Raw genomic sequence first — 57,671 nt, forward strand, 5'->3', positions numbered from 1 at the left:
CAGCGCTACGCGCTCGCACCACCCCACTTCTTTTCTCGTTCACCTTCCGGCGCTGCGTCTGGCTCCCGCTGCTCGGCATCAGTGACTGCGTCCGCTCCCCGACCAAGCACAGGGGCCGACTCGGATGGAGGCGTCTCGGGTACCCCGCCGTCGGCTGACGACCCGGTGCTCGATGCTTCACGGGCCAGTCGCTTTGCCGCAACCGCCAGCCTGCGCGCCTCGCCTACGCTGACTCCGAGCAGTGCAGCGGTCTCCGGCATCCCGGTGCCCACTTCCCGGATCGTCTTGACCGACTCTCCCATCACAGCGCGAAGCTTGCCGGTTTCATCGTCCAGCGCAGTCTTCAGCGCGCGCCGCTCGACAGCCGCCTCTTCAATGGCCTTCTCTCGCGCACGATCGAGGTCCGCTAGGTCGCGCTCAAGCCTGGCTGTGATTCGCGCGCACCGGTCTTCGTGTCGCCGTTCTGCCGCCGCGATCGCTTCTGCTGCTTCCGCGAACGGTGCCAATGCGTTGTCGATCCGCTGTTCGTCCTGCCGGACGCGCTCGAGTTTCTCCGCGTGCGCTTGCCGTAGTGCTTTCAGCCGAGCTATCTCGGCACTCGATCGGCGTCGACGACGGATCGGCCGATCTTCGTCTTGCGGCATGATTGCCTCCCTGCGCAGGGAGGGCTACGGCCGCCAGCTTAGTCGCGTCCCAGCAGGTGCGGGATGGGGCCGGGGCGCGCGGCCCCGACCCCATCGGACCGGCGGCGCACGGCACAAGGCCGACATCGCCGGAGCGACGGCTCGCCAAAGCAACGACGCCGGACGTCGCGACGTGCCCACGGGACAGAAGACCCATCACGTCGCGACCCGACCAGCATAGCCAGGGCCTGCCCGGATCGTTTGCGCAGGCCAGACACGGTGGCCGGCGATTGCGGATCGGTCCCGTCCGCGGTGGAGAGGTGGCCCCGAAATTGTATCGGCCGCTGCCCCAAATACAAGGGCACCCCACTATTTTTTTGACAAAAAGCGCGTCAAAAAAATAGCGAGGCCCCACCCTTGCATTCGGGTCCCCTTACGGCCTTGGTCAGGCATTAGGGGCAGGCCGAGGGCCTGCCCCGGGCGGCTTCGGGGCCACCTCTCCACCGCTCTGCACCTGGTCACCTTTACCGCAGGTCAGAGCATCTTAAATAGTCCGCTTTTCTGGCGTTGCATTATTGAGAATAGTAGCCAATCCCATTAATATGGTAATTACCGGTCGACGGGGCGCCAAACCCGATCCGCCGGAAACCCACACATAACAGAAATGGATTGTCGACATGACTAGCACTGATCGGCGGCACCGTTACACCCTTGACGACGTAGTGACCGCGCTCAGCGCGACACCTCCGCGCACCGCATCGGCGCTCATCGCGCTCCGGTGGATGTTCGAGCATCTTTCAGACACCCCGCAGGCCGTCCTCATGACCTGCGCGCACTTGCTCAATTCCACCGACCCGACCGACCCCGATACTCTGGCGCGCGTGCGCAAGATCTACGAACACCGCACGGACCTCACGCCGGACGCGCGACGCGCATTCGCGGCGTGCGTGCACACCACCGAATCCCGCGCGTCGCTCGCCGGACACCCGAACGAGGTAACGGCGCTCCTGGCCGACCCCGCGCATAACCGCAGCACTGCGCGCCAGTCGCTGCGCTGGCTCGCCGCACGCGCCGGAGGTCACGCGCGCGAAGCGCTCCGCGCTTGCGTCACGCTGCTGGAAAACCCGTCCGCCGATCACCCGACCGTGACCGACGCAATCCGCAGCGGCCACAAGGCATGGCCGTCTATCGACCAGGCCCACCGGACCCTGCTCACGACGTGTGTTTACGCCAGTCGCCAACGTGCGAGCGCGATCCGCGCCAAGCGCGCAGCAGAAGAGTCGCAGCGCGAGGCCGAGTCCGGAGACATCCACCGGTGCGGGAACTGCGACGGGAACCTCAGCATGGCACCCGACATGACGTACTGCTCCGAGTTCTGCCGCCGGGAAGCCGAATCGCACGCGATCCCGCAACCAGTCACTACGGTTGTACCCCGGCGAGTCCCACAGCCGATCCCGCGCCCTGCCTCAGCACCGCGCGAACCGTTCGAGGTCCGTGCGCGCCGCTCCCGAGTCGAGTACGAACCGCAAACCAGCTACGACGAGAACCACCACGAGATTGAGCCCGTCATCCCGCAGACCGGGCGCGCATGCAAGGACGACCGTGTTTCCGAACAGTACGAGGACGAACGCGGCGAGGTGCTCGACGATCGCGACGACCGTTACGAAGTCACGCCGGAGCAGCGCGGCCGCCTGGAGAAGTTCTACGAGAACCTCTGGCGACTCCCGCTCGCAGAGGGCGTGCTGTGCATCGGGTGCAACCTTGAGCGGACGCCCGCCGAACACCACGCCGAACCGATAGGACGGTGCGCGTACTGCACCGAACTCGACCGCCCGCCGCTGCGCGCCGTGCCGCAGCACCGGGCATTGATCGCGGCGTAGCCGCACAGCTGCCCAACCGAAGCGGCCGCCGGTCTCACGACCGGCGGCCGCTTTCACGTGTCCGGACCAGATTCTCGGGTAGCTGACAGGCGTTCCGCGCCAGCCCTGTCCACCAGCACGCGCCACCACCCAGCCAACCGTGCCCGTCCCGCACCCCACCACGTCCTCACCCGCGCGCCGCACCGACGCCGCCCCGGTCACCACCGCGCCCAGCCTCCGCGCCGCCCCGCACGGCCCACCGCACACACAGGACATCTTGCAGATCCTCTGAGCCAGGTGGGCGTCGGTGATTTTGCGGCGTACGCTCGATCTCGGTGATCGGCTCGCGCAAGCTGAGCCCTGGTGATCATGAGTACCTCACCAACGCGGTCGCGTGTCACGACCGCAGGCTCGACCCCGGCGAGCTGTTGAGTGACTACTACCTCTCCCACGGTTACCCGGCAGGCGAATGGTTCGGCGCCGGTGCGCAGATTTTCGGGCTCACCGGCGAGATCAAACCTGCCCAGATGAAGGCGCTCTTCGGCGAAGGCCGCCATCCCAACGCCGACGCGATCGAGAACGAGATGATCGCCGACGGCAAGACCGCCGCCGAAGCTCTCAGCGCCACAAGGCTCGGCCGCGGCTTTCCCGTCTACAGCGGGCTGGACCTCATGCGTGTCCACACCGCACAGGCGTACAAGGACTACAACCTCGAGCACGGCCGACCTGTCGGTGCACCGATCGATGCTGCGACACGACACGAGATCCGCCAGAAAGTCCAGGAACAGGTCTATCGCGAAGCGACCGGAGCCAGCGGACCTGTCGACCCGGCCGCGCTGCAGACATGGCTGGCAGAGGAGCAGCGTAAGCTCCGGAAAGCGGTATCCGGCTACGAGATGGTGTTCGCACCCGACAAATCCGTGTCGGTCGCGTGGGCTCTGGCAACTCCTGAGGAACGCGAACTGATCGCGAACCTTGTCCGGCAAGCGATGCGGGACACCTTGGCCTATGTCGAGCAGAACCTCGCCTTCACCCGCGCGGGCAATCGGGGCCAGGCCCAGGTGGACGTCGACGGGATCACCGTGGCGGTCTTCGAACACTGGGACAGCCGCGCAGGAGACCCGCATCTGCACTTCCACGCTCTGATCTCCACCAAAGTCCGCCGATCCGAAGACGGCAAATGGACCGCGCTCGACGGACGCCCGATGCTCGCCGGAACCGTCACCGCATCGGAGTTTTTCGACACTCGCACTCGCGACCTTTTCCGCGAGCACGGTGCACGATGGACACAGCGTCCCGCCAACGGCGTTGATCACAACCGAAAGATCTGGCAACTCGCGGCCGTCCCGCTTCCGTTGATCAAAGGCTTCTCGCAACGGACTCGCCAGTTCGAGGCCGCTCGCGCGCGCCGGATCGTCGAATTCCGCGAACTCAACGGGCGCGAACCGCGGCCGAAGGAAATCTTCGCCATCGACCGTGCCGCAAAACTGGACGGCCGCCCCGGCAAACCGCCGCCGAAGTCGCTGGCCGAGCACACCGACGACTGGCACGACTTCGCCCGCGAACTCGTAGGCCAGGAGGCGATCGACAAGCTCGGCCGAGGAGTCTTCGCTCGCGGGCGTGCGCCAGCTGCCGAAATGTCCGAGCACGATCTCGACAGGTTGGCCGAAGCCGTCGTCGCCGCGGTCAGCGCGAAGTACGCGCACTTCACCCGCTGGCACCTCGAAGCACAAGCCCACCGGCAGACCGCACGTCTCACAGTGCCCGCCGACGACCGGGCCAAGCTGATCGACCGCGTCGTAGACCGCGCGATCTCGTCGCCGACCACCCTCGCGTTGGAAGGCGCGACGCTCGTAGCCGAAGCGCCGTTCCTGCGGCGACGTTCGGGCGAGTCGGTGTTCCACGAGCACCGCTCCACGCGCTATACCACCACACAGACGCTGGCGGAGGAAGGCGATTTCGTCGCGTGGGCCAAGCGTGGCGGCGGCGAGCGCGTTCCGGACCGCGCCGTGCGCAAGGCACTCCGGTCCCCGACACTCAACGAGGGCCAGCGGCGGATGGTCACCGAATTCGCCGGTTCCGGCAAGCGGCTGCAGCTGGCGCTCGCTCCCGCGGGTGCAGGGAAGACCGCTGCGATGAAAGTACTGGCTGACCTGTGGCGGTCTCGAGGGCGGCAGGTCTACGCGTTCGGCCCCTCCGCGCGGGCCGCACTCGGGCTTGGCGTGTCGATCGGAGCCCGGCCGCACACGCTGCACCAACTCCCCACCGCGCTCGACCACGGCGTCGCGGAACGGAAGTTCCCGATCGCCGAGGGCGACCTGGTCCTCGTCGACGAGGCTGCGATGGCTGGCACGCACACCCTGCACACCGTCGTCACCTACGCACTGAACCGAGGTGCCGACGTGCGCCTGATCGGCGATGACCGGCAGCTCGCCGCCGTCGAAGCCGGCGGCGCGATCAGGCTCATCGCCCTCGACGTCGGCGCAGTCCGCTTCTCGGAAGTCGTCCGCTTCAAGGGCCGCGACCGCGACGAACAAGCCGCCGCATCACTCATGATCCGCGTCGGGAACGACAAGGGGATCGACTTCTACGCCAACAGAGGGCGTATCTCCTCCGGCTCTGTCGAAACAATGCGCAACGCAGCCCTGACCAGTTGGCGGCGTGATCTGCGGTCCGGTACCGACTCCCTGCTGATCGTGCCCACCAACGAAGACACCGTCGCGCTTAACCTCGAAGCCCGCGCGATCCGCCTGCGTCGCCGCAGCGAGCCGACTGGTCCCGAAGTCGACCTGCATGACGGCACCCAGGCAAGCACCGGCGACACGGTCGTCACGCGGCACAACCGCCGCCGCCTGAGCCTCTTCGGCGGCGCGGACTTCGTCAAGAACGGCGACACCTGGCGCGTCGTCACCGCCCACGAAGGCGGCCAGCTCACCGTGCGCCACGTCGAGCACGGCGCCCGGATCACCTTGCCCCGCAACTACGTCCGCCGCTACGTCGAACTGGCTTACGCCGCCACCGTCAACCGCGTCCAGGGCATGACCAGCTCCGGTAATGCCCACTCGCTGGTCCCGCCGACGATGACCCGCGAGCAGCTCTACCCCGCGATCACCCGCGCGCAACACGAAAACCACCTCTACGTGGTCACCCACCACCACGTCATCGACCTGCACCAGAAGACCCCCGAAGTCGACCCAGACCCGGAAAAAGCCGCCCGCAAAGTCCTTGTCGGCGTTCTCAAGCACACCAGCATCGAACCGTCCGCGACCGAGGTGTATCGCGACAGCCTCGACCAAGTCGTCTCGCTCGCGACACTCGTCGACCACTACAACTACGCCGCGACCTACGTCGACGAAGACACCTACCTGCACGCACTGTCCCGATACGCCCCCGAAACCCTTGACACCAAAGCAGAAGCAGCGCTCGTCCAGACCCTCCGCAACGCCAACGATCTCGACTGGAGCCCCGAGCAACTCCTCCCCCGCCTCACCGCCGGATCACCCCTCACCGGAACCGACGACCCCGCCGCCGTCCTCACCTCGCGCATCACGACCTTCCTCGCCGCCAACACCACCGCACCACCCGCCGGACACCCCGACCCCCGCGACGTCCACCGATGGCGCGCAGCCTTCGACGCGATCGCACCCGACGCCGACGTGGAAAACCCGCGTTGGAACCGCGTCTGGCGCATCGCCACCGGTGCTATCGCACTCGGCCACGACGTCGAAGCCGCCCTCACCACGACCGCACACCACCTCGCCGCCCGGCACATCCTCGAAGGCGACGGCTCCCCCGATCCGATGCCCGACCACGCCTACGCCGCCAACGCCCTGCTCCGCGAACTCGACGCCCAGAAGGACCGCGGCCAAGTCCACACCCGCACACTCCCCTGGCAATCCCGTCCAGATCTCGCCGCAGCCCGCACCCAGCCCGGCCGGCGCGAATACCTCGCCGAGATGAACGACGCGATAAAGAGCCGCCTCGAACACCTCCGCAGCGAAGCCATCCGCAACCCTCCAGCCTGGACAGCGCGCCTCGGCACACGTCCCGACAACCCCATCACCGCATGGGAATGGGACGAAATCGTCGGACTCACTGCCGCCTACCGCGAGACCTACCAGCTCGACAGCGGCCCCGACAGCCCGCTCGGACCGCGGCCCGAAACCCACGGCGCGCGCACCCATAGCTGGGACGAACTCAACCTCCGCTGGGCACGCTACGACGCCCCCGCATCCCCCGCCAAGCCTTCTCCGACAAGCCAACCTGCCGAATTCACCTCCGACGACGTACTCGACCACCTCGACGCTGAACGCGAGGACCACTTCGAAACGCTCGATGTTCTGGTCAAGCGCTACGAAGTGCTCGCCCGCGCCGGAGACGAAGACCGCTACCTCGACCTGCTCGCCCGCTACGTCCCGGCCACCGTCAACAGCGGTGCCGAACAAGCGATCCTCAACGCCCTCGCCGACGCCCAGGACCAAGGCTGGCAAGCAGAACGCCTCCTGCACGCAGTCACCCGCGGAAACGACTTCGCCTGGGCCGACGCACCTGACCTCGCGCTCTTGGCTGCGCTCCGCAGCTACCGCACCAACCGACAACCACCGGCACGAACCGCCAAGCCCACCGAAAACGAAGTCGATCGCTGGAGAAAGATCATCACTCAGAACCTGCCCGGTGCCGACGTCTCCGCAACGAGATGGAACACCGTCTGGCGACATGCTGCGGCCGGTTCCCGCGCGTTCGTCGCGCCTGACGACGCCCTCGACGCAGCAGCACGCCGTGTCGCGCAAGACCCTGACCAAAGTCCCAGAAATCTCCCGGCCCGCGTAGCACAATCGCTTGTTGCCGAGCTCGCACGTCTACGGCGCATGCACGACACAAGCCGTCCGGCACTGCCATGGCTCGCCTCTGCTGATATCACCACCCCGGCCGAACAAGCCAGCCGGGTCGTCCGTCTCGAACTCGCTCACGCCGAGATCCGGGACCGGGTCACCTCACTAGGCCAGCAGGTCGTCGTCGCTCCTCCGTCGTGGGCAGCCTCCCTCGGACCGCGGCCCACCACGCCGGAACAAGCCGCCGGGTGGGAGCGGACCCTCACTCTCGCCGCAGCTTACCGCGAAACCTTCCACGTTTCGGCGACCCGCCTGGCAAGCCCCCTCGGGCCACCCCAGACCGGCAACCACGCTCGAGCCCGTGCGTGGAGACTCGTCGCAGAACAGTGGAAAGCCAGGCTCGAGGACAACAGTGACGCCGGAGTTGACGCACGACCAGGCCACGGGGTCAAAGACGCTCTTGACCGCGAATTCCAAGCCGCAGTCGACGCAGCCCAGGCTCGCCATCGCGCAGCCGTATCGACAAAGAGCTCGCCAGATCCTTCTGAGGTCCCACCTAGTCTGGACTACGAAGAAACAAGCCTCTCGTACCGCGACCGCAGCAAATTCACCTATTGAGGCAACGATCATGCCCAGTCCAACTATGGTTCCTGGGCTGGCGATGGCTCGGACACGGTGAAGTTCCGGCGCTCAGCGCACTGGAGGTCGCTGGCCGCTGGAGCGTCGTCGCCACCGGCTTCGTGCGCCGGGTCAACGACCCCGGCCGCTGTATCCCGCTATGAGTGCCAGCTGCATACCTGGGCGGACCGGACGTTGGACCAGAGCATGGCGATCAACCCCCAGATCGTCACCGGATTCGCGCTCACCGAGGCGGGAACAACCGGTGATCTCAACGCGAGCGAAGCTGCTGAGCCAGGCAGGGACACCTCCGCGCATTCGCCGGCTGCTTCCTCCGCCGCGCAACGAAAGTGCACTCCGTCTGACCGGGCGCGATAAGGCTTGCCCGGGCGAGCGTATTCTTCATCCGCTGACAGAATCACGGAGGCAAGGCCTGCATGTCGCTCCGGGCGTGCCTCCGGCTCGCACCTGCCGGACTCAGCCGAGCAGTGCTCGAAGCGCCGCGGCGTCCCTGGCGAGTTGCAAAGCGTCGATCTGTGCTTCATCGCCGCTCTGCGGCAGCAACGGAAACGGCCTTCCCGGAGCCGGGTCTTCAGCGAATCGCGGCAGCAGGTGCGTGTGAAGATGAGGAACCGTGTTCCCGAGGGTCTCGTAGTTCATCTTGAGCGGCTGGTAGAACGTGGCCAGCGCCTTCGCCACGGTCAAAGTCGCCTTCCAGTAAGACTGTGCTTCCGGTTCAGTCAACTCGAAGGGTTCAACAACGTGGCGGCCACGCCAGATGACGAGTGTGTACCCGCGCTGGATGTCTGCTCGCTGAAGAACTGCATCGACATCCACTGTACTGAAGATCCGGATCCCGTAGACATCCTCGTCGAGGCGCTTCGACTGGCACATCTCACAGGCTTGGCCGCTGATCCGGTCCGCCCAGTCGCTCGGCCGCTCGCTTGTCATGACTGAATGTCGCTCTCGTTCCACTCGTAGATGAACTCGTGCTTGTCGCCCGCGTAGACGTCATGAGCGGCCTGCAGTGGCCTGCCGTCCTTGTCGTAATCCACATCCCACATGTGCATCACCGGCACCCCCGCGTGAAGGTTGAGCAGTTCCATTTCCTCCGGGATCGGCATCTGCGCACTGAATACCTCGACCCCTCGGAAGAACTTGTGCCCGAGCGACTCGATCAGCTCGTCCGGCCCTTCAGGCAGTGCGTCAGGAGATTCGAGGCGAGTGTCCGCGGCAAGCCACAGCGGGTAGTAGCTCGCGGAGACCACGACCGGATCGTCATCGAGGAACTGCAAGCGACGACGTACCACTGCTTCCTCACCGGGTGCTGCGCGAAGCCACTGAGCTGCATTCGGCGGCAGGGGAGTCCGCCCGACAAAGAGAATTCGCCGTGACGGAACTCGTCCTTGCTCGATCGCCCCGACATCAAAGACAGGCTTTCCGGTGCCCCGATGGGCTGCATGACGACGTGCGGCCGAGACGCGACGCAGGGGCGGACGGCGTCGGACGAAGGTGCCGCGCCCGACTTCGGTCGTCACAAGGCCCTCGGAGACCAGAAAGGCAATCGCCTTCGCGACGGTCGCTTTCGTCGTACCGTATTGGGCAATGAGCTGCCGCTCAGATGGAAGGACAGCACCAGGAGCGAGTTCCCCTTGCATGATCGCCGCACGCAGATCGGCCGAGATCTGCCTGCTGAGCGGTAGCCGTTCTGACACGGGGTCTCCTCTTCTGCTCGCTCAACCAGCGTACGGCCTCCCTAGTGAGACCTCCATACCCGTCTTGACATTCCTCCCTAGGGAGGTGCATTCTGACAAAACCTCCCTAGGGAGGTGGAGCGAGATTCAGGTGACGACGGAGGCGAACATGGGTGCCCCTGCGCGGTTGGATGGCCAACAGGACACGGCTGTGTTCCCGAACCGATTCCGGAGTCGGATGACCGCGTCGGCGTCCCCACGTTGAGGTCTTCTGCGTCCGTTGTCGCAAAACCGCCGCAAGTCGCGTTTTGGAGGTAGCGGTGTTCCCCTGCCGCAAACGTAAGCCCAGCCCGTTCTGCGTGCTGCCTCGTGATCACAACGTCGTATCACGACGTGTGAGGTCTGTTGCTCGACCGCCGGAGCACGAGAGGAGCGGTCACCAATGGCAGCTTTGATCTTCATCTACCTCGAACATGTCCGCCCGGTCGTCGACGGCGTATGGCACCGCGCGCGCCTTACGAGCGTCCCCGCGCCTGGGGAACACATCACCATGCTCTGCGGTCTGAAGGCTGTCGCTGCGTTCGCGCCGCACGAACAACGCGGCGCGCGTTGCATACCGACGCAGTGCCTGCCCTGCGACGCGGCATATCGCGAACAGTTGGGCTGGAGCGTCCCGAAGCGGCCCGCGAAGCCGAAGCGGAGGCGGCAGCGATGAGCGGCCGCACCGACGATGACAGATGCAAAGGCTGAATTGCCATGAAACCCAGCAAAGGGCCGATGGCGGTGAGCACGCGTGTCACGCTGCTCGGAGCCGCGTTGCGTGCCGCGCGGGAACGCGCGTCATGGGGCCTCAACGAGCTTGCCCGGAAAATCGGGGTCCGGCCAGCGAGACTGTCCGGCTGGGAACTGGGCCTGCGCGCCGCGCCGGAAATCGACGTCGCCTACATTCTCGGCACGCTCGGCGTCGACGGCGACGACAAGCGCCGCATTCTCGCACTGGCAAGAATGACCGCGTCCGAGGTCGTCATCTTGGGGCGACACCACGACTACGACCGCTACGCGATGCTCGCCGACTGCGGGACGACCGCCACATCCGTCGCCGACTGGAACCCGCTGTTCATTCCCGACCTCGTGCAGAACGACGACTACGCACGCGAAACGCTGATCGCCGCGGGCAGGACGGAGGCCGAAGTCCACTTCGTCGGTGAACTCGGCGCAGAGCACCGAGAGCTCATCCAGTCCAAGCCGTTCACGGCATACATCGGCGAAGCCGCATTCGCCCACATGACCGGATCGTTCGCAACTGTCTCCCGGCAGTTCGGCTTCCTCGCCAGCCTAGCCGCACCGATCTCGTCGGTCAGGGTCCGCGTCGTCCCGACAGGCACCGACCGGAATCCCGGACTGATGGGGCCGTTCACGCGGTACGACACCAACAGCGGACCCGTCGTCCACCTTCCGAGCCATGGTGCCGCTGTCTTCATGCCCGACGACGGAAACTACAGCGACGTGCTCGAAGAACTGGACAACGTCGCACTGTCCACCACGGACTCACGGGCCCTCATGGACAAGTACGCGGCGAAGCATCGAGTCAGCCTGCGCAGATCGGCGTAGGCCTTTCTCCTCTTCCGTGCCGTTCCTCCCGGCGGTACTGAATGTTCCGCCTACCGCGCCAGGTGGAACGGGGCCGGTGCACCGTTCGCCCCAACGGGCACCGGCCCCTCTCCAACACGGCGAGCCCGACCCTTTTAACTCATGCATTTCCGCTAGTCGGCCGACGGTTGGGGCGAAGCCGACGCTTCGGCTGTGTACCGGTCCTTCAAATCCTCCTTGCCGACCTGCTTGTGCGTCGCAGTGAGACAGTGCGGATGGGTCCATTCGGTCGCGAGACGTTCGGCGAACGCGGGCCGCCACCGGTCGTGCCAATACTGGGCATCACGGACGTTCGCGTGCCGACCGAGATGAGCCGCGCGCCAGGTGTAGGTCAGGGTCGCGATCTCAGCGAGCAGCCCGGGATGGTTGAGCCAGCAGTCGGGGATCGCGACGGCACGGCTGCCGGGCCGTCCGACATAGACCTCGTTGTAGTACTGCACGAAGCACGCGATCGTGAACAACGGTGATTCCCCTTGGTGCTCAGGGTCTTCCGCAGCAGGGGGCGCGGGAAAGGCGAGCCAACGGGCGACGTGGTTCGGGCCCGGCTCTTCCTCGGCTTCGAGCTTGCCGAGGCGGTCGTGGAGGTGGCCGAGGCGGGCTTCGTGCGACTGGGCCGCGGACCACAGCCGTTCGACCATGGCGGCGATCTCGGCAGCGCTCCGCTGAGGATCATCGTCGGGAATCGGGATGTCGTCGTCGGTCTTCATGCCCGGCCCTGAATCCGGTCGAGTTCGCGCTGCGCGTTGCCTGTCCGGATGGCCGCGACGTCGGCTTCGACCTGGGGCCAGTCGGGGCGCTGGGTGATGTCGACGGTGCGGCCGAGGATCGGCTTGAGGTTGCCGTGCAGAATGAGAACCCGGTCGCGGTCGAGGGTGCGGATGTCGCCGGGACGGTAGGTCGGGGTGTCTTCGCTGCCGACCGAGCCGCGGCCGCTGCTGAGCAGGCCGTCAGAGTGGTGCTGGTAGGTGCGGCGGCGGTGCTGCCCGCTGATCGTGGAGAGCCATTCGAGGGTCTGGTCGTCTTTGATACCGGGGAAAACCGACAGGGTCAGGGTGTTGTCGATCAGGGTCTTGCGGCCGTGTTCTCCGTAGAGCTCGTCAAGTTGCCCGCGGGATTGGGCGGACCAGTGGACGGGCCCGCCGCGGCCGGCGATGTCGGAAATGATCCCGGGCAGTCTCGGCACGGGAGTGCCTTCGTAGATTTCGTCGAGGATCGTGGTCGCGGGCGGGGTGTTTCGCCGGTTTTCCTGATGCAGGGCGCGTTCCTGGACGCGGGTGAGGAACTCTTCGGCGAACGCGCTCAGTACGGGGCGGGCTTGCGCGGCCTGGTGCTGGCCGGCGATGACGAACACGCTGCCGCCGGTGTCGAGGAGAGTGTCGATGTCGAACGGGTCGCTGCCCGGGGTGCAGAGTGCACGGACATCGGGGTTCATGAAGGACTCGAGCGCGCGGCGGACGCTCATCCAGACCGCGTCGGCGGTCTCGGCGACCATGCCGGTTTCCGAGCGCAGGTTGTGGGCAAGGTGCGGGAATTCGCGTTGCAGCAGCTCGGCGGGTTCCTGGTCGGCGGGTTTGGTCAGCGACCAGGTGATCAGGTCGTCGATGCCGCGTTGGTGGCGGGCAGCGGCGAGCAGATAGGCCTGCAGGACGATCCGGGCGCGGCCTCGGAAGACGGCGTCGTTCCCGCCGACGTCCTGGATTCCGAGCGCCGAGGTCGCGATCAGCGTTTCAGCACGGCGCAACGCGACTGCGGGTTCGTCGCAGCCGCCGACCGGGTTCCAGCGAACGTGGCGGGGCCAGTCGGTGGTTCCGGTCATGTCCAGCAGCCAGGCCGTTCCGCCGCGAACTCGGCGGGAGCGGGCCAGCAGGCACCATTCGGCGAGGTCGTTCTTGGTGGTGGACGCGAACAACGCGCCCGGTGCGTCGAGTGCTTTGTGGACGAGGTCGGTGCGGGACTTCCCGGAGCGGGTCGGTGCGATCGTGCCGGTCGGGGTCTCCAGTGAAACGACCAGACGTTCCCGGTACGGTCCTCGCGGCAGCGGCGCGGAGATATGCGTGATCGGACCGCGGCGGCGCTGTTCCAAGGCCAAGTCCGGCCGGGTCCAGGCGGCGGTGCGTCGAGCCGCGGCAGGTGAGAGGGCGCAGTAGACCTGCAACCGCGTGGCATGGCCTGGTCGGACGGGGCCGCATCGCCGCCAGACCGGAATCGAGACACCGACGATCAGGCTCGCGAGCACCATGATCACGGCGGTCGCGTAGGCATAGAAGGCCAGTTCACGGCCGGATATGCCGTTGTCCCAAGGATGGGTCAGAGCTGCTGCCGGATGAACAGGGTCCATGACGACCTGCAAGGCGAGCTTGAGCGACCGAGGCGGGGTCGGCCATGCCCAGGTGTCGGTGGAGAACCCGGTGGTCAGCACTGCGGACGCGGTCAGCGCGAAGGCGGCTCCACAGAGGACAAGCGCAGCACCGATGAAGAGGGCCACGAACACGAGGTCGCGGTCGGTGTCTGCTGGTTCGGAACGGTGACGGGGCACAGTGGCGTCCCTCCCGTGCGGGGAGGGCACCAGCGGTCGGTCATCGGGGCTGGCTCCCTCCTGGCGGAGGGGAGGGCGATGCCGGGTCGGCCACCCGGCGGATAGCGACGATGCGGGCGGACCAGGCTGCGAGGCGCTCGACGATCACCCCGTGCTTCTCGTCGTACGCGTCGACGATCAGCCCTGCGCCGACGTACATGCCGACGTGGCGCGGCTGAGCGGGGCTGCCCAGGGCACCGGGGATGAACAGCAGGTCGCCCGGCTGAAGTTGCGACTGGTCGGGGACGGCGTGACCGGCTTTGACCTGGCCGACGGTCGACGCGGGGATTCCGATGCCCGCGGTGGCCCACGCGGCGAGCAGGAGGCCGGAGCAGTCGAAGGTGTCCGGGCCTTTGCCGCCCCAGACGTACCGTTTTCCCAGTTGCGCCACGGCGTAACCGACGGCTGCTTTCTGCCGAGGATCCGCGGGCAGCGTGAATCCGGCTGGCATCCGCGTCTTCTGGTCGCTCCCGGGCGGCAGCGGGAGGTCGGATTTGCCGTCGTCTCCGCACGTGGTCGCCGAAGTCTCGGCGGTCGTGTGCGGGACGGGGTTGTCCGGGCCGGTCCAGATGGAGGCGACGATCTGGGCCGCTTCCGGCTCGCGAGGTGCGTAACGGCCGGGAAAGCCGCTGTTCTGCACGGCTTGTTCCGCTTTGCCTGGCGGGAGCTTGTCCCATTCGGGCAGGGCGAGAAGGTGGTCGAGGAAGGTGCTCGTGGCATGTGCGGGGTTCAGGACCTTGGCGCGGGTTCCCCAGCCTTGGGACGGCCGTTGTTGAAACACGCCGAGGGAATCGCGGTCGCCGTGGTCGAGGTTGTGCAGGTGTGATTCGACCAGGCCGGTCGTGATCGCGATGACAGCCGTCCGGCGCGGGAGCCGTCGCTGTTGGACGGTGCCGACGATGGTCCGGGCGATGTTGGTCGCTTCCGCGTCCTGTTCGCCGCGGACGATCCGTCCGGTCCCGGACGAGGAGTTCCCGCAACCCGCCGCGGCAATCGCCGTGGGCGGTTGCGCGGCAGCGACGATCGCGACGCCGAGCAGGAGGCCGCAGAGCACCGTCACGCCGGCAGCGACGAAGCCCGTAACGGCCTTGGTTGCCCGGTTCACCGGCAACTCCGAAGCATGCTCAGTACCCCAAGCCTTGGCCGAGGTCGTCGTTGTCCCGGAAGTGGTCGTCCAGCAGACGGTCTTCGTCGGCTTCGCTGTTCAGCTCATCAGCGAGATCGTCGAGCGAGTACTCGGGTCGTTCGGCCATACAGTCAGGTTCGTGAATCACTGCCGCGAGCGGATCGGCAAGGTAGTAGTCACGTTCCTCGAAGCCGAGGACAGCGGACATCTCTCTGACGGTCTTTTGGTACGCCGCGTCGGCTTGATTTTCGACTGCGGACATAGCTGATTGCAGGCCGCCCGAATTGACGTTTTTCGGTATGACGGAGCTGTTCCACACGCGATCAGCGGCCTCGGTTGCGGCTTGGCTAATCCGTTCCGCTGTCTCTTCGTCCATGTCAGAACCTCCTTCGGGTCTCTGCTGTGCTAGGTGCCGAGTCCGGAGTGGAATCCCTCGTCGTCGGAGGGCGGGTCGTCGAACCACGATTCGTCCGGCCCGGCGTCGAGCCGACGGTCGTGGTTCTGTGCTTCGTCGTCGGTGAAGATGCCGGTAAGCAGTTCGTCGACCCGTTCTTCGCTGCCCGGCGTGAGAATCTGCGGATCCGGGCTGCCCTCGGCAAGCAGACTCGACAGTTCTTCGCGCTTGTCCACGCCGTGGCGCTGGCCGTCGAGATGGATCGGGCTCAGCATGCGTTCGGTGTCGTAGTCCTGGTCGGGCCAAGTCCAGGCGAGGGTCAGTTCCTGCTCGCCGCGGCGGTAGGTCTCGGTGTGCCCGGTCTCGGTGGCTTTGATTCCGCTGGAGGCCCACCCGTGCTCACCGAGCACGGGTGCGACGTCATCGCGGGTGAGCGTGGTGACGAAGCCGTCCGGGCGGTAGAGCCGGTTCAGCTCGGACTGGAGGTGCTGCTCCTCTTGGTAACGCCGGGAATCCGGTCGCAAGTCGGTGTAGGTCGGCGTCGTCGAGACACGGCTGACATTCAGCAGTTCACCTAGGTCGTCGGTGATTTCGGCATAGGACCGGAGCGCGGTGATCACCCCGCCGGGATAGGTGACGTCGCCGAGGCCATTGCCGACGTCAACGGTCAGGCGGTCCTCCCCTTGCGCGTCTCGTCCGTCGAAGACCTGGGCGTAGTAGGTTTGCAGGCCCTCGTCCCAGCCGACGTAGACCTCCCGGTTCGGGTTCAGGAAGGTAGCGAGCGGTTGCAGGCGAATACGGCTGTTAGCCACGGCTTCTCCCCTCTCCCCCACCGCGGCCTGCGGTTGTCTGCAATGGCGCGGGTTCGCTGAGGTTGCTTTGTAGCTGCGAGGGCATCGCGCCAGGTCGGATGCACCCCACACGATCGGGTTGACATTCCGACAGAACGTCGAGATTCCTGAAGCTTCTGTCAGATAGTCGACTGATGTACCGATTGAGCGAACCGAGCGGTCCATGGCTCTCGCCGTAGTCCGCAACCTCGGCTCCCCCAATGCGCTGCGATCCGCGCTGGATGCCGAAGACTTCGAGCAGGAGCTCGTCGATCAGTACGCGCTGTCCATGGCCGCGGCCGGGCTGACAGACGCGCACATCGCCTCGTCCCGGACCCTGGTGATCGGCTTCGCGCAATTCCTGGCGCGACCGTTGTGGACGGCGAGTGTCAGCGACGGAGACCGGTTCCTCGCGGACCAGCGGCGCGGCGGCCGGTCCCGAAACACGCTGTCCGGCAAAGCGGCCGGTATCGCTCAGTTCTACGATTTCCTGCTGACCCGATACCAGGGCGACATCAATCGCCTCACCGGGTTCGTTGTCGAACAGCCGATCGACGAGTTCAACCGGCCGGCTCGCGCCGCGGCGAGCAACGTCCGCGTCCCGCCGGCAGACGACGAGATCGACAGGCTCTTCACCTCGTGGGGACAGTCCCTTGTGGACTCTAGGAAGTACCTTCCTGCTGCGCGGAACTACTTCGCAGCGTCGCTGTGGCGGCGATTGGGACTGCGCATCACCGAGTCGGTGAAGCTCGACCTGCGTGACTGGCGCCCTGATCTCGGCGACCGCGGCAAGCTTCACGTCCGATTCGGAAAAGGCAGCCGGGGGCGCGGTCCGAAGCCGCGCTTGGTGCCCGCGATCAACTCCGCGGATGTCCTGATTGACTGGTGGATGGCTGAAATCCGGCCGCAGTTCGGGCCGGATTGGGCAGACCCTGACGCGCCGATGCTGCCCAGCGAGCGGCAAGACTCCGTCCTCGGCCGATGTCCCCGCGTCGGCACCGATGCGTTGCGTGCCGCCCTGGGACGTGTGACGGCGCAATGGCTTCCGGCGTGGAAGGGGCGGCTCACGCCTCACGTCCTGCGTCACTATTGCGCCTCCTCGTTGTACGGCAACGGAATGGACCTCAAGGCAGTGCAGGAACTTCTCGGGCACGAGTGGCTGTCGACGACGACCAGGTATGTGCACGTCCGCAGCGACCACATCGAACGGGCTTGGGAACAGGCGAACCAGCGAATGACGGCACGGTTCGAGATCGAGACGGGAACGTGAAGGCATGCGCTGGAACTTGCGGATGAAAGCCGCTGAGCAGGGGATCTGGAAATCGACCGAACTGCGCCGCCGCCTGGCCGAGGCAGGCCTTGAAGTTAGTGCTGGGAAGATGTCGGCGTTGTGGACCTCGACGCCGGTGACGATTCGCCTCGACGACCTCGACGTGATCTGCGCGGTGCTGGAATGCGAGCCAACCGACCTGCTGATACGGGAGCCCGAGAAGGTTGCCGCGCTGCGTCCGCCCAAGGCCGCCGCGAACCAGGTCGGTCCACCGCAGGTGACGCCTCGGCTGGGGCGGCATCGGTCGGCGCCGCCCGCATGACCACGCCGCCGAAATTCTGTGCTGGGTGCCGAAGCAACCGCGTCGCCTGGACGACACCGCGCGTCGACTACTGCTACAGCTGCTTGCCGGGCGGGCCGTTCCCTGTCCCGGTCTGCAGCGCCTGCGGATCCGGCGAATACTTCTCGCAGGGTCTTTGCGTCGTGTGCCATCCCGGTTCGCCCGGTCACCCTGACGCGTGCAGGGATTGTCTGGCCTGGGGCGTCGTCCGCAAGCACAACTGGCGTTGTTGGACCTGTCGCGGGTGGCGGTCCCGTCGTCCGGTCGACGACTGCCCGTACTGCGGCCGGACAATGCCGCTGGGCGATCACGGTGCCTGCCGCTTGTGCTGGCAACACGCCAAACACGTCCGAGGCGAGGGCGAACCGCTCGACCTCGTCAACGCCAACCGGCACGGTCAGCAGCTGTTCCTGGCGAACCTGCACCACCAACCGCGCGGAGGCACGCCCGCGCGGGAACGCCAGCGGAGGTTTCGGGCTTCCGCAGCGCGGCGCGGCCTTCCGGCCCCCGCTGCGTTCGCTCCGGTGAAAAATCAGCAGCTGGCCCTGTTCACAGTGCGCCCGGATCTCACGCGAATCGGTTCCCTGCCAACGGGTTCCAACCCCGGGATGGCCCGTTACTGCGAGAGCGTTCTGCTCGACCACGCTGCTCGCCATGGCTGGAGTTCTCGGCTGACCAACGTGGTTGGCCAGTCGTTGGACGTTCTGCAGGCATTTCAGGCCACGCCGGGTTCCATGATCAAGGCCAGCGACGCCGCCTCGGTCCTCAACCAGCGCGGGCTGACAGTCGAATCGACATTGGAAGTCCTGGCCGCCGCCGAATTGCTTGACGACGACCGTGTCCCGGCGATTCGCGCCTATTTCCTGGTCCAGACCCGCGAGCTTCCAGCAGCCATGCGCGCACAGCTGGAGACCTGGTACGCAGTAATGGTCGAGGGCACCACCGTCGCTCCCCGACGCAGGCCACGAGACCACCGGACCGTGCGAGCGCAGCTCGCCGGCATGCTCCCGTGTCTGCGCAGCTGGGCCGAAATGGGCCACTCCTCCCTGGCCGAGATCAGCCGCGAGCAGGTGCTCGACGCGCTGCCTGAGTCCGGGCCGTCCCGTCTGACCGCAGCACAAGGTCTGCGGTCTCTGTTCCGCATTCTCAAGTCCCGCAAGGAACTCTTCATCAATCCCGCAGCCGGCGTGAGCCCCGGAATCCGGGGCCAGTCGATCCCGCTGCCAGTCGACACCCAAACCATCCAGGACGCGCTGAACGCGCCGGACCCTGCACGCGCGCTGTCCGTCGCACTGGTCGCTTTCCACGGCGTCACGGCCCGGCAGGTCAGCTCGATCCTGCTCACCGATGTCAGCGACGGAATCCTGACGATAGGTCGCCGCGCTATCCCGCTCGCGGCGCCGGTCCGTGTTCGCCTCGCGGCCTATCTCGACCATCGGGCCCGGCAATGGCCGGAGACGACGAACCCCTATCTCCTCGTCAACCGCAGGTCGGCACCCCGCGACACCCCCGTCGACGCGAGATACCCCTGGAAGAAGATCCCGCTCGCTCCGCGACCGCTGCGAGAGGACCGAATTCTTCACGAAGTATTCGCGACGGGCGGCGACGTACGCCAGATCTGCGACCTGTTCGGCATGAGCATCAACGCCGCCATGCGGTACGGCAGCGCCCTCGACCACCCCGCACTCTCCTGCGACACCCCTTCGGGTTCGTGAACCCACGACACGACCCGCTGTCATGCCTGGTGCCCTACACTTGGGTTCCGGCCGAAAGATGCTTCAGTTTTCCTGAACCCACCGAGGTTTGGCCGCAGTTGCGCGTTGGTGTCGAAAAGGCGTTTCTCGAAGCTCGACAGCACGGTCTGCACCAGATGCGCCGGGTGGTTCTCCGTCTTCCACAGGGCCCGTCCGCGGCGTTCGTTCACCGGCCCGGTGAGCCGTTGATGCTCCGGTCCGGTCAGCGCGAGCGCGTCGGCGAGATCGTCCGCGACTCGTGTGGACTGTCCGAAAAGGACTCGCGTGGAGCAGAGCGCGATGAGGTCTTTGGCGATCGCGACGGCCTGCGATCCGGTCGCGCCGACCGAATACAGGTCGGACAGCTTGTGCAGCACCAGGATCTGGATGATCTTCTCCAGACGCGACAGCCGCAGCTCCGCATCGATCGCGGCGACCGCGCGCGGGCCTAGCCGCAGCTGCCGCCAGCATTCGTCGCGCACGACGATGCGGATGTCTCCGTCGTCGCGAAGACCAGTGGCCAGGGACGACCAGGCTCCGAGACAGGTCAGCGCGACCGCGACGGCCGTGTCGCCGCGGGAGCGCAGCCGGGACAGGTCCATGCTCTGCACCGGTGCGTCCCAGTCGATGGCCACGGTGGTCGGTGCGTCGAACATCCCGGCGAGTGCGCCGGAGATGAGGTTCGCGAGCGCGTCGGTCATCGGGCGCAGCTGATGCAGGAAGTCGTGCCGGCTTTCGTAGCGCAGGTCGCGCCACAGCTGGGGATCCGGGGAAGCGAGTTCCCGGTGGACATCGGGAATCGTGATGGGCCGGAGTCGCGTGTAGCCGTCGCTGGCTCCCACGAGGCGGCGCAGGACCGCGGCCAGCGCGGCTTCGTCGGACACGCTCGGCGGATGACGTTGGGATTCGGCCAGCGCGGCCAGCAGCTGCACCCAGCGGCCGAGCACGCTGGACAGCTCGTCCCGTTGCCGCCGCACGGTCCAGGTGTCCCAGCGGGCGGTCAACGGCCCGAGGTCGAGTGCATTGACCCGGGCGTGGTCGCCCGCGCCCAGTTCGATCGGCGTCGCGCCGAGTGCGCGCACGACCGGGGTGTACTCGCCTTTGACATCCCCGCTGATCAAAGTGCGAACGCCGAAGTTGAGCATCCTCAGCGCGAAAGCCACGACTGTCGACGATTTGCCGCGGCCGGGTTCGCCGAACATCGCGATGTTGGGGTTGGTCGCCAGGCCGTTGCGCAGCACCCACTCGACGGGGTGGCAGTAGAACGCGCCCCCGGACTGGACGTCGTAGCCGATCCGGGCGCCGACCGCCGGCATCGGACTGGCCGCCAGCAGCGGGAACAGCCCGCCGATCTCACGGGTGCTGGCCTGGTACACCGGCAACGGCGCGAGCACCGGCGACCACCCGTGTCCTGGCCGGGCGTGTCCGCGCAGCGGTGCCGTCGAGCGGTTCACCCGGCCGCGTTTCGCCGACGTCGGAGGTTGCCTGGGCGTCTGGTGCGGCGCGGCTCCGAAGGTGGTCAGGAGATCGGCGGCGGTTCGTTCCGGCGGTCGCGCGGGCATCAGAGGAGACCTCCGCGCAGGCGGGGCAGGCCGACGCCGACCGGGAGCACCGCGGTGACGAACCCCGCGTCCTGCGCCAGGTCCAGCCGCAGCAGCTCGAAGCGCCCCGCGATGTCGTTCTCCATCCGCGCGGCGTGGTCCTCCACGCTCCACTCCCCCGGCACCGTGATCGCGGTCGCGGCGGCGAAGCGCACCAATCCGTGTCCGGCGGCGACCGCCTGCTCCTGTGCTCGCGCGCCCGCTGCCGCGCGGGACTCGGACGCCGCGGCGCTGAATCCCTTGGAGCGTTTCCAGTCCCGCACCGCTCCAGCGCGAAACCGGCCTGCCCGGACCGCGCTGCGGGCGCGGCGGGGAGGAAGCGCTTCGTAGTGAACGGCCAACGCGCGCCGTTCCCCGGCAGTGCGCACCGCGAGCAGACCGCCCAAAGAACCGAAGGTGGTGCCGGATTCGGGCATCAGCACCGCGTAGGACACGGTGGCGAAGCCGTCGTGCCGGTAGACCCGCGCGCTGGGGGTCGGCGTCTGACCGGGACCGGCCGCGGCCCACGCGACGCCGGAGCGCCGAGCGTTCAGCGAGCCGGCGGAGCCGGGGTTGAAGCCGGTCCGGATCGCTTCGGCCAAGGCCGCACCGGACAACCAGGTCACCCGTTGCGCGCCGAGCGCGCGCAGAGACTCGGTGAGGCCGTCGAGGGTGCGGTACAGGACGACGGCGCGCCCGTCAGTTCCGCCGCCAGCAGCTGCGGCTGGGCGGCGGAGGGCGTGTTCCGGGCCGGTGAGAGTCACGAACACCTCGTGCCGGACCGAGACTGCGCCGACCGTGCGGTCCAGCTCTCGCGCCGCCCGGCGCGCTGCGGCTGGGGCGTACCCGCGCTCGTGCGCCGAACGCCAGGCCTCGTACTCGGCACCGGTGTCGGGGACTGTCCGGACCAGCAGCGACATCCGGTCGACGACCTCGCGGTGCGCCAGCGTCGCCAGCAGGTTTCCCAAACGGCTGGCGAGCCGCTGGCATTGCGCGTCGGACAACATGCCGACTCCGCGGTGCGTCAGCTTCGCCGTCGCGCCCCAGCGGGCTTCGCCGGTGTCGTGGATCAGGCAGATCCGGCCGAGGTCTCGCATCGGAGGACCGTCGGGGAACCGCAGCCGGGCAAGAGTCCCGGGGAGATCCGGCGCGGCCGGGTCGACCGCTGCTCCTGCGGCGGCGCGGGACTGCCAGCGCGACCAGCCGAACGCGATCCCGACCTGGAACAGCACCCAGTCGGCGAGCCACCGAGCGGTTGACCGGCCGCGGACGGGAACCACGATCAACGCGATCGCAGGGATGCAGACCACGGCGGTCGCCAGCGCGCCGACGAGGTCTCCCCCGGCCAGCGGGAGGACCACAGGCAGGGCGAGCAGGATGCAGGCGACGGCCTGTGCCGGGCGGAGGCCCAGCAGCCAGCCGTCGTGTTCCCGACGGCCGAGTCCGGTGTAGAGCCGGGTGCTCATTCGACCACCAACTCTTCGGCCGAGCCGTGGTCGTCGTCATCATCGTCGTCCGACGAATCGTCGGCTGGCGCTGCTGCTTCCTCCGGGTCCTCGATCGCGTCCACTACAGGTGGGAGAACGTCGTCGGCGGGCGAAGCGGCGTCTTCGACGGATTTGTCGTCCGGGCCCTGCTCGTCTTCGCTCTCGTCGTCCTGGTCGTCTTCCCCGTCGCCGGGTTCGTCGTCCTCGGGTTCGAAGTCGGGTTCGAAGTCCGCGGCGTCGAAGCGCTCGCCGTTCGCGGTTTCCTGAGCGCTGTCCTCGTCACCGTCACCGTCATCGTCGCCGGAGCCTGATCTCCAGTCCTGCCAAGCTTTCTTGAGCTTGTCGAACATGTTCCCGAGCTGATCCGCGGGCAGGCTGTCCGGCCCGTAGGTGTCCGCGCCCAGATCCGACATCTCGCCGCGTAGATCGCCGCCCGCGTTCGGGTCGATGAAGGAGAACAGCCTGAACAACACGATCGGCATGAACAGCGCGAACAACAACGTCACGATCCCGGCAAGCAGCCCGAACAGACCATGCCACCCAGCCACCGTCGCGACACCGATGACGATGACCAGCGCTATCGCGGGCTTGAGGAAGATCAGGGCCAGCAGTGCCCGGACGCCCTTCCAGAACCAGCGCGAGGTCGTGTTGGCGAGCAGCCCGGCAGCCAGAATCGGGATCGTCGCCACGATCACGTCGATCCCGGCCTGCCGCAGGATCATCTCGAAGGCCATGCCGAACCCGGCGGGGAAGGTTCCGACCACCGCAGCCACGCCCAGGATCACCGCGGTAAAGGCTTGGGACACGCCATTGGGAAAGTTCAGCGCGTGCATCGCATCGGCGAACCGATCGCTGTTGAGGCCGTACTTCAGCAGGAATGTGGTGAGCCCGTCCGCCGCGGCGAGCAGCGCGGCGACGATCCCGACCGATGCCGCCAGGGCTACGCAGTACTGCATCGGTCCGACCAACAGCCGGGTGAAGCCACGCCCTCCGCGCAGCACTGCCGACATGATCTGCCAGAAGAACAGCCCCAACGCGAGGACACCGCTGATCCACAGCGTCACCGGCCACACCACGCCGATCGGACCGTCCGTTTTGGACACGGTGAACCGGGAGTAGTAGTCGACGCCTTCCAGGACGACCTGCAGCACGGTCAGCCCCGAGCCCCACAGGCCTTCCATGATCGAGTCGAACACGTTCCCGGCGGCGACCGACAATCCCTTGCTGACGACGTCGCCGGCAAGCTTGCCCAAACTCCCCAGCTGGCTCAGCCAGTCGATCGGGTTCACCGCGCACCGTCCAGCGCCCGGTAGCTGACGTCGACGGATTCGCTGGTGCCCGGCCACACCGACGGCGCGTACGCCGCTCGTGGTCCGGGGCTGACGCGCCAAGTGTTTCCGGTCCACCGCAGTGCTTGGCAGTCTCCGACGCCGACGCTCGTGCCCTGGCCCTGATAGTCGACCGAGAACTGCCCCAGCGTGCAGGCCACCACGTAGCGCCCGTGGTCTGCAGTCCCTTTGATCAGGCCGTGGGTCACCTCGTAGCGCACCGTCAGCCCGTCGGTCATCTCGCCCGCGGCGATCCCGGTGGCTTTGCGGAACTCCCGCAGCAGCACGTGCAATCCCGCCTCGGCAACCGGCGGGGCTCCCGGCAGAGCCAGTTGTGCGTATGCGCGATCGTAGGTTTCGGGGTCTCCGCCGGACAATGCGGCCTGGTTGAGAGCTGCCAGTTGTGCCAGCGCGCCTTCCGAGGTCGGCGGGAAGCCGTCGGGGATCCAGAGTCCAGCGCGTTGCGAGGGGGCAGGCAGCACGATCGGAGGCCCGGCTGTTCGAGTGCTCTGCGGATGCGGCTGTGCCGCCTGGGCGGGCAGCCAGGGCATCGGGCGGGTGGCGAGCGCGGTCTCCGGATCGCCGGGCAGCTGTCCCGGGCCGGGGAGCGCGGCACCGGGCGGGTTCGAAAGCGTCACCGGCGTCGTTCTGGCGTGTGCGATGACCACGAACACTGCGATGGCGGCGAGCCCGACGAATAGCATTGCCAGCAAACGGATTCGGGCACGCATGCGCGGGTCGAGGCGGCCGGTCATTTCGCCGTACCCGCGAAGCCGTTGATGACGGTCCAGCCGATGCCGTACAGCAATGCACCGCCGACCGCGCAGAGCATCATGACCAAGCCGACCTTGCCGGCCCGGTGGTGATCGACCCACCGGCCGCCCGCCCACACCACCAACCCCATGAAAAAGCCCACCAGCAAAGCGATCCCGGCGGCCCACTTCACGTTGCCGACGAGCGCGAGGATCTGTTCGGCCCCCGGCGGTTTCGACGGTTCCGGATTCGGAAGATCCGCGACATGGACGATCCAGGTCCACACCATATGGCTGAGCATCGCGACTCCCTGCTCGGCACCCGGACGAGACGGGTGCGCGGAAGCGGGAGGGCTTCATACGACGAGGGCGAAAACACGGGCAATCACGACGGTCTTCGGTGGGCCGGCGGAGGCGGCAGCCATCCTGTCGCACGCCATTGGCGCAGCAGTGGAGAAAGAGCGGCGCGGATCTTGTCCGGCGTGACGTCGGCGGTGATCCCGCCGGTTGCGATCTCTCGGTCGTGCGGCAGGAAAACCGCGCTCTCCAGCATCGCGCTGACCCGAGTCCCCGCTGTCGCCGCGACCCGTGCGGGCCACCGTCGCGCCCCGACAACCACCAGGTGCCCGATCGACGGGATCTGTCGCCACAGCACCCACGGTTCGAGGCGAGCGAGCACCTGCTCGGCTTGGATCAGACCAGGCACGGTAGGCCGCAGAACCAGCAGCGGGCATGCCGCGAGACCCAGCCAGCGACCGGCACCCAGCCGCACGTCCGACGCGAGTTCCCAGGCGTCGCCTGCCACGTCGACGACCGTCGCCTGCACGCGGCGGTCTCCGGGAAGCCACCAGAGGGACGGCGCGACCGGCCGGGTTCTCCCAGGGTCCTCGACGCGGCCGACGAGCGCTTGCGCTCGCCAGGAGAACCGCACGCGGGCCACCGGGTCCGGAACGCGGACGACCGGGCCGTCCGCTCTGGCCGCCCGCCCGAGTCCGGATCGGACCGGCCCTGCGGTGTCGGCAAGCAGCACCGAATTTCCGGCCAGCTGCAGCGCGTCCGAGAGCGAGGCGGCGACCACGCTCACCCCGACTCCGCCGGACGCGCCCAGGACCGGGATCACCAAGCCGAAGCGGGCACGGAGCGAGTCCGCGCTTGCCGACTGGTGCGAACCGGCGGCCGTACTGCCGGGTGAAGTGCTCATATCGCGCCTCCCGGACGTCGCTGACCTGCGCCGCGTCCTCAGTTTGGAGGCACGACGGCTTCAGCTGTTGTCAAGGAGGGCAGGTCGTGAGAGATTTGACTCGCTGTGTTGTCACGACAGAGGCCAGCGTATCGATGCGGCAGTGCTTGTCAAGCGGCACCGAGGGGACCCGATGGACGACCAGGGCGCGCAGCAGGACGGCGGCACGCGCGGATCAGGCGATTCGCCGATCCGTCGTCGCACCGCCGAGTCGCAGGCCGGCCTGTACCGGACCCTGCTCGGGTTCGACAGCTTCTCCGGCCGCTTCACGCACATGCTCGTGCACGAGTCGTTCGTCTACTACGACGCAGACCGCACCCCGGTCACCGACCCGGGCTTCATCGCGGCGCACGAGCCCGAACTGCGGAAGAAGCGAGCGTCCGCACAGGTGATCGCCGACTGGCTCCTGGAGCACCGCGGGATCTCGATCAGCCGTCAGCAAATCAACAACCTGCGGGCTGGCCGTCGCCCGATGCCGCGCGCGTCCGAGATGAACGCCTTCGCAGACTACTGGCGCATCGACGCGCGCGCTCTCGATCCCGCCACGCCGGCCGAGCTGGTTACCGGCGTCCCCGACACGGAAACCAAACTTGCCGCTCCCGACTGGCACATCCTCGAGCTGATGAATGAAATCGGGCTGCAGAGCGTGCAGGCGCGGGAAATCAGCTCCGCCCTCGACAGCTCGTCCCCCGCCAACAAGCAGGCCTTGATCGAGATTCTGTCCGCCATCTCAAAGGACCAGAAGACGCCGCGCGACAGCTGACGGTTCCGGCCGCGCACTCGCTCAACTTGAATTCACCTGTTGACAAAGCTCAGTCAGCGGGTAGGTTTACTCCGAGTTGGCCGCCTCGGCCGCCGCATCAGGGAGGGTGCGGCGCACCGGCCGGACGGCCGCCGACACAGGAGTTGTCGTGCCGACTTTCATCGTGCCGGCGACGCATTTTCACGCACAGAGAGACCGCGGGTTCACAGCCCTCTCTCTGCGGCCTGATCGCGCCGCCGAAATACAGAACCACCGTCTGAAACCCACCTTTCGACAAGCGCTCGGCCGCGGCCCGCCGCGCCCAACCTCAAACGTGCACTAATCCTTGCGCCCCAAAGGCAACGATCTCCTGTCCTCAATGGACAACCAGACGCATCCATCCGGCGAATTTCCGGAACAACCCCAGTTATTCACAACTCGTCATCAGCGCCGCAATCGGCGCGACTTCGTCATGCACAAAAACCAACCTAAGGACACTCATGCGTTTTTCTCCGCCCACCGCGGCATTGGCCGCGGCGCTGGCGCTCTCTTCAGCTGTCGCAGCGCCTGCGATCGCCAACGGAACCCCGGACGCGAGCAACGACCGCAGCGCCCTGTCCGGCAGCATTCCCGCGTGGGCAACGCCTTCGGCGAAGGTCGGCAGTGCCGACACGTCGGACGTTCGCCACGTGCAGGTCGCGCTGTCGCTACGCGATCCTGACGGCGCAGCACGTCTTGCCACCGAGGTGTCCACGCCAGGGAACCGCCAGCGCGGCCATTTTCTTTCTGCCGCACAGTTCACCGACCAGTTCGGGCCGACCGACGACGCGGTCCGCCAGGTGCGGGACTGGCTGACCCACGCCGGTCTTGCGGTGAAAGGCACGGCCTCGAACAGGATGTTCATCGACGTCGAAGGCACCACCGGCGATCTGGAACGCGCCTTCGGCACGCACCTCGCTTCGTACCGCACCAAGATCAGCGGGCTCGCACGGACGCTCACCGCGCCTGAAAGCCCGGTCACGATCCCCCGCGCACTCCGAGGCGTGGTCAGCACCGTCATCGGCTTGGACGACAGCGGCAAGACCATCCGGCCGCAGCACACCACGCCGCACGCACCCAGCGCCGAACAGCACTGCGCCCGCTGGTGGGGCGAACAGAACAACACCGACGTCCCGCAAAAATACCCGTCGGGAGCACAGTCGAACTCACTGTGCGGCTACACCGGAACCTCGCTGCGCGCCATGTACGGCCTCGGCTCCGGCAACCAGGGGTCCGGCACCACCATCGGAATCGTCGGTGCCTACAACGCGGACAACGTAGTGGAAGACGCCAACCAAGCCGCAGCACAAACCGGTATTCCGCCACTGAAGCCTGGCCAGTACACCGCCGTCCCGCCGGAAGGCGGGTTCACCGATCAAGACAAGTGCGACGCACCCGGCTGGGGCACCGAGCAGAAGGGCGACATCCAGTCGTCCCATGCGATCTCACCGAACGCCAAACTCCGTTACTACGCCGCGAAAACCTGCCTCGGCGGGCTGTACGACGCGGTCGTCAAAGCCGTCAACGAAAACGCCGCGGACGTGCTGTCCTTCTCCTGGGGCAACGCCGACGGCGAACGGCAGATGGCCCCAGCAGTTCGCGACCAATTCAACTCGATCGCCCTGCAGGCCGCGATCCAAGGCCAGTCGATCATGGTCTCGACCGGGGACGCTGGCACGAACACCGGCATCACCGGATCCGCGACCACCAGCTTCCCGTCCTCCAGCCCGTGGGTGACCGCGGTCGGCGGCACCACCGTCGGACTCGACCAGCAGAACAAGCCGGTCGTGGTCACCGGCTGGGAGAACGCCGGAAACACGCTGTCCGGCGGGAAGTGGGTCCCGCAGCACAACATCGACGGATCGTTCGCTGGCGGAGCGGGCGGCGGTGCCTCCGCGCTCTACCCCGTTCCGGACTGGCAAAACGGCGTCGTGCCCGCCTCGGCGAGCCACGGACACCGTGCCGTGCCCGACATCTCAGCGCTGGCCGACTCCTACACCGGATTCCTGGTAGGACAAACAAGGCAGGGCCAGTTCGGCCTGTACTCCTTCGGCGGCACCTCGCTCGCGGCTCCTGTCGTCGCGGGCTTGGCGGCCGATGCCCAGCAGGTCCGCGGTGCGCGCGGCGGGCTGCTGACGCCAGCGTTGTACGCCTTGCGTGCCGGGATCAAGGACGTCACCCCGGTCAAGGCCGGCGTGTTCACCCCGGCGATGCACGCTTTGCCGGGGACTGGTGTGCCCGGTCAGCAGGGCCAGTACCTGATCGATTTCGACACCCGGCCGCAGACACTGCAGAGCGGACCGGGCTGGGACAACGTCACCGGGGTCGGCACTCCTGACCGCGGTTTCGTCGCGGCGCTGGCCGCGAAGTGAACCGGTGGTGCGGGCCTGGCCAGGGGGCTGGCCCGCACCACCCCTTCCCACGCACGATCGGAGGACGGTTCGTCATGCTCGTGCTCTTCCTCTTCCGGAAGTCGCTTCCCCGAGGCTGGTTCCGGTTCTTCGCCCCGCTCGGCGCCGTCGAACTCGCCTGCATTCTCTTGCTGGCGCTGTATCTCAGCGGCACCCTGCCACACGGGCAGCACGGTCCCGACGAGGTCGCGTCCACGTCCGACATCCGAGCAGCGCCAGCCGTCGTGCCTCGGCCTGTCGCCCAACCTGAATCGCTGCCCGAGGCTACGACCTACACCACAATCGCCAATGCGCCAACGGATGTGAATGAGTCTGAAAGTCCGAACGGGACGGTAGTGCACCCGCAGCGACCCGTCCCCGTCTACCACGCGCCTGGCGCGCCACCGTTCGCGATGCTGCCGGTCAAGGAAACCAGCTCCGACACCTGGGTCCCCGTGGTGGCGAAGGAAAGCGGATGGATCCAAGTCCTGTTGCCGTCGCGGCCGAACGGAAGCGTCGGCTGGCTGTCCACACAGGACTCGTCCTTGGCCACGGCTCGGACGCCGTACCGGATCGAGGTGAACCGCGCGGCATTCCGATTGGAACTGGTTCGCGACGAGAAGACGGTCGCGACCTGGACAGTCGGCGTAGGGAAGAACTCAGCACCGACCCCACCCGGCAGGACCTTTGTGATGGCAGCGTTGACGGACGCGAAGCAAACCTACAGCCCGGTGATCCTGCCTCTCGGAATCCACTCGACCAGTCACGCAACCTTCGGCGGCGGCCCTGGCACGACCGGCATTCACACCTGGCCAGACCCCCACGTCTTCGGCACCCAGTCAAGCGACGGATGCATCCGCGTCCCAGCTGACGCACTGCACCGGCTGGCGACTGAGGTGCCGTTGGGAACTCCGGTCCTCATCCACTGAACACCTAGCAGCAAAGGGGAACCATGTCCACGTCTGCACGACATCTCGGCCTAGCCGCCGGACTCGCATTAGCCGGTGCCAGTGTCGCCATCACCGTCAGCATGACCTCGCTGACCGACAAGCCAACCGCGCTCGCCGCGACCTCCGGGTCGAGCGCATCCGGGATCACCGCCAGCGGCGGAGAACACGTCGGGCCCGCGCCCTCAGTCTCCAGCTCCGGAGCCGTCAAAACCGGCGGAGGATCGGTGTCCTCCCCCAGCGGAGCCGTCGTCGCCAGCGGCATCAACTTGCGCGCTGGTGCCGGAATCGCCGAAGCAACCGTCGCGAGCGTCCGGGTCGGCACCACCAGCGTCGGCCCGTTCTCCGCCACCTGCCGCAACGGCGTCACCACCGTCAAAGCCCCGTCACGCTCCACCGGCAACCTCACTGTCACACCAGGAGCATCCGGCGGACCGCGCGCGACCGCAGGCACCATCACAGTGAAGACGCCCGGAGAACCGGCGATCACCGTGTCCGTCGCGACCGTCTCCTGCGGCACCGGCACCCCGCCGACCGAACCGCCGCCCACCACCCATCCCGGCGAACCCGGCCCGACCGACGACCCCACGCCGACCACGCGGCCCAGCCAGCCCGGCCACCATCCCGCACCGGCGGAAAAGCCCGGTCGGCAATCCGACCGCGACTCGGCGCAGGGACGCACCGGGCACCGGCCCGCCCCTGCGCCGACGCCTCGACCCGGACACCTGCCAGTGACCGGCTGACAGGCCGCTGTGGTCCGCCCGCAGGCGGACCACAGCCCGGCATCCCCACCGTGACGTCCCTCCCCGTCACCTCCGTTCAGGACTGTCCGGGAGGACGACCATGCCCGCAACACAAAACCGAACCCAGCCAGCTACTGCCGACCACGAACGACGTGCCATCCACTTCATCGGCTCTCTGCCGCCCCAGCTCGCACCGACGCCCCAAGCCGGAATGCAATGGATGCTGGACCAAGCACACGGCCGAACCCTCGCCGCACTCCCCTGCGACGCCGATCCGCGGTGGATCGTCGACTGGCTCTACGCCCTTGAAAACGCCGCATCCCTCGAACCCACCCGGACCGGCGAGGCCACCAGCTACGACGACTACCCGCGCTACCGCATCGCCCCCGGCCATCGGCTCACGCCCGACGACGTCTCCCTGCGGCGAGCCAGCCACACCGCCATCGTCGCTGCCGCCCGGCAGGCCCTCGACTGCCCACAGCAACTGCCACCGATACAGGTGTCGATTCCCGGCCCGCTGGATCTGGCCTACCTCTGCTTCGGCACCCCAGCCCGCACGCTGGCGAACGTAGACGTCCTGCGCGAAGCGATCCTGCATGACATCAACGAAATCGATCGCCGATGGGGCGACGAGGTCGTCTTCCAGTTCGAAACCCCGGCCACGCTCGCGATCCTCGACCGCGTACCACATACCCTGCAGTCCGCTGCGGCCGCGCTGCTGGCAGGGCAGATCACCCGTGTCATCCGCGACAGCCCCACCGACGCGACCTGGGTCCTCCACCTGTGCCACGGAGACCTCAACCACAAACCCCTCGTCACCCCACCCGACCTCGCCCACGCGGTGCGCATCATCAGGACCGTCCACCGGCAACTCACCCGGCTCGGCCTGCCCATACCCCAGGTCCACATCCCGATGTGCACCGGAACCACCGCACCATCCACCAACGCGGCCTACTATCGTGCCCTCCGCCGCCTGCCCGACGACATCGAGGTCATCGCCGGACTCGTCGACGAACACCACCCCACCGAATCAGGCCGCGCCCTCGAACTCGCGGAAAACGCCCTAGGACGGCAAGTCTCGGCCGTCGCCGCGGCCTGTGGCCACGGCCGCCGAAGCCCCGCCGACGCCGAGGTGAACGCCGTGCTGGCACACACGCTTGCGAACGCCCCGCACCGCCAGTTCGCCCGCCACGACAAGGCAGGGAGAACCGCATGACTGAGTCGATGCGCGCGGTTCTTTGCCGACATCGGACTGCTCAGACCCGACCGCTGCCCGGCGGAGGGCTGGCCACCTTGATCCTGCGCGAACCGTCAGTGCCTGTTCAGGGGTTATCCACTGCGCGAATGCTTCTGCCAGGCGCGCGAATCGTCCCCCGCAACGCCACCACAGTGCCGAGACAGCGGGCGTCGTACTCAGCGGATCCCTCGCTGTTCTGTCGGGAAAAGACATGGCTCCCGTCCGGCCAGCAGCAGGCGATGCTGTCTACCTCCCGGCCAGAACGCCCTACGCGATCGTCAATCTCAGTCTCAACGCAGCGGCGCTCTGTCTCATGATCACCACAGATCCCGCGTTCGACAGCAACGCGGTCCCGATGCCCCGACTCAGCAAACTGGCGAGCATGCACGCGAATGCCCTTCGTGCCGAACGTCTGTGGCGAATAGTGGCGGCCCCAGCCAGCCGCCCCGGCACGCGGCACACCAGGGATCATCCCATGCCCGACTGATGGCCGTCGCAACCAACCCACTCAGCCCTCCCTGCTGCTCGACCCTCGCGGCATCCAGCCGGTGCCGTCATCTCGTCCAGGGAGGACACAGTGCGCGACCAAATCCTGCGCGCCGCTCGCGAATTGCTCACCGCGCAATCCCTTGCCTCGTTGCCACCAGTCACACTCGACGAGATCGCCGCCCAGGCGGGGATCACCAGGTCGCAGCTTCGCGCCTACTACACCTCCGTCTCGGCGATCGAGGAAGAACTCCGTACCGGCTCCGGCGGACGGTACTGAGATGCGATGGTCATCCGTCCACATCCGCGGGATCGGTGCCACGCTGGGCAAGCTCGTCCCGGTCGCCACGAACCACCGGACCGGGCAGCAATCCATTTCGATCGCGGAGCAGAGCACAGGAATGGACCTCGCGGTCAGCTCCGCGAACGCGGCGCTCTCCGCCCCGGCGCAGATCACGAACGGCCCTTTGCCCGCCCCCGAACTGCATCTGCACAGCGCGATATGGCGCGGCAGCCGCGGCATCGACTTCTGGTCCCGCGCCAACTACATCCGGGCCAGGCTCGGCCTGCCTCCCGGGCCGGGCATCACCGCCGAACTGAACGCCATGTCGAACTCCCTCGTCGGCGGCATCGACCTCGGCTCTCGAATGCTCGCCGGCAGCGCCGACCTCAACCACATCCTGCTGACCGGCGGCGAAGTCTTCGGCCCACCGGCGTTCGACCACCTCGACGCCGACCACGGCATCGCCTATGGCGAGGGCGGATCCGCCCTCGTCCTCGGCCAGCTCCCCGGTTTCGCCCGCGTGTTGTCCACCGCCTCCTACACTGACCCCACGCTCGAGCAACTTCATCGAGGACAGCACCGTTTCCCACCGGCTGGCACGACCGAAACCGGGCCCGAACGCGTCCGCGAACGCAAACTTCAATACCTCGCAGCCGTGGGTGCCAGTTCGATCGACGTCCGGAACGCCCATGGCATTCGCCACGCCTTCGACCACGCTCTCGCGGACGCCAGCCTGATCGCCGACCAGCTCACCTGGATTCTCCTGCCGCACTACGGACAGCCGCTGCTCGATGCTCACTGCCTCCGGCCGCTGGGCATCGCGGCCGAACGCACGCTCAGCCAAGCCGGCCGCCGTTGGGGCCATATCGGTCCCAACGACCAGATCATCGGCCTCGCCTGGCTTCTCGCCCACGCCGACGTCCGAACCGGCGACCATGTCGCCCTAGTAGGAGTCGGTGTTGGCATGACGTGGACTGTTGCCGTCCTGCGCATCGAACAGGTGCCCGACAATCCCCGTTTCCGAGCATCCCTGGTCCAGTGCCCGTACCAGCCCGATGACCTCGACCGCTGGCCTCGCACCACGCGGCCCTCCGCGGAACCGTGACAGGCAATGCGATGAATACGCCGAAGGTTCGGCCGCATGAACTGGACGACATCTGTTCGCCTCGCCAAGTCGACAAAGAGTCCCCGGTGTCGCCGATCATCGATGCGCTGACGCCAGACATCCGTGAACGAGGCAGATCACGAACTGTCGAGCCTCTTCCGATGATCGCGCTGACCAGCGAGGCTAGCTCGTCGTCCATCGTCTACGCGATCTGCCGGATCGATGAGTCGGGCAGATTTCACGACAAGGACATCATCGAGACCGCGGCCTGGACCCCCGGAGAGCGGCTGCAGGTCCAGTTCATTCGCGGAGTCGCGGCCTTCGCACCTGCGCCGTATGGCCCGCTGGCCGTGGCGCGACGCCGAAGCATTGCCGTTCCCGCGCACACTCGAAGACTTCTCGGACTCGAACCGAAAGACAAAGCACTGCTGGCCGCCGCGCCGGAATCACGCATTGTCCTCGTATATCCAAAGCCGACGATAGACGAAATGATTCGCCGATTTCACAACCTCGGGCCAGCCCAGTGACGGCCGAGGCGGGATTAGCCCCGAGCCATGACGCAAACTCGCATTTCACCGACGTACTGACAGCACAGACTGTTCTCGAACGCCTGCAGGTATCTCCGCTTGAGCTGGTCGAGATACCCGCCGCGGCGCACATCCCGACGTTCGCCGAATACGTACCGATAGTTGCCGCCGCTTCTTCCCCGAGTTCCGTCCAAACATGGCAGCACTACTGGCGAGTGCTGACCGACGAATGGGGCGATCGACGGATCGACGAGCCGACCGCCACTGAAATCGCCAAGCTCGCCAACGATGTGCAACAGCGTTCAGCACTTCGGGCCAATTCTCGAGACGGTCGAGGCGCGAAGATGACTTTCATCGACGCCGTCCGGGCACTTTACAACCACGCTGTCAACGACAAGCTGATCGGACCGGCCGAGAACCCCGCCGCGAGCGTGAAGAAACCGCGTCGCCACAACAGCCTTCGCCGCGCGCTGTCGTACCAGCAGCTTTCCGACATCAATGAAGTCGCAGCCACAACCGGGAACGACCCGCACCTGGACGCACTCCTGATCCGGCTGCACACGGAAACAGCCTGCCGCCGCGGCGGCGCACTCGCCCTGCGGCCCGTCGACCTCAACGACACCGACTCCACAGTCCGGCTGCGCGAGAAAGGCGGCACCAGCCGCGAGCAACCGGTGTCCCCGACCCTCTTGGCTGCGCTGACCGAACACACCGCACTGCGCAACCCGAACGGCAGCGCCGGAGACCGGTTGCTGCGTACGCGCAAAGGAACTCCCATGCGGGCGTCACGGTACGACGCTCTGTGGACGCGGCTGGGGCAGCATCTCCCGTGGATCGGCGCAGCCGGGATCACCGCTCACTGGCTTCGCTACACCACACTGACTTGGGTCGAACGGAACTTCGGCTACGCCGTCGCAGCCGCCTACGCCGGCCACGCCGCCGGATTCCAGACCGGCACCACGCTCACCTACGTGTCGGCAACGATCGAGGAGATCGCCACCGCCCTGGCAGCGCTGACCGGCGAACCGCATCCGCTCGCCGCTTGACTTTCGTCAAAATCACGCCTGCGAACGCTGCGAGTTCTGTGGAGCCCCCTGTCCGCACGTCGTCCGGCCGCACCGCGGAGTGGCCTGTAGTCGCAGCACCGTCTTCGCCGCTCCACGGCACTGCGTACGGTGTGCGTCGTGTCTCACCCCAATACCCGCGTTGCGGCGCTGATCGAAGCGAACCCGCACCTGGACGCCGACGAACTGGTCGCGGCATTCGAGTTGTGCTGCGAAGCCAGCGATCAAGCGCACCCCTACCTGGCCGCCGAACGGCACGCACATGATCTTGTCGGTGCGTGGCTCGCCCACACGGGCGCGCGCCACCACCGGGGTGACCGTGACCTGATGCCACAGGACGGCCACTCGCGTACGGCATTCCTGCGAGCAGCTGGCATCGACCGTGGCCTGACCGACGACCACGGCCAACCCGAAGCAGTTCTTCCGCTCCAGGTTCTGATCGAACTGCTGGAAGGCTTGACGATGCATCTGGCAGCGCCCGACGGCGCGCCGCTGGAACGGCATCACAGCTATGTCCGCCTCCGGCTCACAACGGACGCCGCATACCGCGCCTACCACGGCCAGGCTTAGCTGAAGTTCACCCTCAGCACAGCTCACGGCCCAGAACCCGTGACGCGTCCGATACGCCCAGCACATCAGGATACATCAGACCAATGCGACGGCATGACCTTGAGCGGCTTCGGTTCCGTAGGCTTGCTCCGATGACGGCACGGTGTGAACCAACCATCACCAAAGTGCTATTTTCCCGACCGCGGCCGCTGGAGCGGGTTACACTCATCGGCATGACATCCCCGAATCAGGGATGCATCACCGGTTTTCCCCCTAAAGCGGTTGCTTAGTCGCAGGATAACGGCGCGGCTCCCGGATGCAACCTCGGGAGGCGACATCGGCGGTCACAACACGGCGAGTCAACGGGGTCGACCGTGCGTATCTGCCGGGACCGCGCCGTCCGCGACCGAGGTCTGCCGAGACAGCCTCGACACTCCAGCCGAAGCAGCGCTCGCCCGAACCCTCCACAACGCCGACTCGGCGATATCACCGCATCCGACATCGAGCAACTGGACGAAACGCAGTCAATCCGCTTTGCGCTTAGCCCAGTCCCAATCGGGATCTCGAGAAAATCTCGCGAGGACCTCTTCGAATTCTATGAGCTCGTCGAAATCCGTATCCACAAGGCCGGAGAGACCGCTCAGTACAACCTGCAGGAGCGGGCGAATGCACGAAACCTTCGAATACTCGATAGCGACCGGCGCGACCGACCCGAATCGTTCGACGAGTTCCGATTTCTCATAGTCGTAGTAATCATCCAGAACGTCATCGGAGAAATCGACGCCGAAACTACAGTCTCCCGCCAAGAGATGGTCGAAAATTTCACCATTCTTATAGAGTCCCGCTCCGCGCAATCGAGCCTCAAGTTTCTTGTGCGTATCCGGGTCGCACAAAAGCACTATGATCGGCCGCACAGCAACCCTCCTCCTGCTGGCCTCAGCAATCCAATAATGAAAAAGGAAGGTACACGATCACGAGGTAGTCAGCGAGGCCCGTTCAATCCGCTGCTCGTATCCAGCGGCTACCTGGCACTCTGCTGCCTCGCCGGACGAATGGTCGCCACTGACACGCAACGGGTATTCGTCATGCTCGCACCCCTGGTCATCGGCGTGGTCGCGGTTACTCTCGACAACCAGCGCAGCGACATCCGGCGTTTCCTCGTCGGCCTTCTCGCCTTTCTCTACATCGCACTCAACCTGCGAATCTTGCCCGACGACACGAAATTCCTGGTCGAGATCTGCGGCCTCATTGTCTTCGCCGTTCTGATCTCTTCGCAGTCCTGGCTCCCGCGAGACCGTCCAAAAACAGTCGCAGGATCACCGCCCCGCCCCTAGCGCAACTGGTCCAGGGTGCGCTCGACGTTGCGGCGGGTGGCCAGCGCGGCGGCCTCCGCGTCACCGGCCTCGATCGCGGCTAGGAGGCCGTGGTGGGCCTCGTGCAGCTCGTCCATGCTCACCTCGGCTGCGTCCAGGGTGGTGACGTCGGCGGAGACCGCGCGCATGGCGTCCAGGAAGGAGTCGAACACGTCGATCAGCACCGGGTTGTGCGCGGCCAGCACGACTGCCCGGTGGAAGGCGAGGTCGGCGTCGAGCAGTTCGGGGAGCGAACCGGCCCGGTCACGAGCCGCCAGCGCCTCGCGGAGCGCCTTGAGGTCGGCGGCGGTGCGGCGGGTCGCGGCCAGGCTGCCCGCCTCGACTTCCAGCGCGACGCGGACCTCGTACACGTCGATCGCCGCGGCCGTGCGCAGCTTCCGGTCCAAATCGGACAGTGGGGTCGCGGAGGCGACGTAGGTGCCCGAGCCCTGCTGGGAGTACAGCTGACCGGCGGAGATCAGCGCCCGGACCGCCTCCCTCGCGGTGGACCGGCCGACGCCGAGCAGCTTGCTCAGCTCGACCTCGTTGGGCAGTTTGGCCCCGACCGGCCACTCGCCCTCGCCGATCAGCCTGCGCAGCTCCGCCGTCGCCGCGTCGACCAAGGAGGTTCGCTGCACCGACCGGACCGTCATGTCGCATTCCTCTCTCCGCCTGGCGTCCGGCAATCTATCAGGTCACCAGCTCCTCAGATGAATCCAAAGACGGCTGAACAGGCAGGACGCGGTCGCGCAGCCGGATGCCGAACACCACGGCGACGCAGAACACCGCGAGCACCGAGCCGAGGGTGAACCGCAACCCCTCGGCGTCGGCCAGCCAGCCGAACAGCGGCGAGGTCAGCCCGCCGACCGACATGGCCAGGCCGAGAGTCAGCCCGCTGGCGGTGCCGGGCCGCGTGGGCAGGTAGTCCTGGGCGAGAGTCACCTGGTTGGCGAACGGCAGGAACATCGCCAGCCCCAGCAGCACGGTGCTGAGTTCCAGCACGGGATAGCTCGGGCTGAACACCACTCCGGCCAGCGCCGGAACTCCAAGGAGGTACCCGGCCCTGATCGGCGTCAAGCGGCCGAACCGGTCGCCGAGCCACCCGCCGAGCACGGTGCCCGCGGCACCGGCCAGCGTGAACGAGGTCAGCGTGACCGCCGCGGCGGCGGTCGAGGCGTGCAGTTCGCGGATCGCGTACAGCGAAAGCAGCGAACTCACTGTCACGTAAGGGATCGACCACCCGACAGTCGCCGCGACCAGCCTGCCGAAGGCCCGCCAGTCATCCGAGATGTCTACAGTGGACTCCCTAGCCGCGCTTCCGGTGACGCCAAGCGCATTGCGACGATTGAGCAGCCACAGCAACGCCATCACGACAGCCGGGACCGCCAGCAAGTAAGTCCCCGAAAGGCCGAGCGAACCGACGACCGCGGTGACGAGCGCGGGAGCGAGCGAACTGCCCAGCGTGCCGCCCACCGAGAACAGGCTCATGGCCCGCTGCGACCTGCCGCCCGCCGCACGGGCCTGGTTGGTGGCGGGCGGATGGTAAGCGGCCACCCCGATTCCGGCGACGGCGACGCAGATCCACGTGGCCAGGTACCCGTCCGCGAAACCGGCTCCGGCGATCCCTGCGGCGGCCACGAGGAAACCGAGCGGAGCCAGCCAGGAGCGCCCGGACCGGTCCACGACCATCCCGAACACCGGCTGCACCACACTGGACAAACCCGTTGCGGCCAAAGCGATTCCGGACACCGCCGCGTAACTGTAGTGGCGCTCGCTCATCATGAACGGCAGCAGCGCGGGCACTGCCCCTTGGTACAGGTCGTTGACGACATGGGTCCCGGTCAGGAAACCCAGTTGGGCCTTCTTCATCGCTTCGCCCTCTCCAGTTGTGCCGCAACGGAAATGAGGGTCGCCTCGGCGCCGTAGCGTCCGGTGAGCAGCACACCGACGGGCAGCCCGCCGGGAGTCCGGAGCGCCGGGACGGTCAGCGACGGCTGGCCGGTGATGTTGGCCAGCGGGGTCAGCGGATGAAACTCCAGCATGTTCTCGAAGGTCTGCGCGGGATCGTCGTCGACGAGGCCGCCCACCAGCGGCGGCAACGCGGCCGTGGCGGAACTGACGACCACGTCGAACCGGTCGTAGCGGGAGGCGATCCGGCGAGCGGTGGCCTGCATCGACACCAGCGCGGACATGAACGTCACCGCGTCGTAGCCCCGGGCTTTCGCCCGCAGCCAGCGGGTCAGCGGCAGCAGGTCCTGCTCCCGCTCGGCGGGAACCGGCACCGAGCAGGCGAGCAACGACCACACGACGGCGAACTCTTCGCGATAGTCGTCCGGATCCGTCGGCTCGGCGTACGCCACGTCGTGTCCCAGATCCGCAAGCAGCGCGACGGTGTCTTCGCACGCCCGCCGGCACCACGGGTCGTCGCTCTCCGGCCCTCGGAGCACACCGATCCGCAGCCGTCCGGGGTCGCGCTCGGCGCTGCTCGCGAAGTGCCCGGCCGGCACCGGCGGCAACTGGTGAGTGTCGCCGGGGCGCGCGGTGCTCATCGCGTCCAGCAGCAGTGCGGCGTCCGCGACCGTGCGGGCGATCGGCCCCGCGGTGGCGAGCCCGGCCGAATCCGGGCCGGGAGCGGGGCTCACTCTGCCTCTGGTCGGCTTGATCCCCACCAAACCGCAGCACGCGGCCGGGATCCGCACCGAGCCGCCGCCGTCGCTGCCGTGCGCCGCCGGAGCCAGTCCCGCCGCGACCGAGGCGGCCGCCCCGCCGCTGGATCCGCCCGCGGTACGGGCGAGGTCGTGCGGATTGCGGGCCGCGCCGAACACCGTCTCGGTGTAGGAGGAGCAGCCGAACTCGGCCGCGTTCGTCTTGCCCAGCACCACCATGCCCGCCCGGCGCAACTCCGTCACGACCGCCGCGTCCACCTCGGCGACCCGATCCGCGAAGACCGCCGATCCCGCCGTGTACCGGAGGCCTTTCACCGGACACGTGTCCTTCACCGAAACCGGCACCCCGCACAACACCGGCAGGTCCTGCGCGCCCGACCGGACCAGCGCCTCCGCCTCGCGCGCGGCCGCGAGCGCCCCCTCGTGGTCCACGGCGAGGTAAGCGCCGATCCGGTCGTTGTCGCGGTCGATCCGGGCCAGGTACTCCTCGGTGAGCTCCACCGGGGACACCTCGCGCGCCCGCACCGCCGCCGCCAGCTCGGCCAGCGTCAGATCGCTCATCTCAACTCCTCATGTCATCTGAGGACTTGGACGGTAACCGAGGCTTGGGTGTTAGGCAACCCTTATCGAGCCGACTGCGACAGCGAGCCGCTCATGGCGAACAAAGATCAGATGTACAGGTCACCTCAGCCGGCTCGGTGAAACCTCTCGCAACCTTCGCCATTGCCGGGCAGCTCCGCCCTCGATTCCTTGATTAACAGTCACTTCCCCACCTCCGGATACCACCCGGAGAACTCCTTGACGACCGATGCGCCCTGCTGCATAGTCTCCTAGACATCGGATGTCCTGGCGCTCAGGACCTGCGATGCCTGGTCAAGGAGGACCTGAATGGCGAACCGCCGGCTTCTGAGCCTCGTCCTGTCCGCCGTCGCCGGGTTAGGCGGAACGCTCGCGCTCGGCCCACCAGCCGCAGCGAGCGGGCCGCCGCCGATGACCGTTTACGCCGCTCCGGGTGCTGACGCTCCGCCCGGAAATCCCTGCACCCAGCCGCGTCCGTGCTCGCTTTCGCAGGCGCAGCAACGGGTTCGGCACCTGCTCGACACCGGCGTCGGCAACCACCGGGACATCGTGGTGCAGCTGGCCGGCGGCACCTACTACCTCGCCGCTCCCCTGGCGTTCGGCCCGCAGGACTCCGGGCGCAACGGCCACACCGTGACCTGGCAACCGGCGACCGGCGCGACCGTGACGATCAGCGGCGGCCGGCCGCTGCGTCCGGCGTGGCAGCCCACGGCGCCCGGCAGCAAGATCATGGCCGCGAGCGTCCCGGCTGGGCTGGACTTCGACGGTCTGTTCGTCAACGGGCAACGCCAGGTCCTCGCCCGCTATCCGAATTACGACCCGAACGCGGCCCGGCTCCAGGGCTCGACCTCGCTGGCCGACCTCGAGCGGGAATCGGCGAAATGGTCGGACCCGTCGACCGCCCTCGTGCGCGCGATGCATTGCGGCGACTGGGGTTCCGTCTCGTTCACCGTCAGCGGGCGCACCGGCGACGGGCTCGCTCTGCATTACGTCGGCGACAACAACCGGCCGCAGGACTGCGGGCTGACGAAGGGGAACGGGCCCGGCCGGGTCGGGCCCGCGATGGCCGAGAACGTCAAGGAAGAACTCGACGCGCCCGGCGAGTGGTACTACGACCGGGCGAGCGGCCAGTTGCTCTACTACCCGCCGGAGGGCACCGATCTCTCCGACGCGACGGTCGAAACCGCGGAACAGAACCAGCTGATCACGATGACCGGGACGTCGGCGGCCGACCCCGTCCACGACATCGCCCTTCGCGGGCTGCACTTCACCGCGACCCACCGCACGCTCTTCACCAGCCCGTTCGAAGCCGACGCCAAGGGCGACTGGGCGGTGGTCCGCAAAGGCGCGGTATCTCTGAAGAACGCCGCTGACATCTCGGTGACCGGGTCGTTCTTCGACCAGCTCGGCGGCAACGGCGTCTTCCTCGACAGCTACAACCGGCACAACACGATCAGCGACAACAAGTTCGAGTCCGACGGAGCCACGGACGTCCAGATCGTCGGCTCGCCGACCGCGGTGCGCGACTACTCCGCCAACTACTACGACAACATCGCGGTCACCGACACCGCGCCCGGGCCGAAGAGCGACGACTACCCCCGCGACATCCTCGTGCGGAACAACCTCATGCAGAACATGGGCCGGTTCGAGAAGCAGTCCTCCGGCGTCAACATCTCGATGAGCGCGGACGTGACAGTCGACGGCAACACGATCTCCGACAGCCCGCGCGCGTGCCTCAACATCGAGGACGGCACCTGGGGCGGGCACGACATCAAGAACAACGACCTCTTCAACTGCGTCGAGGAAACCGGCGACAACGGGTCCGTCAACGTGTGGGGCCGCGGCCGGTTCTGGGCCAGTTCCGGCAACAACACCCTCGCGCCGGGCACGAGTTTCGAAGGCTCCACCGGCACCGCGCTGACCGACGCGCAGGCCCGGCACCTGATGAAGCTCGACGTCGTCCGGCCGATCACCATCCAGCACAACCGGTTCTGGCACGCGGGCGACTGGGCCATCGATCTTGACGACGGGTCGTCCGACTTCCGTCTGCTGGACAACCTCGTCCTCAAGGGCGGCATCAAACTGCGCGACGGGTACGAGCGCACCGTGCGGAACAATCTGCTCGTGGACGGCTCGATCTACGAACAGGTGAGCCACTCCGACTGCGGCGACGTCATCGAGCACAACATCACTCTCGGGCCGCAGGCGTACAACAACGTGCTGAACAACCCGGTCACCGCCAAGTACGGCGTCGACCGCAACCTTTTCTGGAACGACAGCTACCCGGTCTACGTCAATCCCGACGGCAGCGGCAACGAGGCGCTTTCCGCGGACGGGGCCACGATCAACCCGCAGTCGGCCTGGGTGCGCGCCGGCATGGACCCGCATTCGCTCGTCGCCGACCCGAAGTTCGCCGCGGCGGATCCCCTTGGCAGCTACGACTTCACCGTCGCCGCCGACTCGCCCGCGGCCAGCCTCGGATACGCCAACTTCCCGATGACCGGCTTCGGCTCCGCGGGCGCACCGCTTCCGCCCAAGGCGGTTTTCGCCTACGGCCCTGGGGCCGGCGGGCCCGCCAACGGGATGATCGTCCAGCCCGAACAGCTGATGGGTGCCACCGCGACGAACATCCCGTCGCTCGCTGTCCAGTCGTCACTCGGCTTGACCAAGCCGTACGGCCTCTATCTCCCCACTGTGCCGCCGGGCAGTTACGCGGCGCAGAACGGGCTGAAGACCGGTGACGACATCACGGCCGTCAACGGCACCCCAGTGACTGACGATCGCAACACTTTCTGGCTCAGTTACAACAAACTCGCGCCGGGTGCGCCGATCACGCTGACCGTGCGGCGCGGGCAGGCCGACGTCACCTTGCGTCTCGCCAAGACAACGGAAGCCGAAGTCCTCAACAACACTTCCGGCGTCGTCTACACCAACACCGGCGCGCCGTCGTCGGGATGGATCTGGCGGGGCAGTTCGGCCGGGGGCGCGAACTCGTACCTCGACGACATCTGGGCGACCCAGAACGTCGGCGATTCGTGGAGTTTGACGTTCTATGGAACGGGAATCGACATTATTTCCGAAACCAATACCGACGAGGGCGACGTCGACCTCACCCTCGACGGCGCGCCTTACCGGACGGTCAGCTTCGTCACGCCGACCCGGCAGTACCAGTCGACGGTGGCGACTGTTTCCGGCCTGCAGCCGGGGGTGCATACGATCACCGGCACGATGAAGAACGGCAGTTATCTGATTGTGGATGCTTTCCGGACGCATCCGTAGGCATTCCCCGGGCGGGTGCCGTGCGTGCACGGCACCCGTTTCCTATGCCGCCTCGGGGCCAGCTTTCGTCAGAAGGTAGTCGTGCGGCTGCGCCGGGGGCGGTGTCGCCGTAACGTGCAATCGGGTGTAGTGGCCGTCGGTCAACCCGCTGACCGTCACCGATGTCCGGACCGAAACCAGCTTTCCGGACGTGCAATCAGGTATGCAGTCGTATTCCCAGAAACTGCCAGTGGCGTGCGCGGTCGCCGAGCCCCAGCCCGACCAGTGCAGCTGGTCGATCCCCATTTTCTGGTCCGCACACGCCAGGTTCAGCCACGAAGGTTTGGCGACAGCGTTGCCCTCGCACCGATAGATGGTTGGCGACGGCTGAGGAGTAACGTCTAAACGCTTCGCAGGCGGTGCCACAGCATGGTTAGCGGCGGACGCTACAGGCACTGCGGACGGTGCGGTCGAGGTGGCTGGTGGTGTGGTCACGGTTTCGCTGACGGTCGGAGTCAGCGCGGGCCCCGCCGTGTCCGCGGGACCTGAAGCGCAGGCCGTGACCGCCGCAGCGATCAGCACCAGAGCTCCCGCGCCCAGCACCGATCTTCGGATTCTCAACTCAGTCATGACAAATCCCCTCCCAGGCCGGACCTCCGCGGTCCGGCTATGGAGAGAATGACGCGCAACCCGCCGGGAGGTTGCGCGCCATCTGAATCGCCCTGTAAGTCCACAAAGGACAGTTCAGCGCACCCGCAGCCGCCGCCGGGCGAAAACCAGCGCGCTGAGGCTCAGCACCGCCAGCGCCATCACGTAATAGCTCGGTGCCAGATTGCTCCCGGTGAGCTGAATCAGCCAAATCACCACCAATGGCGTAAAACCGCCGAAAAGCGAAGCCGTGATGTTGTAGCTGACCGACAGCCCGGTCGCGCGGGTCCGGGTCGGGAAGACGTCGGCCATCATCGTGCCCAGCGGGCCGACGTACCAGACCTTCACCAATCCGATCGCGGCCATCACCGCGGTCATCACCGCGAACGTCGGCTGGCTGTTCAGCGCGAGGAACAGCGGGAAAATCGACAGCAGCATCACCGAGCACGCCGCGGCCATCAGCGGGATCCGGCCGGTCCGGTCGGACAGCCGCCCGGCGACCGGCGCGAGCACGGTCAGCACGATCTGGGTGACGATCGTCGTGGTGAAGGCCAGCGATTTGGGCAGTCCGAGGTTCCGGATGGCGAAGGTCGGCATGTAGATGATCAGGTAGCTGATCGCGGTGGACACCGCCATCGCGCCCATCGCGACCAGGATCCGGGTCTTCTGCGAGCGCAGGACCTCCCGCAGCGGCGCCTCGGCGGCGTCTTCCTCGAACACCGGGGATTCCTCCACGTGCCGCCGGATGTAGTAGCCGATCGGGGCGATCAGCAGGCCGAAGGCGAACGGGATCCGCCAGCCCCACGACCCGAGCTGCTGGTCGGTGAGCACCGCGCTCAGCACCGCGGCGAACACGATGCCCAGCAACGTGCTCAGGCCCTGGCTCGCCGCGCCCCAGCTGCCCATGAACCCGCGGCGTTTCCGATTGCTCTCCACCAGATACGCGGTCGCGCTGCCGAATTCGCCGCCCGCCGAGAAGCCCTGCAGCAGATTGGCGAACACCAGCCCGATCGGGGCCGCGATCCCGATCGTCGCGTAGTTCGGCATGATCGCGATGAGCAGCGACGCCACCGCCATGATCCGGATCGACCACACCAGCGCGGCTTTGCGGCCCGCCCGGTCGGCGTACGAGCCGAGAATCATTCCACCGAACGGGCGGATCAAATACGCGACCGCGACACTGGCGAAAGCCAGCATCAGCGACACCGCCGGATCGGTCGCGGGGAAGAACTGTTTGGCCAGGACGTCGGCGAACAGCGTGTAAGCCCCGAGGCTGAACCATTCCAGGGTGTTGCCGATCGTGGCCGCAAGCACGATCCGGGACGAGCGCGGCGAGGATGCTTCTTCGGGAGGATTGTCCTTGGTGGCAGGGGAATCCGGGGCGGGAATCGACATGGTCGCCTCCGAGGCGGTGCGTCAGCGGTTCGGCATCATCGGTGAATCGCGGCTCCGGGCACACCGGCCCGGAGCAACCATGTGCGGGAATTCAGCGGAGCTTTCCCAGTTCGAGCAAGACGTTCGCGGCGGCGGTGATCCCGGCGCGGAAACGGGCGAGTTCGAAATTCTCGTTCGGGCCGTGATTGTGCTCGTCGACATTCGCCAGCGGGATTCCGTAGCACGGCAGCCCGAGCCCGTCGGACAGCGCGGCGATCGGCAGGCTGCCGCCCATCGCGGGCACCAGCAGCGCCGGACGTCCGGCAGCCGCGCTGACCGCCTCGGTGATCACCGTCGTGTAAGGCGATTCCGGCAACGTCCGGGACGCTTCCATCAGCCCGCCCGGCACGTGCAGTTCAGCGTGCGGCAGGTGTTCGGCGAGGTGCGCGCGCAACGCCTCGATGACCGTCGAGGCACGCTGGCCGCCGACAGTCCGGATGTCACAGCGGGCGACCGCGACCGCCGGGATGACCGTGCGGTGGTCACCCTCGTCCAAACAGGACAGTGAATTGATGCTGAAAGTCGGCAACGCCAGGCGATCGTTGAAACCGACGCCTTCGGGAACGTCCATCCGGTCCAGCCCGACCTCGGCGAGCGCGGCGGGAACGTCGACCGGGAGCGCGTCCAGTGCGTCCCGTTCCGACGGGCTCAGCGGGACCATTCCGTCGGCGATTCCCCTGACCAGGATCTCGCCCTCCGGCGAGCGCATCGTCGACAGCAGCCACACCAGCTCCCACGCCGGGTTCGGCCCGACGCCGCCCCAGTTTCCCGAATGCAGCGCCGCGGGCGCGCCATGCACCCGAATCTCGAACCGGACCGCACCGCGCACGCCGAGACTGACCGTCGGCTCGCCGCTGTCGTGCACCGGACCGTCGCTCCACAGCACGAGGTCCGCGTCCCATTCGTCGCGCAGACCCGCCAGCGCTGATTCCAGGTTCGGACTGCCGATCTCTTCCTCGCCGTCGAGCAACACGGTCACGCTGCACGGCAGTTCGCCGGTCTCGGCGAGCGCCCGCAACGCGAGCAGCTGCGCGAGGTGCTGCCCCTTGTTGTCCCCCGTGCCGCGCCCGTACATCCGGCCGTCGCGGACGGTGGCCTCGAACGGCGGGCTGTCCCAGGCCGCGAGCGGCCCGGCCGGCTGCACGTCGTAATGGCCGTAGATCACCACATGCGGAGCGCCCGCCGGACCTTCTGCGCTCCCCACCACCAACGGCCAGCCGCCGGTCTCGACCTGCCGCGCTTCGAGCCCGCTGCGCCGCAGCAACCCACAGGCGAACTCGGCCGCCTCCGCCATGCCCTCACCGGTGGCGCTCACGCTCGGCACGGCGATCCACTCGGCCAGCTCCGCCTCGTGCCGCTCCCGGTACTGCTCGACGTACGACTCGATGCGGCGCACCCGACCTCCAGTGATTTCACTTTCTGATATCGATACCATCGAAGCAAATCGGCTAAGCTGCTGTCAATGGACGACCCCCTCCCGCGCCAGGCGACCGCCGACGACCTCCGCGCGCTCGCCCACCCGCTGAGCTGGCGGATCCTCCGGCTGTGCCTGGACACCGCGCGGACGAACCAGCAGCTGGCGAAGCGGCTCGAAGAGTCGCCGGCGACCGTGCTGCGCCGGGTGCACGCCCTCGCGGAAGCCGGTTTCCTCGTCGCCGAACCGGCCCGCCGCAGCGACCTCGGCGCCTGGGAACGCCCCTACCGGACTACACGACGGACCTGGCACCTCGACCTGGACCAGGCGGGCGATCCCGCACTGACCGCCCGCGTCGAACTCGCCACTTTGGACGCACATCGCGCCGAAATGATCGAGAGCGACCCAGCATCGATCCAGCAGACCCGCCGCGGCGTGGTCCGCCTCAGCGACGAGGCGGCAGCCGAGTTGCAGTCGCGATTGGACGCCCTGCTGGACGAGTTCGTCGCGCGCGAGGAGCCGACCGGGCGCAGGCATTCGTTCCTGTGGAGCGTGGTCGAACGGCCCGACGCCGAGGAGAACTGACCGCACCGCTTGATTTGAGGTTTTTCAGCAGTGCACGGGGTTCTCAGCGGGTCCGGCCACGATGCCGAAGTACGCGAGCCTCCACACACTGCACTACCGAGAAGACCCGCTGTGACGCGGTTCACGTCCGTTTTGCCTGATTACCAGGCCCGCCCGCGAAGCCATGCTTCAGCTCCGAACCCCAACGTGAGGAGCTCACATGACCGACAGCGAAACCTTCCCCATGGCGCGGGCGGCGGGCTGCCCCTTCGCCCCGGCACCCGGATTGACGAGCCGGCCGCCGGTGTCGCGGGTGCGGCTGTGGGACGGCAGCGAGCCCTGGCTGATCACCCGGTACGCCGATGTCCGTGCGGTGCTGGCGGATCCGCGGGTCAGCGTCGACGTCACGCAGCCTGGTTTCCCGCACACCAACGCGGTCAGCAAGGCGCGCGACGCGCAGATGAAAACGTTGATGCAGATGGATCCGCCGGAGCACACCGCGCAGCGGCGGATTCTGGCCCCGGAATTCACCGTCCGGAAAATGGCAGCGCTGCGGCCGCGGATCCAGCAACTGGTCGACGATCTCCTCGACCGCATGCTCGCCGGACCGAACCCGGCCGATCTGGTCGAGGCGTTCGCGATGCCGCTCCCCTCGCTAGTGATCTGCGAGCTGCTCGGCGTTCCCTACGCCGATCGCGACTTCTTTCAGGGAGTGGCCCGCACGCTCGTCATGGACGACCCCGACCCGGGGCGCGCGGTGACCGCCAGCGAGGAGCTGAACGCGTACCTCGAGGACCTCGTTGCCGCGAAGGCCGCGGAACCGGGCGATGATCTGCTGAGCAAGCTGGCCGTCGAACAACGCGAGGCGATGACCCCGCACGAGATCGCCGTGCTGGGTCAACTTCTGCTGGTGGCAGGTCACGACACCACCGCCGCCATGATCGCGTTGGGCACGGCTGTGCTGGTGACGCACCGCGAGCAGTTCCACGACACGTCAGCCGATCCGGTGGAAGAACTGTTGCGGTACCTGTCGATCACGCACACCGAGGCGCGTCGCGTGGCGTTGGCGGATCTGGAGATCGGCGGACAGCTGATCCGCGCGGGCGAGGGCATCGTCGCGGTGAAGAGCACCGCGAACCGGGATCCGCTGGCCTTCCCGGATCCCGACCGGCTCGACCTCCGCCGGTCCGCGCGCCACCACGTCGCGTTCGGCTACGGACGGCACCTCTGCCTCGGCGCGCCGCTGGCCAGGGTCGAACTGGAGATCGCGTACGCCACGTTGCGCCGGAGGGTTCCGACATTGGAGTTGGCGGTGCCGCTGAATCGCTTGGAGTTCAAGGAGAAGGCGATCTTCTACTCGGTACGCGAACTGCCCGTCACGTGGGCGAGCACGTTGACGACGGTGCCGCCCGGATCCTCGACGAAAAACCGCCGCACGCCCCAGGATTCGTCGGTGAGCGGGTAGACGACGCGCAGCCCGCGCCGGACCGCTTCGGCGTGGGCTCGCTCGACCGCCTCCGGTTCGCCGAGGTCGATTCCCCAGTGCGGCAAGGGATCGGTGCTGCCGGGCGGAAGGACCAGCACCTGGCCGTCCGGGTCGTCGCCGCCGCGGAGGCCGAGCACGGGATCCTCCATGGCGACGTCGAGGCCGAGGACGTTTACGTAGAAATCGCGGGTCGCGGCGTCGTCGGGGCCTTCGACGTAGGCGATGATGCGCTTGATCACCCGGTCAGCGTCGCAGACGGGCGCGCCGGGGGCTTGGAGAAATGGGAGCTAGCCGCCGGCGGAGTACGCGATGCGGCGGTGCCGTCCCGGCCGCTGCACCCGCCAATGGCGTCCGCGCGAGGACGACCGGCCCGAGCCGCGAGCCGCCAGTGCCAGGTTCCGCGCGGCGAACTGTTCGGCGGTAATGCTCATCAGGACCGGGTACTTGATCTCGCCGCGCAGCAACTCCTCGTCCCGAAGCCGGGCCGCCTCGCGAAAGCCCAGCTCGCCGTGCAGCGACAACGACGCGAAGTTGCTCCCGTTGACGCTCACCTCGCACGCCCGGTACCGGCACCGTTCGAACATGAACGCCAGCAGCAGCGCGACGGCGTCGGCGGCGTAACCGCAGCGGCGGTGCTGCGGGCCGATGCCGACGCCGTAGCTGAACCGGCCGGAGTACGGGTCCGTTTCGACCCAGACGGAACCGACCAGCGTGCGGTTGTGCAGCGTCTCGATCGCGAAGTGGAACCCGTCCGGGGAGGCGTGCCCGCGATGGGTCGCCCAGTGCCGGTAGCCGCCGACCTGGGGATCCCGGACGCGCACGGAGTCCCGGTCGAATCCGGCGAGGGTGCGCTGGTCGCCGGGGCGGACCTCGCGCAGCCGCACCTTCCGCCCGACCTCGTCGACCCGCCACGGGGCGACGGCGCCGGACCCGGACCGCCGAGACACATTCGTGATCATCGGGAGTGATGGTACCGGGCCGGGTTCCGGCGGCTGTCAGGAGAATCCCCGATCGGTTCCGGGACCTGTCACTCTTCGCAGTTTCCCTTCGTCGGAACGGGTTTGTTCGGATCGAACTGCCCCGGCTCCGGAGACAACGAGGGGCCGGTGAAGTACGGATCGGCGAACTCGGGGGCGAGCAGGTGCTTCTTGACGGCGTCGCACGACATTCTGGAGAAGTACCTGTGGAACTTGGCCGTCCACAGGCCGCGGCTGCCCGGTGCCCAGGACGAGCCGCTGCGCACGATGAAGTCGGTGTCGACCCGCACGAACGGTTCCAGGTCGCCCGGGCCCTCGATCACGCGGCTGCCGGGGTCGAAGGCGTAAGCCACGACGTACGAGACGTGCAGGTACAGCTCCCCGGCCTTGCCCGGCGCCACGGTCATCTTCCCGGACATTCTCGGCTGCACGGGCAGGAGGTGATTGCCGTCCTCAAGGTAGATCAGGTAGGCTTGAGGATTGGCTTGGAGGTCCTGCCGGACGTCCGGCGCGAAAAGCCCGATGTAGCCGTCCGGGTGGTGCCCCTCCAGGACCTCCTTGTCGAACTGCGCGACCTCGACCGCGTGCTTGACCTGCGCCTGCGCGTCGCCGACCTGCTTCTCCGAGAACGAGCCGACCTTCGCCGGGGCCGGGACGGTCAGCCCGGCGATGCCCTCGGGCCAGTTCTGCGCCGGGGTGTTGTCGAACGGCCGCCGCAGGTCGACGTGCCCGTAGTCGGGAAGGTCGGTCGGCGCGGGCGCGGTGGTGGTCGGCGTGCGCACGGCCGGGCTGCTCCCGGCGACTTCCTCCGCGCGCGTCCCCTGTTTCCACAGGTAGAACCCGGCCGCCGCCACGACGATCACCACCGCGCCCCAGATGGCGGCCGACCTGCGCCGACGCGCCCTCCGGCGGTCGCGGCGCAGGCCGGTCCAGGCTTCTTTCTCGGCATGCCGCTGCCAATCCGGATCCATCAGGTCCGGGTGGCTCTCGATGTTGTGGTCGTCCACTCGCTCCGCCTGTCTCGTCGATCTCGCATCGAAAGATCGACAGCCGGGAGCAGGCGTTACGACCGGCGGGCCTTCGCAATCATTTCGGAATCCAGACCGGGCATTAAATCAATTTGCACGGAATGTCGGCATTTTCGTCGAGGTGATACGAAGCGCACACGCGGTGGTAACCGTCCGCGATGACCAGGTCGTCGGCGGTCGCGAAACCGGGGTGGCCGTGGCCGCGGACGAGCAGGACCGGCGAGAGCGCCTTGCCGTCCTTGACCTTCTCGAGGTCCTTGGCGACGTGCGCGTTGTCCTCGGGCAGGAGCTTCAGCCTGCTCGCGCGGAGGATGTCCTTGGCCTTGCGGTGCGTCAGGTCCGCCTGCTTCAGCTGAGCGACCAGACCGGTCACGGTCTCCTCGGGCGCGACGAGGGTGAGATAGTCGAATGCTGCCGGATAATCGTGATCGTCCGGTTCGTCTTTCCAGTGTTCCTTCATGACGCCTCCCTCGATTCGTCGGTTCGTTCTTTGACCGCACGGGACGCGGCCCAAGCCGTCACCGCGACGCTGATGAGCGCCGCGGCGAGAATCGCCCCGCCCTCGCCCGGAGCGAGCAATTGTTCGCGCGTGCCGATCGTGACCGCCGCGACCGGCACTCCCAGCTGCGCGCCCGCGAGCACCGCCAGCGGCAACGGCTGTCCCAGCAGCCGCGTCGCACCGTGGACCACGACGGAACCGGCCGCGATCAGCGCCGCCAGCACGAGCATCACCGGATGCTGGCCGAGCGCGCGCAAATCGAGCGAAGCGCCCAGCCACACGAAAAACACCGGCCCGAGGAAGCCGTCGGTCACCCCGAACAACTGCCGGGCAAGCCGGCGCGGCTCCCCCACCGCGGCCAGCGCGAGTCCCGCGACGAACCCCGCGAGCATCACCGACACCCCGACCAGCTGAGCCAGCCCCGCGAGTCCGAAAAGGACAATCAACGCGATCCGGAGTTCGAGGCCGAAGTGCCGGGACTTGCTGAGGTCGTGTGCTTTGTCGACGAGGCCGCGAGCATGCAGCCACCGCAGCACCACAAACCACACCGCCCCGGCCGCGATGACCGCGAGCGCCCCCAGCGCCGCCCGCCCGGCTTTCTGCGGCGCGGCTGCCAGCGGAAGCGCCACGATGCACGCCGTGTCCGCGATCGCGACCTGCACGATCAAGGCCAGCGCGGGCGGGGTGGCGAGCTTCGTCTCGTCCAGGACCGGCATCACCAGCGCCGCGGAACTGGACGCGAGGAGCACGGCGTACAGCAGCCCGTGCCCGGTGCCGACGAGCGCCGCCACCCCGAATCCGGCGGGCACCGACAACACGCCCACCAACGCGGCCAGCAACGCCCCTCGCCCGGCCGCCACGCGCAGTGCGGAGTCCCGCAACGGCACGTGACTGCCCGCGACCAGCATCACCAGCGCGAACCCGGCGGAGGCGACGTAGGAGAGGATCGGATCGTCGGCTTTCACCCAGCCGAGCCCGGTTCGGCCGACTGCCACGCCGAGGAGGATTTCCCCGACGACGATCGGGATGCGAGCGCGTTTCGGGGTGGCCAGGAGCGGCCCGGCCAGCCCGGCGAGGAGGACGACGGCCATCGCGAACAGGTTCATCAGCGCGCCTCCTCCCCGGTGGGCCTTGGGTATTGTCGCCCGCTCCGGCGGCCCGGACTACTCCCGTCACCTGGATGCGGTGCGGGAATTCCGCCGCACGAAGCGGCCAGCGGGTCCGGGAGCCAGCGATTGTCCCCTCATCACCGCTTGCTCACGTCCGTGAGGGGAACCCTCACGTACTCAGATTCCCTGAGGGTTCCCCTCACGCACTTGAGGCGGCGACTCCGCAGACGCCGCCGAACCCCGGCCGCGAACCGTCAGCGGCGGATCAGGCCCTGTGCTTTCCCAGCCGCCACCGCCGCGGTCCGGGAATCCACTCCGAGTTTCGTGTAGATGTGCACCAGATGCGATTTCACCGTCGCCTGGCTCAAAAACAGCCGTTTGCTGATCTCCAGATTCGACAACCCGTCCGCGACCAGACCCAGCACCTCGATCTCCCGTGGCGACAAAGCGGCCGCGGGAGTGCGCATGCGGGTCATCAGCCGATGCGCGACCGCGGGGGCCAGGACGGTCTGTCCAGTAGCGGCGTTCCGCACTGCGGCGGCGAGGTCCTCCGGTGGGGCGTCCTTCAGCAGATACCCGGTCGCCCCCGCTTCGATGGCGGCCAGGATATCGCCGTCGGTGTCGTACGTCGTCAGGACCAGGACTTTCGGCGCGTCCGCCGAAGCAGTGATCGCCGCGGTGGCTTCGGAGCCGTGCATTCCGGAGCCGAATTGGAGGTCCATCAGCACGACGTCCACCTCGCCTGCCAAGCGCACGGCTTCCTCCGCGGAGGAGGCTTCGGCGACGACTTCCAGGTCCGGTTCAGTCTCCAGGACGGCGCGCAAGCCGGCGCGGACCACGGGGTGGTCGTCGGCCAGCAGGAGGCGGATCATCGCGGGTCCACGGGGAAGCTCACTGCCAGTGCGGTGCCGTTGCCCGGTGCGGATTCCACTGTCCACGAGCCGCCCAGGGAGCGGGCGCGGGCGCGCATCGCGGGCAGGCCGAAGCCGCTGCCGCCGCGTACTTCTTGCGGGTCGAAGCCGATGCCGTCGTCCACGGCATCCAGGGTGACGCTCGTGTCCATGTAGCTCAAGGTCAGCTCGGCGCGGCTGGCGGCGGCGTGCAGGACGGTGTTGGCCAGCGCCGACTGGGCGATCCGCAGCAGGGCTACCTCGTACGCGGTCGGCACGTCGAACGGGGTGCCGCTGAGGTGAAAGTGGACGGTCAGGCCGGAACGCTGCGCTGTGGTCGCGCAAAGGCGTTCCAGGGCGGCGGGCAAGGAAGCGCCTTCCAGCTCAACCGGAGCCAGGGCGTAGACGAGGCGGCGTGCTTCGGTGAGGTTGTCTTGGGCGGCTTGCCGGGCCTGCGTCACGTGCGGGACGGCGGCCTCGGGACGGTCTGGCAAGGCGCGTTCAGCGGCGCGGAGCAGCAGGTGGATGCTCGAGAGGCCCTGCGCCAGCGTGTCGTGGATTTCCCGGGCGAGGCGTTCGCGTTCGGCCAGGACGCCGGCGGAATGTTCCATCGCGGCGAGGTCGTTGCGGGTCTCGCGCAGTTCCTCGATGAGGTGCCGCCGTTGTTCGCTTTCGCGGTAGAGCGCCTGGTAGCCGAGCACGGTGGCGATCGCGACCGCGGCACCCAACGCTGGCCCGATGATCACGCCGACGCTGAATCCGCCTTGGTGGCGCGTGAAACCGGCGATCGCCAGGACCGTGGTGAGCGCGACGACGGCCGGACCCCAGCGAGTCGGCAGCAGGTGCATTTGCAGGAAGTACAGCGGGAAAGCCAGCCACACCCCGTCCGGTGTGAGCCACAGCAGGACTAGCCACGCGAGGCCCAGCACGGCCAGCCATCCGGCCGTCGCGGCCGGCAGCCTGCCGACGCGGGGCAGCAGCGGGCCCGCGGTGTAGACGCCGCCCATCACGAGCGCGCCCGCCAGTACCGCGGGTGCGTTCGCCGCGCCGTCGGAGAACGCGCGCGCGACGGCGAGCACCAAGAGCCCGGCCAGCAGGAGGTGCAGGCAGACGCGCAGCACGCGCAACGGCCGGTCGAGGGTGTGCGGGTTCACCAAAAAGCCTCCTGCGGTCGATTGTCCGTGCTCCGCCGGGAATCCGCATCAATCGAAAGGTTGAGCGGCGAGTGCGTCCATCGATTCCCGGGAGGCCATCCGCGGCGCGATGTCCCCGCGCCCTGTCCGGACGAGGCTGGAAGGCACACCGAGAAGGAAGGCATGCACATGTTCGTCGCGTGGCGGGATCTGCGCTTCGCCAAGGGGCGGTTCGCGTTGATGGGGACCGTCGTCGTGCTGATGACGTTGCTGGTCGGACTGCTGTCCGGACTCACCGCGGGGCTGGCCGCGCAGAGCACGTCCGCGATCACCGGGTTGCGGGCCGATCATCTGGTCTTCGCCGAACCCGGCAGCGGATCCCTCTCGTTTGGACAGTCCACAGTGACCCAAGACCAGGCCGAGCAGTACGCCCGTGTTCCGGGAGTGACCAGCGCCGAGCCGATCGCGATCAGCACGGCCAGCGCGGCGGTCGGCGAGCGCACCGCGACGCTGGCGGCGTTCGGGGTCCGGAACTCGAGCCCGGGTACAGCCGTGCTGTCCACGGGTGCGGCGGACGCGTTGAAGGCCCACGAAGGCGACCAGCTCACCCTGCAAGGCCACAAAGTCACTGTGGCCGCCGTCAATGGAGACGCATCGTACAGCCATCTCCCGGTCGTGTGGACGCACTTCGCCGGTCCAAACGCGACAGTGCTCGCGGTGACCACTGACAAGTCCGCCGACCTCACCGCAGCGGACGCACGCCTCGGCACCCGCACTGTCACGAAGGACGACGCGTTGTCCGCGATCGGTTCCTACTCGGCGGAAAACGGCTCGCTCCAGCTGATGCGCGGCTTTCTGTTCGTGATCTCCGCGTTGGTGATCGGCGCGTTCTTCACCGTGTGGACGATCCAGCGCAGCCGCGACATCGCGGTGCTGAAAGCGCTCGGCGCGACCACGAAGTACCTGCTCCGGGACGCGCTTGGCCAAGCCGTCGTGCTGCTGATCGGCGGGACGGCGCTCGGGACCGGGCTCGCCGCCGCGCTTGGAGCGGTCGCGTCGGGAACGGTGCCGTTCGTGCTCAGCGCGGGCACGCTGCTCGGCCCGGCGGCGGTGCTGGTGGTCCTCGGCGTGCTCGGCGCCGCGCTGGCGGTCCGCCGCATCACCTCCGTCGACCCGCTGACCGCCCTCACCTCCGGAGCGCACTGATGAGCCTGAATCTGTCCGGCATCACCCTCACCTACCCCGACGGCGATTCCCGCCTCACCGCCCTCGACCAGGTCGACCTCCACGTGCCCGCCGGAAGCGTCGCCGCGGTGGTCGGGCCGTCCGGGTCCGGCAAGTCGAGCCTGCTCGCCGTCGCCGCGACGCTCATCCGGCCCGATCGCGGACGCGTGGTCGTCGGTGGTGTCGACACCGCCGGCCTGGACCGGGCCGCGCTGGCGGAACTGCGTCGCACCAAGATCGGGATCGTGTTCCAGCAACCGAATCTGCTCGCGTCGCTCACCGCGGCGGAACAGCTGGAAGTCATGGCGCACCTGAGCGGAACACCGCGCAGCGAGGCGACGAAACGAGCGAAGGAGCTGCTCGACGCCGTCGGGCTCGCCGATCGTGCGACGCACCGGCCGGGCCGGCTTTCCGGCGGGCAGCAGCAGCGGGTGAACATCGCGCGCGCCTTGATGAACGAGCCCGCCGTGCTGCTGGTCGACGAGCCGACGAGCGCACTGGACCAGGACCGCGGCGCGGCGGTCGTCGATCTGCTCACTACGATCACGCACCGACAGGCGACGGCAACCGTACTGGTCACCCACGACCGCTCCCACCTCGAAGGGGTCGACTCGGTGCACGAGGTCGTCGACGGACGGATCCACCAGCCGGCCCGGGCCGGAGCCGAGGAGAACCGATGACGAAGAAGATCTACTGGGCCGCCGCGATCTACACGATCCTCGGCCTGCTCGGCGGGCTCTACTACCGCGAGCTGACCAAGGCGAAGAACTTCACCGGCGACACCCAGCTGTCCATTGTGCACACCCACCTGCTCGCGCTCGGGACGCTGGTGTTCCTGATCGTGCTGGTGCTGGACAAGGTGTTCACCCTGTCGGCGACGAGGTCGTTCGCGCCGTTTTTCTGGATCTACCACGCCGGGATGTTCGTCACCGTCGGCGGGATGGTCGTGCACGGCACGCTCACCGTGCTGGGCAAGGAATCCGGCGCGGCGATCGCCGGAATCGCCGGGCTGGGGCACATCCTGCTGACTGTCGCGTTCGTCCTGCTGTTCGTCGGCCTCCACGGTCGCATCTGGAAACCCGCCGAAACAAAGGCGTGACGTGAAGGGCTCCTTGAGGGAATCTGATTCCCTCAAGGAGCCCTTCACGGACCTACTGGCGGCGGAAGGTGAGAGCCGCGAGGCCAGCACCGGCGAGGGCGATCACGGCCGAGCCGATGAAGGCGACCGAGTAGCCGTTCGTCAGAGCCGCTGCGTCACCGAGCGCGCTGGCACCCGAAGCGGCCGCCAGCGCGGTCATCACGGCCAGCCCCAGCGCCGAGCCCACCTGGTAGCCGGTGTTCACGATCCCCGACGCGAGCCCGCCTTC

General features: G+C 67.5%; 52 protein-coding genes (1 of these 52 running past the window's edge). 24 read left to right on the top strand and 28 right to left on the bottom strand.

Annotated elements, in window-relative coordinates; genetic code table 11:
• Window positions 1-5: 5 nt before the first annotated feature.
• The gene (locus tag ACFXI3_RS30130) at window positions 6-644 is read right to left on the bottom strand and encodes a hypothetical protein (protein WP_378404025.1); all 639 of its coding nucleotides are present in this window, start codon (window positions 642-644) and stop codon (window positions 6-8) included.
• Between the two features lie 701 nt (window positions 645-1,345).
• Between ACFXI3_RS30130 and ACFXI3_RS30135 the strand changes: the two genes are divergently transcribed.
• On the top strand, window positions 1,346-2,503 hold the full coding sequence (locus ACFXI3_RS30135; RefSeq protein ID WP_378404026.1) for a hypothetical protein: 1,158 nt from the start codon (window positions 1,346-1,348) through the stop codon (window positions 2,501-2,503).
• Between the two features lie 314 nt (window positions 2,504-2,817).
• Entirely contained in the window at window positions 2,818-7,932 is a 5,115-nt protein-coding gene (mobF, locus tag ACFXI3_RS30140) for a MobF family relaxase (RefSeq protein WP_378404028.1), read from the top strand.
• A gap of 477 nt (window positions 7,933-8,409) precedes the next feature.
• Here the strand turns inward: mobF and ACFXI3_RS30145 are convergent, their stop codons facing one another.
• Together ACFXI3_RS30145 and ACFXI3_RS30150 are read right to left on the bottom strand one after the other, a co-directional pair.
• The gene (locus tag ACFXI3_RS30145; protein ID WP_378404030.1) at window positions 8,410-8,883 is read right to left on the bottom strand and encodes an HIT family protein; all 474 of its coding nucleotides are present in this window, start codon (window positions 8,881-8,883) and stop codon (window positions 8,410-8,412) included.
• Window positions 8,880-9,647 (bottom strand): GntR family transcriptional regulator, encoded by a 768-nt coding sequence (locus ACFXI3_RS30150; protein WP_378404032.1) that lies wholly within the window; start codon window positions 9,645-9,647, stop codon window positions 8,880-8,882. Before ACFXI3_RS30150 ends, ACFXI3_RS30145 begins: the two co-directional genes overlap by 4 nt.
• Before the next feature lie 421 nt (window positions 9,648-10,068).
• On the opposite strand from ACFXI3_RS30150, the gene ACFXI3_RS30155 reads away from it, so the two are divergent.
• The gene (locus ACFXI3_RS30155) at window positions 10,069-10,341 is read left to right on the top strand and encodes a zinc finger protein (RefSeq protein WP_378404034.1); all 273 of its coding nucleotides are present in this window, start codon (window positions 10,069-10,071) and stop codon (window positions 10,339-10,341) included.
• Window positions 10,342-10,409: 68 nt separating this feature from the next.
• Window positions 10,410-11,237, top strand: coding sequence for a helix-turn-helix transcriptional regulator (locus ACFXI3_RS30160; RefSeq protein ID WP_378404036.1), 828 nt, complete (start codon window positions 10,410-10,412; stop codon window positions 11,235-11,237).
• A 152-nt stretch (window positions 11,238-11,389) separates the two neighbouring features.
• On the opposite strand, the gene ACFXI3_RS30165 is transcribed toward ACFXI3_RS30160, so the two are convergent.
• The 5 genes from ACFXI3_RS30165 to ACFXI3_RS30185 are packed head-to-tail and all read right to left on the bottom strand — an operon-like array spanning window position 11,390 to window position 16,183.
• Complete coding sequence (locus ACFXI3_RS30165) at window positions 11,390-11,983, bottom strand: hypothetical protein (RefSeq protein ID WP_378404038.1); 594 nt, start codon at window positions 11,981-11,983, stop codon at window positions 11,390-11,392.
• Complete coding sequence (locus ACFXI3_RS30170) at window positions 11,980-13,812, bottom strand: type IV secretory system conjugative DNA transfer family protein (protein WP_378404040.1); 1,833 nt, start codon at window positions 13,810-13,812, stop codon at window positions 11,980-11,982. Before ACFXI3_RS30170 ends, ACFXI3_RS30165 begins: the two co-directional genes overlap by 4 nt.
• Window positions 13,813-13,852: 40 nt before the next feature.
• Window positions 13,853-14,956 carry a C40 family peptidase gene (locus ACFXI3_RS30175; protein ID WP_378404042.1) on the bottom strand — a complete coding sequence of 368 codons (1,104 nt, stop codon included), beginning with the start codon at window positions 14,954-14,956 and terminating at the stop codon, window positions 13,853-13,855.
• A gap of 19 nt (window positions 14,957-14,975) precedes the next feature.
• Entirely contained in the window at window positions 14,976-15,353 is a 378-nt protein-coding gene (locus ACFXI3_RS30180; protein WP_378404044.1) for a hypothetical protein, read from the bottom strand.
• A 29-nt stretch (window positions 15,354-15,382) separates the two neighbouring features.
• A complete protein-coding gene (locus ACFXI3_RS30185; protein ID WP_378404046.1) occupies window positions 15,383-16,183 on the bottom strand; it encodes a hypothetical protein in 801 nt (266 codons plus the stop codon).
• 202 nt (window positions 16,184-16,385) lie between these two features.
• On the opposite strand from ACFXI3_RS30185, the gene ACFXI3_RS30190 reads away from it, so the two are divergent.
• From ACFXI3_RS30190 to ACFXI3_RS30200, 3 genes are all read left to right on the top strand, one after another.
• Complete coding sequence (locus ACFXI3_RS30190) at window positions 16,386-17,471, top strand: tyrosine-type recombinase/integrase (RefSeq protein WP_378404048.1); 1,086 nt, start codon at window positions 16,386-16,388, stop codon at window positions 17,469-17,471.
• 4 nt (window positions 17,472-17,475) lie between these two features.
• Window positions 17,476-17,793, top strand: a complete 318-nt coding sequence (locus ACFXI3_RS30195) for a helix-turn-helix domain-containing protein (RefSeq protein ID WP_378404050.1) — start codon at window positions 17,476-17,478, stop codon at window positions 17,791-17,793.
• A 542-nt stretch (window positions 17,794-18,335) separates the two neighbouring features.
• Window positions 18,336-19,526 carry a hypothetical protein gene (locus ACFXI3_RS30200; protein WP_378404051.1) on the top strand — a complete coding sequence of 397 codons (1,191 nt, stop codon included), beginning with the start codon at window positions 18,336-18,338 and terminating at the stop codon, window positions 19,524-19,526.
• A 20-nt stretch (window positions 19,527-19,546) separates the two neighbouring features.
• Here ACFXI3_RS30200 and ACFXI3_RS30205 read toward each other — a convergent pair whose 3' ends face one another.
• The 6 genes from ACFXI3_RS30205 to ACFXI3_RS30230 all read right to left on the bottom strand — a co-directional run bounded on the left by ACFXI3_RS30205 (window position 19,547) and on the right by ACFXI3_RS30230 (window position 25,892).
• Entirely contained in the window at window positions 19,547-21,106 is a 1,560-nt protein-coding gene (locus tag ACFXI3_RS30205; protein ID WP_378404053.1) for an ATP-binding protein, read from the bottom strand.
• Entirely contained in the window at window positions 21,106-22,590 is a 1,485-nt protein-coding gene (locus ACFXI3_RS30210) for an SCO6880 family protein (protein WP_378404055.1), read from the bottom strand. The genes ACFXI3_RS30205 and ACFXI3_RS30210 overlap by 1 nt, the downstream gene beginning before the upstream one ends.
• A complete protein-coding gene (locus tag ACFXI3_RS30215; RefSeq protein ID WP_378404057.1) occupies window positions 22,587-23,900 on the bottom strand; it encodes a hypothetical protein in 1,314 nt (437 codons plus the stop codon). Before ACFXI3_RS30215 ends, ACFXI3_RS30210 begins: the two co-directional genes overlap by 4 nt.
• Window positions 23,897-24,694 (bottom strand): hypothetical protein, encoded by a 798-nt coding sequence (locus ACFXI3_RS30220; protein ID WP_378404059.1) that lies wholly within the window; start codon window positions 24,692-24,694, stop codon window positions 23,897-23,899. The genes ACFXI3_RS30215 and ACFXI3_RS30220 overlap by 4 nt, the downstream gene beginning before the upstream one ends.
• A complete protein-coding gene (locus ACFXI3_RS30225; protein ID WP_378404060.1) occupies window positions 24,691-24,993 on the bottom strand; it encodes a hypothetical protein in 303 nt (100 codons plus the stop codon). Before ACFXI3_RS30225 ends, ACFXI3_RS30220 begins: the two co-directional genes overlap by 4 nt.
• Before the next feature lie 83 nt (window positions 24,994-25,076).
• The gene (locus ACFXI3_RS30230; protein WP_378404062.1) at window positions 25,077-25,892 is read right to left on the bottom strand and encodes a hypothetical protein; all 816 of its coding nucleotides are present in this window, start codon (window positions 25,890-25,892) and stop codon (window positions 25,077-25,079) included.
• A 172-nt stretch (window positions 25,893-26,064) separates the two neighbouring features.
• Between ACFXI3_RS30230 and ACFXI3_RS30235 the strand changes: the two genes are divergently transcribed.
• From ACFXI3_RS30235 to ACFXI3_RS30285, 11 genes are all read left to right on the top strand, one after another.
• Window positions 26,065-26,694, top strand: a complete 630-nt coding sequence (locus ACFXI3_RS30235; protein ID WP_378404064.1) for a hypothetical protein — start codon at window positions 26,065-26,067, stop codon at window positions 26,692-26,694.
• 479 nt (window positions 26,695-27,173) lie between these two features.
• Entirely contained in the window at window positions 27,174-29,084 is a 1,911-nt protein-coding gene (locus tag ACFXI3_RS30240) for a protease pro-enzyme activation domain-containing protein (protein WP_378404066.1), read from the top strand.
• A 74-nt stretch (window positions 29,085-29,158) separates the two neighbouring features.
• Window positions 29,159-30,031, top strand: coding sequence for a L,D-transpeptidase (locus tag ACFXI3_RS30245; protein ID WP_378404068.1), 873 nt, complete (start codon window positions 29,159-29,161; stop codon window positions 30,029-30,031).
• 23 nt (window positions 30,032-30,054) lie between these two features.
• A complete protein-coding gene (locus ACFXI3_RS30250; RefSeq protein ID WP_378404070.1) occupies window positions 30,055-30,792 on the top strand; it encodes a hypothetical protein in 738 nt (245 codons plus the stop codon).
• A 220-nt stretch (window positions 30,793-31,012) separates the two neighbouring features.
• Entirely contained in the window at window positions 31,013-32,008 is a 996-nt protein-coding gene (locus ACFXI3_RS30255) for a hypothetical protein (RefSeq protein ID WP_378404071.1), read from the top strand.
• 598 nt (window positions 32,009-32,606) lie between these two features.
• A complete protein-coding gene (locus ACFXI3_RS30260) occupies window positions 32,607-32,795 on the top strand; it encodes a hypothetical protein (protein ID WP_378404073.1) in 189 nt (62 codons plus the stop codon).
• 121 nt (window positions 32,796-32,916) lie between these two features.
• The gene (locus tag ACFXI3_RS30265; RefSeq protein ID WP_378404075.1) at window positions 32,917-33,903 is read left to right on the top strand and encodes a 3-oxoacyl-[acyl-carrier-protein] synthase III C-terminal domain-containing protein; all 987 of its coding nucleotides are present in this window, start codon (window positions 32,917-32,919) and stop codon (window positions 33,901-33,903) included.
• Between the two features lie 86 nt (window positions 33,904-33,989).
• The gene (locus ACFXI3_RS30270; protein WP_378404077.1) at window positions 33,990-34,430 is read left to right on the top strand and encodes a hypothetical protein; all 441 of its coding nucleotides are present in this window, start codon (window positions 33,990-33,992) and stop codon (window positions 34,428-34,430) included.
• Window positions 34,427-35,476, top strand: a complete 1,050-nt coding sequence (locus ACFXI3_RS30275; protein WP_378404079.1) for a tyrosine-type recombinase/integrase — start codon at window positions 34,427-34,429, stop codon at window positions 35,474-35,476. Before ACFXI3_RS30270 ends, ACFXI3_RS30275 begins: the two co-directional genes overlap by 4 nt.
• A gap of 138 nt (window positions 35,477-35,614) precedes the next feature.
• On the top strand, window positions 35,615-36,064 hold the full coding sequence (locus ACFXI3_RS30280; protein WP_378404081.1) for a hypothetical protein: 450 nt from the start codon (window positions 35,615-35,617) through the stop codon (window positions 36,062-36,064).
• A gap of 353 nt (window positions 36,065-36,417) precedes the next feature.
• Window positions 36,418-37,377 (top strand): hypothetical protein, encoded by a 960-nt coding sequence (locus ACFXI3_RS30285; RefSeq protein WP_378404083.1) that lies wholly within the window; start codon window positions 36,418-36,420, stop codon window positions 37,375-37,377.
• On the opposite strand, the gene ACFXI3_RS30290 is transcribed toward ACFXI3_RS30285, so the two are convergent.
• The 3 genes from ACFXI3_RS30290 to ACFXI3_RS30300 are packed head-to-tail and all read right to left on the bottom strand — an operon-like array spanning window position 37,374 to window position 40,622.
• On the bottom strand, window positions 37,374-38,048 hold the full coding sequence (locus tag ACFXI3_RS30290; RefSeq protein WP_344278316.1) for an FCD domain-containing protein: 675 nt from the start codon (window positions 38,046-38,048) through the stop codon (window positions 37,374-37,376). The genes ACFXI3_RS30285 and ACFXI3_RS30290 overlap by 4 nt on opposite strands.
• 37 nt (window positions 38,049-38,085) lie before the next feature.
• Window positions 38,086-39,264: an MFS transporter gene (locus ACFXI3_RS30295; RefSeq protein ID WP_378404085.1), complete on the bottom strand. Its 1,179-nt coding sequence runs from the start codon at window positions 39,262-39,264 to the stop codon at window positions 38,086-38,088.
• Complete coding sequence (locus tag ACFXI3_RS30300; RefSeq protein WP_378404086.1) at window positions 39,261-40,622, bottom strand: amidase; 1,362 nt, start codon at window positions 40,620-40,622, stop codon at window positions 39,261-39,263. The genes ACFXI3_RS30295 and ACFXI3_RS30300 overlap by 4 nt, the downstream gene beginning before the upstream one ends.
• A gap of 327 nt (window positions 40,623-40,949) precedes the next feature.
• Between ACFXI3_RS30300 and ACFXI3_RS30305 the strand changes: the two genes are divergently transcribed.
• Complete coding sequence (locus ACFXI3_RS30305; RefSeq protein WP_378404088.1) at window positions 40,950-43,919, top strand: right-handed parallel beta-helix repeat-containing protein; 2,970 nt, start codon at window positions 40,950-40,952, stop codon at window positions 43,917-43,919.
• A gap of 42 nt (window positions 43,920-43,961) precedes the next feature.
• On the opposite strand, the gene ACFXI3_RS30310 is transcribed toward ACFXI3_RS30305, so the two are convergent.
• The 3 genes from ACFXI3_RS30310 to ACFXI3_RS30320 all read right to left on the bottom strand — a co-directional run bounded on the left by ACFXI3_RS30310 (window position 43,962) and on the right by ACFXI3_RS30320 (window position 47,376).
• Window positions 43,962-44,528, bottom strand: coding sequence for a hypothetical protein (locus ACFXI3_RS30310; protein WP_378404090.1), 567 nt, complete (start codon window positions 44,526-44,528; stop codon window positions 43,962-43,964).
• Window positions 44,529-44,642: 114 nt separating this feature from the next.
• Window positions 44,643-45,941 (bottom strand): MFS transporter, encoded by a 1,299-nt coding sequence (locus ACFXI3_RS30315; RefSeq protein WP_378404092.1) that lies wholly within the window; start codon window positions 45,939-45,941, stop codon window positions 44,643-44,645.
• A 91-nt stretch (window positions 45,942-46,032) separates the two neighbouring features.
• Entirely contained in the window at window positions 46,033-47,376 is a 1,344-nt protein-coding gene (locus ACFXI3_RS30320; protein ID WP_378404094.1) for a M20/M25/M40 family metallo-hydrolase, read from the bottom strand.
• Between the two features lie 66 nt (window positions 47,377-47,442).
• Between ACFXI3_RS30320 and ACFXI3_RS30325 the strand changes: the two genes are divergently transcribed.
• Window positions 47,443-47,979, top strand: coding sequence for a helix-turn-helix domain-containing protein (locus ACFXI3_RS30325; RefSeq protein WP_378404096.1), 537 nt, complete (start codon window positions 47,443-47,445; stop codon window positions 47,977-47,979).
• A gap of 199 nt (window positions 47,980-48,178) precedes the next feature.
• Window positions 48,179-49,423 (top strand): cytochrome P450, encoded by a 1,245-nt coding sequence (locus tag ACFXI3_RS30330; RefSeq protein WP_378404098.1) that lies wholly within the window; start codon window positions 48,179-48,181, stop codon window positions 49,421-49,423.
• Here ACFXI3_RS30330 and ACFXI3_RS30335 read toward each other — a convergent pair.
• The 7 genes from ACFXI3_RS30335 to ACFXI3_RS30365 form a co-directional block, all read right to left on the bottom strand.
• Window positions 49,312-49,683: a VOC family protein gene (locus ACFXI3_RS30335; protein WP_378404099.1), complete on the bottom strand. Its 372-nt coding sequence runs from the start codon at window positions 49,681-49,683 to the stop codon at window positions 49,312-49,314. The genes ACFXI3_RS30330 and ACFXI3_RS30335 overlap by 112 nt on opposite strands.
• A 48-nt stretch (window positions 49,684-49,731) precedes the next feature.
• Window positions 49,732-50,328, bottom strand: a complete 597-nt coding sequence (locus tag ACFXI3_RS30340) for a GNAT family N-acetyltransferase (protein ID WP_378404126.1) — start codon at window positions 50,326-50,328, stop codon at window positions 49,732-49,734.
• 143 nt (window positions 50,329-50,471) lie between these two features.
• Complete coding sequence (locus tag ACFXI3_RS30345; RefSeq protein WP_378404101.1) at window positions 50,472-51,428, bottom strand: hypothetical protein; 957 nt, start codon at window positions 51,426-51,428, stop codon at window positions 50,472-50,474.
• Between the two features lie 103 nt (window positions 51,429-51,531).
• Window positions 51,532-51,909 carry a hypothetical protein gene (locus tag ACFXI3_RS30350; RefSeq protein ID WP_344278411.1) on the bottom strand — a complete coding sequence of 126 codons (378 nt, stop codon included), beginning with the start codon at window positions 51,907-51,909 and terminating at the stop codon, window positions 51,532-51,534.
• The gene (locus ACFXI3_RS30355) at window positions 51,906-53,054 is read right to left on the bottom strand and encodes a cation:proton antiporter (RefSeq protein ID WP_378404103.1); all 1,149 of its coding nucleotides are present in this window, start codon (window positions 53,052-53,054) and stop codon (window positions 51,906-51,908) included. The genes ACFXI3_RS30350 and ACFXI3_RS30355 overlap by 4 nt, the downstream gene beginning before the upstream one ends.
• A gap of 257 nt (window positions 53,055-53,311) precedes the next feature.
• Window positions 53,312-53,929, bottom strand: coding sequence for a response regulator (locus tag ACFXI3_RS30360; protein WP_378404105.1), 618 nt, complete (start codon window positions 53,927-53,929; stop codon window positions 53,312-53,314).
• Window positions 53,926-55,101: a sensor histidine kinase gene (locus tag ACFXI3_RS30365; RefSeq protein WP_378404107.1), complete on the bottom strand. Its 1,176-nt coding sequence runs from the start codon at window positions 55,099-55,101 to the stop codon at window positions 53,926-53,928. Before ACFXI3_RS30365 ends, ACFXI3_RS30360 begins: the two co-directional genes overlap by 4 nt.
• 168 nt (window positions 55,102-55,269) lie before the next feature.
• On the opposite strand from ACFXI3_RS30365, the gene ACFXI3_RS30370 reads away from it, so the two are divergent.
• The 3 genes from ACFXI3_RS30370 to ACFXI3_RS30380 are packed head-to-tail and all read left to right on the top strand — an operon-like array spanning window position 55,270 to window position 57,403.
• Window positions 55,270-56,286 (top strand): ABC transporter permease, encoded by a 1,017-nt coding sequence (locus ACFXI3_RS30370; RefSeq protein ID WP_378404128.1) that lies wholly within the window; start codon window positions 55,270-55,272, stop codon window positions 56,284-56,286.
• A complete protein-coding gene (locus ACFXI3_RS30375) occupies window positions 56,286-56,984 on the top strand; it encodes an ABC transporter ATP-binding protein (protein ID WP_378404109.1) in 699 nt (232 codons plus the stop codon). The genes ACFXI3_RS30370 and ACFXI3_RS30375 overlap by 1 nt, the downstream gene beginning before the upstream one ends.
• A complete protein-coding gene (locus tag ACFXI3_RS30380; RefSeq protein ID WP_378404111.1) occupies window positions 56,981-57,403 on the top strand; it encodes a DUF2871 domain-containing protein in 423 nt (140 codons plus the stop codon). The genes ACFXI3_RS30375 and ACFXI3_RS30380 overlap by 4 nt, the downstream gene beginning before the upstream one ends.
• A gap of 52 nt (window positions 57,404-57,455) precedes the next feature.
• Here ACFXI3_RS30380 and ACFXI3_RS30385 read toward each other — a convergent pair whose 3' ends face one another.
• A protein-coding gene (locus ACFXI3_RS30385) for an MFS transporter (RefSeq protein WP_378404113.1) crosses the window boundary here: on the bottom strand, window positions 57,456-57,671 show its final stretch. Its footprint extends 1,179 nt past the window's final position; the window shows 216 of its 1,395 coding nt (coding positions 1,180-1,395); the start codon falls outside the window, past its right edge — the gene reads right to left on this strand; its stop codon occupies window positions 57,456-57,458.

The organism is Amycolatopsis sp. NPDC059235, assembly GCF_042754125.1.
GTDB classification, from domain to species: domain Bacteria; phylum Actinomycetota; class Actinomycetes; order Mycobacteriales; family Pseudonocardiaceae; genus Amycolatopsis; species Amycolatopsis albidoflava.

Bases quoted from the DNA above. Each gene is read 5' to 3' on its own strand.
- ACFXI3_RS30165 (WP_378404038.1), bottom strand. From the start codon at position 11,983: ATGAAGACCGACGACGACATCCCGATTCCCGACGATGATCCTCAGCGG.
- ACFXI3_RS30315 (WP_378404092.1), bottom strand. From the start codon at position 45,941: ATGTCGATTCCCGCCCCGGATTCCCCTGCCACCAAGGACAATCCTCCC.
- ACFXI3_RS30210 (WP_378404055.1), bottom strand. From the start codon at position 22,590: ATGAGCACCCGGCTCTACACCGGACTCGGCCGTCGGGAACACGACGGC.
- ACFXI3_RS30265 (WP_378404075.1), top strand. From the start codon at position 32,917: ATGGACCTCGCGGTCAGCTCCGCGAACGCGGCGCTCTCCGCCCCGGCG.
- ACFXI3_RS30180 (WP_378404044.1), bottom strand. From the start codon at position 15,353: ATGGACGAAGAGACAGCGGAACGGATTAGCCAAGCCGCAACCGAGGCC.
- ACFXI3_RS30355 (WP_378404103.1), bottom strand. From the start codon at position 53,054: ATGAACCTGTTCGCGATGGCCGTCGTCCTCCTCGCCGGGCTGGCCGGG.
- ACFXI3_RS30305 (WP_378404088.1), top strand. From the start codon at position 40,950: ATGGCGAACCGCCGGCTTCTGAGCCTCGTCCTGTCCGCCGTCGCCGGG.
- ACFXI3_RS30225 (WP_378404060.1), bottom strand. From the start codon at position 24,993: ATGCTCAGCCATATGGTGTGGACCTGGATCGTCCATGTCGCGGATCTT.
- ACFXI3_RS30235 (WP_378404064.1), top strand. From the start codon at position 26,065: ATGGACGACCAGGGCGCGCAGCAGGACGGCGGCACGCGCGGATCAGGC.
- ACFXI3_RS30130 (WP_378404025.1), bottom strand. From the start codon at position 644: ATGCCGCAAGACGAAGATCGGCCGATCCGTCGTCGACGCCGATCGAGT.
- ACFXI3_RS30295 (WP_378404085.1), bottom strand. From the start codon at position 39,264: ATGAAGAAGGCCCAACTGGGTTTCCTGACCGGGACCCATGTCGTCAAC.
- ACFXI3_RS30290 (WP_344278316.1), bottom strand. From the start codon at position 38,048: ATGACGGTCCGGTCGGTGCAGCGAACCTCCTTGGTCGACGCGGCGACG.
- ACFXI3_RS30205 (WP_378404053.1), bottom strand. From the start codon at position 21,106: ATGCCCGCGCGACCGCCGGAACGAACCGCCGCCGATCTCCTGACCACC.
- ACFXI3_RS30190 (WP_378404048.1), top strand. From the start codon at position 16,386: ATGGCTCTCGCCGTAGTCCGCAACCTCGGCTCCCCCAATGCGCTGCGA.
- ACFXI3_RS30255 (WP_378404071.1), top strand. From the start codon at position 31,013: ATGCTGGACCAAGCACACGGCCGAACCCTCGCCGCACTCCCCTGCGAC.
- ACFXI3_RS30195 (WP_378404050.1), top strand. From the start codon at position 17,476: ATGCGCTGGAACTTGCGGATGAAAGCCGCTGAGCAGGGGATCTGGAAA.
- ACFXI3_RS30330 (WP_378404098.1), top strand. From the start codon at position 48,179: ATGACCGACAGCGAAACCTTCCCCATGGCGCGGGCGGCGGGCTGCCCC.
- ACFXI3_RS30375 (WP_378404109.1), top strand. From the start codon at position 56,286: ATGAGCCTGAATCTGTCCGGCATCACCCTCACCTACCCCGACGGCGAT.
- ACFXI3_RS30300 (WP_378404086.1), bottom strand. From the start codon at position 40,622: ATGAGCGATCTGACGCTGGCCGAGCTGGCGGCGGCGGTGCGGGCGCGC.
- ACFXI3_RS30350 (WP_344278411.1), bottom strand. From the start codon at position 51,909: ATGAAGGAACACTGGAAAGACGAACCGGACGATCACGATTATCCGGCA.
- ACFXI3_RS30220 (WP_378404059.1), bottom strand. From the start codon at position 24,694: ATGACCGGCCGCCTCGACCCGCGCATGCGTGCCCGAATCCGTTTGCTG.
- ACFXI3_RS30325 (WP_378404096.1), top strand. From the start codon at position 47,443: ATGGACGACCCCCTCCCGCGCCAGGCGACCGCCGACGACCTCCGCGCG.
- ACFXI3_RS30310 (WP_378404090.1), bottom strand. From the start codon at position 44,528: ATGACTGAGTTGAGAATCCGAAGATCGGTGCTGGGCGCGGGAGCTCTG.
- ACFXI3_RS30370 (WP_378404128.1), top strand. From the start codon at position 55,270: ATGTTCGTCGCGTGGCGGGATCTGCGCTTCGCCAAGGGGCGGTTCGCG.
- ACFXI3_RS30360 (WP_378404105.1), bottom strand. From the start codon at position 53,929: ATGATCCGCCTCCTGCTGGCCGACGACCACCCCGTGGTCCGCGCCGGC.
- ACFXI3_RS30245 (WP_378404068.1), top strand. From the start codon at position 29,159: ATGCTCGTGCTCTTCCTCTTCCGGAAGTCGCTTCCCCGAGGCTGGTTC.
- ACFXI3_RS30250 (WP_378404070.1), top strand. From the start codon at position 30,055: ATGTCCACGTCTGCACGACATCTCGGCCTAGCCGCCGGACTCGCATTA.
- ACFXI3_RS30230 (WP_378404062.1), bottom strand. From the start codon at position 25,892: ATGAGCACTTCACCCGGCAGTACGGCCGCCGGTTCGCACCAGTCGGCA.
- ACFXI3_RS30145 (WP_378404030.1), bottom strand. From the start codon at position 8,883: ATGACAAGCGAGCGGCCGAGCGACTGGGCGGACCGGATCAGCGGCCAA.
- ACFXI3_RS30155 (WP_378404034.1), top strand. From the start codon at position 10,069: ATGGCAGCTTTGATCTTCATCTACCTCGAACATGTCCGCCCGGTCGTC.
- ACFXI3_RS30240 (WP_378404066.1), top strand. From the start codon at position 27,174: ATGCGTTTTTCTCCGCCCACCGCGGCATTGGCCGCGGCGCTGGCGCTC.
- ACFXI3_RS30380 (WP_378404111.1), top strand. From the start codon at position 56,981: ATGACGAAGAAGATCTACTGGGCCGCCGCGATCTACACGATCCTCGGC.